General features: G+C 65.7%; 59 protein-coding genes (1 of these 59 only partly in view). 27 read left to right on the forward strand and 32 right to left on the reverse strand.

All coding sequences use genetic code 11. From position 1 onward, the window contains the following. The first annotated feature begins 140 nt into the window (after nucleotides 1–140). From C442_RS11565 to C442_RS11575, 3 genes are all read left to right on the forward strand, one after another. Complete coding sequence (locus C442_RS11565) at nucleotides 141–653, forward strand: gamma carbonic anhydrase family protein (RefSeq protein ID WP_008310638.1); 513 nt, start codon at nucleotides 141–143, stop codon at nucleotides 651–653. A 68-nt stretch (nucleotides 654–721) separates the two neighbouring features. Further along, entirely contained in the window at nucleotides 722–2,668 is a 1,947-nt protein-coding gene (locus C442_RS11570; RefSeq protein ID WP_008310641.1) for an ICP22 family protein, read from the forward strand. 83 nt (nucleotides 2,669–2,751) lie between these two features. Further along, entirely contained in the window at nucleotides 2,752–3,225 is a 474-nt protein-coding gene (locus tag C442_RS11575; protein WP_008310643.1) for a peroxiredoxin, read from the forward strand. Between the two features lie 51 nt (nucleotides 3,226–3,276). Here the strand turns inward: C442_RS11575 and C442_RS11580 are convergent, their stop codons facing one another. From C442_RS11580 to C442_RS11600, 6 genes are all read right to left on the reverse strand, one after another. After that, nucleotides 3,277–4,314, reverse strand: a complete 1,038-nt coding sequence (locus C442_RS11580; RefSeq protein WP_008310645.1) for a dipeptide epimerase — start codon at nucleotides 4,312–4,314, stop codon at nucleotides 3,277–3,279. After that, nucleotides 4,311–5,321: a DUF1611 domain-containing protein gene (locus C442_RS11585; protein WP_008310648.1), complete on the reverse strand. Its 1,011-nt coding sequence runs from the start codon at nucleotides 5,319–5,321 to the stop codon at nucleotides 4,311–4,313. Before C442_RS11585 ends, C442_RS11580 begins: the two co-directional genes overlap by 4 nt. 74 nt (nucleotides 5,322–5,395) lie before the next feature. Next, nucleotides 5,396–6,289: a Vms1/Ankzf1 family peptidyl-tRNA hydrolase gene (locus C442_RS11590; protein ID WP_049942958.1), complete on the reverse strand. Its 894-nt coding sequence runs from the start codon at nucleotides 6,287–6,289 to the stop codon at nucleotides 5,396–5,398. A 71-nt stretch (nucleotides 6,290–6,360) separates the two neighbouring features. Next, on the reverse strand, nucleotides 6,361–7,026 hold the full coding sequence (locus C442_RS11595; protein ID WP_008310652.1) for a helix-turn-helix domain-containing protein: 666 nt from the start codon (nucleotides 7,024–7,026) through the stop codon (nucleotides 6,361–6,363). 202 nt (nucleotides 7,027–7,228) lie between these two features. Then, nucleotides 7,229–7,366 carry a hypothetical protein gene (locus C442_RS21825; RefSeq protein WP_161606626.1) on the reverse strand — a complete coding sequence of 46 codons (138 nt, stop codon included), beginning with the start codon at nucleotides 7,364–7,366 and terminating at the stop codon, nucleotides 7,229–7,231. A 139-nt stretch (nucleotides 7,367–7,505) separates the two neighbouring features. Further along, nucleotides 7,506–7,871 carry a DUF5802 family protein gene (locus C442_RS11600; RefSeq protein ID WP_008310655.1) on the reverse strand — a complete coding sequence of 122 codons (366 nt, stop codon included), beginning with the start codon at nucleotides 7,869–7,871 and terminating at the stop codon, nucleotides 7,506–7,508. 149 nt (nucleotides 7,872–8,020) lie between these two features. On the opposite strand from C442_RS11600, the gene C442_RS11605 reads away from it, so the two are divergent. From C442_RS11605 to C442_RS11615, 3 genes are all read left to right on the forward strand, one after another. Next, nucleotides 8,021–8,665, forward strand: a complete 645-nt coding sequence (locus tag C442_RS11605) for a DUF1405 domain-containing protein (protein WP_049942959.1) — start codon at nucleotides 8,021–8,023, stop codon at nucleotides 8,663–8,665. Nucleotides 8,666–8,761: 96 nt separating this feature from the next. Then, nucleotides 8,762–10,006 carry a hypothetical protein gene (locus tag C442_RS11610; protein ID WP_008310657.1) on the forward strand — a complete coding sequence of 415 codons (1,245 nt, stop codon included), beginning with the start codon at nucleotides 8,762–8,764 and terminating at the stop codon, nucleotides 10,004–10,006. A gap of 69 nt (nucleotides 10,007–10,075) precedes the next feature. Then, nucleotides 10,076–10,723 carry an ArsR/SmtB family transcription factor gene (locus C442_RS11615; protein WP_008310658.1) on the forward strand — a complete coding sequence of 216 codons (648 nt, stop codon included), beginning with the start codon at nucleotides 10,076–10,078 and terminating at the stop codon, nucleotides 10,721–10,723. Nucleotides 10,724–10,753: 30 nt separating this feature from the next. Here C442_RS11615 and C442_RS11620 read toward each other — a convergent pair whose 3' ends face one another. The 3 genes from C442_RS11620 to C442_RS11630 all read right to left on the reverse strand — a co-directional run bounded on the left by C442_RS11620 (nucleotide 10,754) and on the right by C442_RS11630 (nucleotide 13,855). Then, the gene (locus C442_RS11620; protein WP_008310659.1) at nucleotides 10,754–12,319 is read right to left on the reverse strand and encodes a Na+/H+ antiporter NhaC family protein; all 1,566 of its coding nucleotides are present in this window, start codon (nucleotides 12,317–12,319) and stop codon (nucleotides 10,754–10,756) included. Between the two features lie 353 nt (nucleotides 12,320–12,672). Then, a complete protein-coding gene (locus C442_RS11625) occupies nucleotides 12,673–13,182 on the reverse strand; it encodes a hypothetical protein (RefSeq protein WP_008310660.1) in 510 nt (169 codons plus the stop codon). Between the two features lie 73 nt (nucleotides 13,183–13,255). After that, the gene (locus tag C442_RS11630; protein ID WP_008310661.1) at nucleotides 13,256–13,855 is read right to left on the reverse strand and encodes a DUF5789 family protein; all 600 of its coding nucleotides are present in this window, start codon (nucleotides 13,853–13,855) and stop codon (nucleotides 13,256–13,258) included. Nucleotides 13,856–14,049: 194 nt separating this feature from the next. On the opposite strand from C442_RS11630, the gene gatD reads away from it, so the two are divergent. The 3 genes from gatD to C442_RS11645 all read left to right on the forward strand — a co-directional run bounded on the left by gatD (nucleotide 14,050) and on the right by C442_RS11645 (nucleotide 17,991). Further along, nucleotides 14,050–15,297, forward strand: a complete 1,248-nt coding sequence (gene gatD, locus C442_RS11635) for a Glu-tRNA(Gln) amidotransferase subunit GatD (RefSeq protein WP_008310662.1) — start codon at nucleotides 14,050–14,052, stop codon at nucleotides 15,295–15,297. Between the two features lie 96 nt (nucleotides 15,298–15,393). Next, on the forward strand, nucleotides 15,394–16,284 hold the full coding sequence (locus C442_RS11640; protein ID WP_008310664.1) for a GNAT family N-acetyltransferase: 891 nt from the start codon (nucleotides 15,394–15,396) through the stop codon (nucleotides 16,282–16,284). Between the two features lie 51 nt (nucleotides 16,285–16,335). After that, the gene (locus C442_RS11645) at nucleotides 16,336–17,991 is read left to right on the forward strand and encodes a histidine kinase N-terminal 7TM domain-containing protein (protein ID WP_008310666.1); all 1,656 of its coding nucleotides are present in this window, start codon (nucleotides 16,336–16,338) and stop codon (nucleotides 17,989–17,991) included. A gap of 18 nt (nucleotides 17,992–18,009) precedes the next feature. Here C442_RS11645 and C442_RS11650 read toward each other — a convergent pair whose 3' ends face one another. From C442_RS11650 to C442_RS11660, 3 genes are all read right to left on the reverse strand, one after another. Beyond that, nucleotides 18,010–18,288, reverse strand: coding sequence for a ubiquitin-like small modifier protein 1 (locus tag C442_RS11650; RefSeq protein ID WP_008310667.1), 279 nt, complete (start codon nucleotides 18,286–18,288; stop codon nucleotides 18,010–18,012). A gap of 121 nt (nucleotides 18,289–18,409) precedes the next feature. Next, nucleotides 18,410–20,227, reverse strand: a complete 1,818-nt coding sequence (locus tag C442_RS11655) for a TrkA C-terminal domain-containing protein (protein WP_008310669.1) — start codon at nucleotides 20,225–20,227, stop codon at nucleotides 18,410–18,412. Further along, nucleotides 20,224–21,504: a potassium channel family protein gene (locus C442_RS11660; RefSeq protein WP_008310671.1), complete on the reverse strand. Its 1,281-nt coding sequence runs from the start codon at nucleotides 21,502–21,504 to the stop codon at nucleotides 20,224–20,226. The genes C442_RS11655 and C442_RS11660 overlap by 4 nt, the downstream gene beginning before the upstream one ends. Nucleotides 21,505–21,533: 29 nt before the next feature. On the opposite strand from C442_RS11660, the gene C442_RS11665 reads away from it, so the two are divergent. Next, complete coding sequence (locus C442_RS11665) at nucleotides 21,534–22,742, forward strand: NAD-binding protein (protein WP_008310673.1); 1,209 nt, start codon at nucleotides 21,534–21,536, stop codon at nucleotides 22,740–22,742. Here C442_RS11665 and C442_RS11670 read toward each other — a convergent pair. Together C442_RS11670 and C442_RS11675 are read right to left on the reverse strand one after the other, a co-directional pair. Then, a complete protein-coding gene (locus tag C442_RS11670; protein ID WP_008310674.1) occupies nucleotides 22,739–24,253 on the reverse strand; it encodes an HPP family protein in 1,515 nt (504 codons plus the stop codon). The genes C442_RS11665 and C442_RS11670 overlap by 4 nt on opposite strands. 112 nt (nucleotides 24,254–24,365) lie before the next feature. Next, entirely contained in the window at nucleotides 24,366–25,091 is a 726-nt protein-coding gene (locus tag C442_RS11675) for a nucleoside phosphorylase (RefSeq protein ID WP_008310676.1), read from the reverse strand. 86 nt (nucleotides 25,092–25,177) lie between these two features. On the opposite strand from C442_RS11675, the gene C442_RS11680 reads away from it, so the two are divergent. Next, on the forward strand, nucleotides 25,178–25,399 hold the full coding sequence (locus C442_RS11680; RefSeq protein WP_008310678.1) for a hypothetical protein: 222 nt from the start codon (nucleotides 25,178–25,180) through the stop codon (nucleotides 25,397–25,399). A 1-nt stretch (nucleotide 25,400) separates the two neighbouring features. Here C442_RS11680 and C442_RS11685 read toward each other — a convergent pair whose 3' ends face one another. Next, nucleotides 25,401–25,910 carry a hypothetical protein gene (locus C442_RS11685; RefSeq protein ID WP_008310681.1) on the reverse strand — a complete coding sequence of 170 codons (510 nt, stop codon included), beginning with the start codon at nucleotides 25,908–25,910 and terminating at the stop codon, nucleotides 25,401–25,403. 318 nt (nucleotides 25,911–26,228) lie between these two features. Between C442_RS11685 and C442_RS11690 the strand changes: the two genes are divergently transcribed. Then, nucleotides 26,229–26,642: a hypothetical protein gene (locus C442_RS11690; RefSeq protein WP_008310683.1), complete on the forward strand. Its 414-nt coding sequence runs from the start codon at nucleotides 26,229–26,231 to the stop codon at nucleotides 26,640–26,642. An 8-nt stretch (nucleotides 26,643–26,650) separates the two neighbouring features. On the opposite strand, the gene C442_RS11695 is transcribed toward C442_RS11690, so the two are convergent. Then, nucleotides 26,651–27,487, reverse strand: a complete 837-nt coding sequence (locus C442_RS11695) for a DUF63 family protein (protein WP_008310684.1) — start codon at nucleotides 27,485–27,487, stop codon at nucleotides 26,651–26,653. 162 nt (nucleotides 27,488–27,649) lie between these two features. Between C442_RS11695 and deoC the strand changes: the two genes are divergently transcribed. Next, entirely contained in the window at nucleotides 27,650–28,345 is a 696-nt protein-coding gene (deoC, locus tag C442_RS11700) for a deoxyribose-phosphate aldolase (protein WP_008310686.1), read from the forward strand. A gap of 50 nt (nucleotides 28,346–28,395) precedes the next feature. Next, nucleotides 28,396–29,679: a tRNA (N(6)-L-threonylcarbamoyladenosine(37)-C(2))-methylthiotransferase gene (locus C442_RS11705; RefSeq protein ID WP_008310687.1), complete on the forward strand. Its 1,284-nt coding sequence runs from the start codon at nucleotides 28,396–28,398 to the stop codon at nucleotides 29,677–29,679. 43 nt (nucleotides 29,680–29,722) lie between these two features. On the opposite strand, the gene C442_RS11710 is transcribed toward C442_RS11705, so the two are convergent. The 3 genes from C442_RS11710 to C442_RS11720 form a co-directional block, all read right to left on the reverse strand. Continuing rightward, on the reverse strand, nucleotides 29,723–30,109 hold the full coding sequence (locus C442_RS11710; RefSeq protein ID WP_008310690.1) for a DoxX family protein: 387 nt from the start codon (nucleotides 30,107–30,109) through the stop codon (nucleotides 29,723–29,725). Nucleotides 30,110–30,142: 33 nt separating this feature from the next. Next, the gene (locus tag C442_RS11715; RefSeq protein WP_008310692.1) at nucleotides 30,143–31,057 is read right to left on the reverse strand and encodes a cation diffusion facilitator family transporter; all 915 of its coding nucleotides are present in this window, start codon (nucleotides 31,055–31,057) and stop codon (nucleotides 30,143–30,145) included. Between the two features lie 77 nt (nucleotides 31,058–31,134). Then, complete coding sequence (locus C442_RS11720; RefSeq protein ID WP_008310694.1) at nucleotides 31,135–31,671, reverse strand: HIT family protein; 537 nt, start codon at nucleotides 31,669–31,671, stop codon at nucleotides 31,135–31,137. 243 nt (nucleotides 31,672–31,914) lie between these two features. On the opposite strand from C442_RS11720, the gene C442_RS11725 reads away from it, so the two are divergent. Further along, complete coding sequence (locus C442_RS11725) at nucleotides 31,915–32,112, forward strand: DUF7835 family putative zinc beta-ribbon protein (protein WP_004518623.1); 198 nt, start codon at nucleotides 31,915–31,917, stop codon at nucleotides 32,110–32,112. A 232-nt stretch (nucleotides 32,113–32,344) separates the two neighbouring features. Here the strand turns inward: C442_RS11725 and map are convergent, their stop codons facing one another. Together map and C442_RS11735 are read right to left on the reverse strand one after the other, a co-directional pair. Continuing rightward, complete coding sequence (gene map / locus C442_RS11730) at nucleotides 32,345–33,241, reverse strand: type II methionyl aminopeptidase (RefSeq protein WP_008310695.1); 897 nt, start codon at nucleotides 33,239–33,241, stop codon at nucleotides 32,345–32,347. Between the two features lie 43 nt (nucleotides 33,242–33,284). Beyond that, nucleotides 33,285–34,127, reverse strand: coding sequence for an isoaspartyl peptidase/L-asparaginase (locus C442_RS11735; protein WP_008310696.1), 843 nt, complete (start codon nucleotides 34,125–34,127; stop codon nucleotides 33,285–33,287). Between the two features lie 151 nt (nucleotides 34,128–34,278). Between C442_RS11735 and icd the strand changes: the two genes are divergently transcribed. Beyond that, nucleotides 34,279–35,541 carry an isocitrate dehydrogenase (NADP(+)) gene (gene icd / locus C442_RS11740; RefSeq protein ID WP_008310697.1) on the forward strand — a complete coding sequence of 421 codons (1,263 nt, stop codon included), beginning with the start codon at nucleotides 34,279–34,281 and terminating at the stop codon, nucleotides 35,539–35,541. 140 nt (nucleotides 35,542–35,681) lie between these two features. On the opposite strand, the gene C442_RS11745 is transcribed toward icd, so the two are convergent. Further along, a complete protein-coding gene (locus C442_RS11745; RefSeq protein ID WP_008310699.1) occupies nucleotides 35,682–35,909 on the reverse strand; it encodes a DUF7860 family protein in 228 nt (75 codons plus the stop codon). A gap of 81 nt (nucleotides 35,910–35,990) precedes the next feature. Between C442_RS11745 and C442_RS11750 the strand changes: the two genes are divergently transcribed. Beyond that, nucleotides 35,991–36,215, forward strand: coding sequence for a hypothetical protein (locus C442_RS11750; RefSeq protein WP_008310700.1), 225 nt, complete (start codon nucleotides 35,991–35,993; stop codon nucleotides 36,213–36,215). Nucleotides 36,216–36,234: 19 nt separating this feature from the next. Here C442_RS11750 and C442_RS11755 read toward each other — a convergent pair whose 3' ends face one another. Both C442_RS11755 and C442_RS11760 read right to left on the reverse strand, forming a co-directional pair. After that, complete coding sequence (locus tag C442_RS11755) at nucleotides 36,235–37,032, reverse strand: hypothetical protein (RefSeq protein ID WP_008310702.1); 798 nt, start codon at nucleotides 37,030–37,032, stop codon at nucleotides 36,235–36,237. A 37-nt stretch (nucleotides 37,033–37,069) separates the two neighbouring features. After that, on the reverse strand, nucleotides 37,070–37,408 hold the full coding sequence (locus tag C442_RS11760; RefSeq protein ID WP_008310705.1) for a cupin domain-containing protein: 339 nt from the start codon (nucleotides 37,406–37,408) through the stop codon (nucleotides 37,070–37,072). A 151-nt stretch (nucleotides 37,409–37,559) separates the two neighbouring features. Here C442_RS11760 and C442_RS11765 point away from each other — a divergent pair, with 151 nt between their 5' ends. Both C442_RS11765 and C442_RS11770 read left to right on the forward strand, forming a co-directional pair. Continuing rightward, complete coding sequence (locus C442_RS11765) at nucleotides 37,560–38,084, forward strand: DUF5817 domain-containing protein (protein WP_008310706.1); 525 nt, start codon at nucleotides 37,560–37,562, stop codon at nucleotides 38,082–38,084. Continuing rightward, nucleotides 38,081–38,431: a hypothetical protein gene (locus C442_RS11770; protein ID WP_008310708.1), complete on the forward strand. Its 351-nt coding sequence runs from the start codon at nucleotides 38,081–38,083 to the stop codon at nucleotides 38,429–38,431. Before C442_RS11765 ends, C442_RS11770 begins: the two co-directional genes overlap by 4 nt. Nucleotides 38,432–38,455: 24 nt before the next feature. Here C442_RS11770 and hmgA read toward each other — a convergent pair whose 3' ends face one another. Then, nucleotides 38,456–39,673, reverse strand: a complete 1,218-nt coding sequence (hmgA, locus tag C442_RS11775; protein WP_008310710.1) for a hydroxymethylglutaryl-CoA reductase (NADPH) — start codon at nucleotides 39,671–39,673, stop codon at nucleotides 38,456–38,458. Nucleotides 39,674–39,754: 81 nt separating this feature from the next. On the opposite strand from hmgA, the gene C442_RS11780 reads away from it, so the two are divergent. The 4 genes from C442_RS11780 to nadC all read left to right on the forward strand — a co-directional run bounded on the left by C442_RS11780 (nucleotide 39,755) and on the right by nadC (nucleotide 44,998). Continuing rightward, nucleotides 39,755–41,251, forward strand: coding sequence for an amidohydrolase (locus C442_RS11780; RefSeq protein WP_008310712.1), 1,497 nt, complete (start codon nucleotides 39,755–39,757; stop codon nucleotides 41,249–41,251). Nucleotides 41,252–41,520: 269 nt separating this feature from the next. Continuing rightward, nucleotides 41,521–42,648: a quinolinate synthase NadA gene (gene nadA / locus C442_RS11785; RefSeq protein WP_193363409.1), complete on the forward strand. Its 1,128-nt coding sequence runs from the start codon at nucleotides 41,521–41,523 to the stop codon at nucleotides 42,646–42,648. 2 nt (nucleotides 42,649–42,650) lie between these two features. Next, a complete protein-coding gene (locus tag C442_RS11790) occupies nucleotides 42,651–44,177 on the forward strand; it encodes an L-aspartate oxidase (RefSeq protein WP_008310716.1) in 1,527 nt (508 codons plus the stop codon). Continuing rightward, entirely contained in the window at nucleotides 44,177–44,998 is an 822-nt protein-coding gene (gene nadC, locus C442_RS11795; protein WP_008310718.1) for a carboxylating nicotinate-nucleotide diphosphorylase, read from the forward strand. Before C442_RS11790 ends, nadC begins: the two co-directional genes overlap by 1 nt. Before the next feature lie 7 nt (nucleotides 44,999–45,005). On the opposite strand, the gene C442_RS11800 is transcribed toward nadC, so the two are convergent. Both C442_RS11800 and C442_RS11805 read right to left on the reverse strand, forming a co-directional pair. Further along, nucleotides 45,006–45,497, reverse strand: coding sequence for a pyridoxamine 5'-phosphate oxidase family protein (locus tag C442_RS11800; RefSeq protein WP_008310720.1), 492 nt, complete (start codon nucleotides 45,495–45,497; stop codon nucleotides 45,006–45,008). Nucleotides 45,498–45,587: 90 nt separating this feature from the next. Continuing rightward, on the reverse strand, nucleotides 45,588–46,322 hold the full coding sequence (locus C442_RS11805; protein ID WP_008310722.1) for a bifunctional helix-turn-helix transcriptional regulator/GNAT family N-acetyltransferase: 735 nt from the start codon (nucleotides 46,320–46,322) through the stop codon (nucleotides 45,588–45,590). Nucleotides 46,323–46,508: 186 nt separating this feature from the next. Between C442_RS11805 and C442_RS11810 the strand changes: the two genes are divergently transcribed. Then, nucleotides 46,509–47,177, forward strand: a complete 669-nt coding sequence (locus tag C442_RS11810; protein WP_008310724.1) for an RNA 2'-phosphotransferase — start codon at nucleotides 46,509–46,511, stop codon at nucleotides 47,175–47,177. Nucleotides 47,178–47,194: 17 nt separating this feature from the next. Here the strand turns inward: C442_RS11810 and gpmI are convergent, their stop codons facing one another. Then, nucleotides 47,195–48,754, reverse strand: coding sequence for a 2,3-bisphosphoglycerate-independent phosphoglycerate mutase (gpmI, locus tag C442_RS11815; protein ID WP_008310726.1), 1,560 nt, complete (start codon nucleotides 48,752–48,754; stop codon nucleotides 47,195–47,197). Nucleotides 48,755–48,924: 170 nt separating this feature from the next. Between gpmI and C442_RS11820 the strand changes: the two genes are divergently transcribed. Both C442_RS11820 and C442_RS11825 read left to right on the forward strand, forming a co-directional pair. Then, nucleotides 48,925–49,317: a DUF7522 family protein gene (locus tag C442_RS11820; RefSeq protein ID WP_008310728.1), complete on the forward strand. Its 393-nt coding sequence runs from the start codon at nucleotides 48,925–48,927 to the stop codon at nucleotides 49,315–49,317. A 137-nt stretch (nucleotides 49,318–49,454) separates the two neighbouring features. Then, nucleotides 49,455–50,705 (forward strand): DNA double-strand break repair nuclease NurA, encoded by a 1,251-nt coding sequence (locus C442_RS11825; RefSeq protein ID WP_008310731.1) that lies wholly within the window; start codon nucleotides 49,455–49,457, stop codon nucleotides 50,703–50,705. A gap of 6 nt (nucleotides 50,706–50,711) precedes the next feature. On the opposite strand, the gene C442_RS11830 is transcribed toward C442_RS11825, so the two are convergent. The 4 genes from C442_RS11830 to C442_RS11845 all read right to left on the reverse strand — a co-directional run bounded on the left by C442_RS11830 (nucleotide 50,712) and on the right by C442_RS11845 (nucleotide 52,624). Beyond that, nucleotides 50,712–51,014, reverse strand: coding sequence for a hypothetical protein (locus tag C442_RS11830; protein ID WP_008310733.1), 303 nt, complete (start codon nucleotides 51,012–51,014; stop codon nucleotides 50,712–50,714). Then, entirely contained in the window at nucleotides 51,014–51,364 is a 351-nt protein-coding gene (locus C442_RS11835) for a winged helix-turn-helix domain-containing protein (protein WP_008310735.1), read from the reverse strand. The genes C442_RS11830 and C442_RS11835 overlap by 1 nt, the downstream gene beginning before the upstream one ends. Before the next feature lie 89 nt (nucleotides 51,365–51,453). After that, on the reverse strand, nucleotides 51,454–51,789 hold the full coding sequence (locus C442_RS11840) for a DUF7113 family protein (RefSeq protein WP_008310737.1): 336 nt from the start codon (nucleotides 51,787–51,789) through the stop codon (nucleotides 51,454–51,456). A 43-nt stretch (nucleotides 51,790–51,832) separates the two neighbouring features. After that, complete coding sequence (locus tag C442_RS11845) at nucleotides 51,833–52,624, reverse strand: endonuclease/exonuclease/phosphatase family protein (protein WP_080504307.1); 792 nt, start codon at nucleotides 52,622–52,624, stop codon at nucleotides 51,833–51,835. Nucleotides 52,625–52,711: 87 nt separating this feature from the next. On the opposite strand from C442_RS11845, the gene C442_RS11850 reads away from it, so the two are divergent. Beyond that, nucleotides 52,712–54,072, forward strand: partial view of an ATP-binding protein gene (locus tag C442_RS11850; protein ID WP_008310739.1) — the 5' portion only. It continues 490 nt past the right edge of the window; 1,361 of the gene's 1,851 nt are visible here — the first part of the coding sequence; the start codon lies at nucleotides 52,712–52,714; the stop codon falls past the right edge of the window.

Here is a 54,072-nt window from a genome sequence, read left to right on the forward strand (position 1 = left end):
GGCTGAGTGAGGCTACAGGCGAAGCTGCCGGGTTGTCGGCTTCATCCACACCCCTGAAGGGGTGGGCTTTCGCCTTGCTCCCGCTGTAACACCCCGTTCTGACCGGTATCTTTTCGAGCCGCCGACACGATGGGAGCAGTATGGACAGCCGAGAGTACGCGTTCGAGGGAGCCACGCCGAACATCCACGGATACGCCCACGTCAGCCGCGAGGCGACGCTGGTGGGCGACGTCACTGTCGGCCCGAACGCGAACGTCTGGCCCGGCGTCGTGTTGCGCGGCGACGTGGCCCCCGTCGAGGTGGGCCGCGAATCGGCGATCGGTGACGGGGCCATCGTCCACGCATCGACCGTCGGCGAGAAGGTGATGGTCGGCCACGGGGCCGTCCTCAACGACGCGGCGGTCAAGGACGGCGCGCTCGTTGGCTTCAACTCCACGGTCAGTGACGCCACCATCGGCGAGGGCTCCATCGTCGCGATGGGAACGGTCGTCCCGCCGGGCTACGAGGTCCCCGCCGAGTCGTTCGTCCGCGGGAGCCCAGCCACGGTGACACCGCTGTCCGAGACAACAATCGACCCCAACGAGGTGTTCGAGGCGTTCAGCTCCGGCGATTACGCCAACCTCGCGGCCCGCCACGAGGACCTGTTCGAGTAACACCGAGTATCAACGCTGGAAACGCACGACGGGTCACTTATAGTGGAAGAGCCCACACAGTACCGAGCATGGACGATATCGTCGACCTAGTGACCCGGTCGCTCGCCGACGACACTGCCGCGGAGTTCACTGAGCGGGTCGACGAACAGGCGATGCAGCTCCGGAGAGCCATCGAGGCCGGGGAGTTCGACAACGAAGCGTTCTCCGTCGGCCTGGAGATCGAACTGTACGCCATCAACGCGGAGCCGGACCCACCCGAGCCAGACGAGGAAGCAGACGACGAGGGAGTCGCCGAAGAAGACCTCGACGACGACCTGAGCGGATCGGGCGGGGCGGCCTGGAGCGGGTCGCTCGACGCGCCGGCGGAGCCAGAAGACGGCGCTGGCGCATCACTGGAACCAAATGGCGACGGGCCGTCGCTGGAGCCAGACGAGGGCGACCCGCTGGAACCAGCCGGCGGTGAGTCACTGGACCAGAACGCCGGCGAAACCGCTGCCGAGTCCGAGGATTCGTTCGGTCCCGGAGAGGGACCGTCGCTCGACATCGACCCGGACAGCCCGCTGGCCGAGGACGAACCGGAGACGCCAGAGAAGGAGGAGGCCGAACCGGCCGTCGAGTCGTCAGTCGAGGAAGAAAGTGACGAGCCGTACATGGACCCCGAGGACTGGGAGGGGCGGCTGACCCGCCTGCCCGACGTGGTGTTCGAGGGCGAGGCCAACAAGGAACTTGGCCTGCACAACGCCGAGGTCAACACCGAACCGAACAGCTTCGACCAGACCGGGATGGAGGTCCAGACGACGGCGGTGGAGATGCAGACGAAACAGGCCCGCCAGCAGGCGAGCAAGCACAACTGCGAACTCGTCCTCGACGCGATGTGGACCATCCCGCCCGAGGAGGGCAGCGAGCAGTACCTCTCGGCACACGAGACGAACGACGGCGTCGTCCTCGCGGACAACATGCGGCAGGCCCCCAGATACGTGGCGCTGGACAACGAGGCGCTGGACCACGCCGGCGGCAGCATCGACTTCGACGTGCCGGGGTACAGCGGGTCGTTCCCGACCATTCTGTTCGAGTCGCTGGCCACCTCGATCCAGCCTCACCTCCAGGTTCCGGACGCCGAGGCGTTCACCGAGTACTACAACGCCGCGATCCGGACGCTCGGGCCGCTGCTCGCGCTCTCGGTGAACTCGCCGTTCCTCCCGGCGGATATGTACGGCGACACCGACGGCGAGTGGCTCTGTGCGAACACGCACCACGAACTCCGCATCGCGGCCTTCGAGCAGTCGGTCAACACCAGCGAGAACCCGAAGGTCCGGGTGCCGCGGGACCTCGACGACACGACGGACGTTGTCGGCCGCGTCGTCGACGACGACCAGTTTGCCCCGTTCCTCCGGGAGTTCCTGCACGACGACGAGCGAACGGCGTTCGAAGACGAGTTCTGGGAGTTCGACCACAAGCGCGGGACCTACTGGCGCTGGCTCCGCTGTGTCGTCGGCGGGACGCCCGTCGACGGGGCCAGCACGGAGAAGTCGCTCCGCATCGAGTACCGCCCGCTGCCGACCCAGCCCCACGCCAAAGACATGATCGGACTGCAGGCGCTGACGGTCGGTCTCATCCGCGGGCTGGTCGTCGCCGACCATCCCGCCGCGGAACTGCCCTGGCAGGAAGCCAGGCGGAGCTTCTACAGCGCCGCAGCAGACGGCTCCGACGCGGACCTGTCCTGGGTGACAGCGGGGGGCGAGCGGACGGCCGACCACGACGAGATCTACGACGAAATCTTCCAGTACGCCCGTCTGGGGCTGGCCGAGCAGGGCGTGCCCGAGGCTCGCATCGACGAGTATCTCGACCCGATTGAAGCCCGCTACGAGGCCGGCATGACCCCGAGCGACTGGAAGATCGACCGGGTTCGACAGTCCCTCGATGCGGGTGATGACCTCTCGTCAGCCATCCAGTCGATGCAGCGGGACTACATCGAGGCGAGCCGCGAGCACCACTCCTTCGACGAGTGGGTGTAAGCGACCAGTCTCACGGCGAACCGGAGTCGGCACCCCTGCCGGATGGCGGGTATTTATTCGGGTGACGCCGTTATATTCGGGTGATGGTATCCACAGGCGACACAGCGCCGGACATCTCGGCGACAATCGCGAACGGTGAGGTAGCGGACTTCGAACTGAGCGACCACCTGGGCGACGGGCCGGTCGTGCTCGCCTTCTTCCCGGGCGCGTTCACGCCGCCGTGCTCCAACGAGATGGTGGCCCTGCAGGAGCACCTCGGGGACTTCCACGACGCCGGCGCGACGGTGCTCGGCCTCAGCGCCGACTCGGCGTTCTCGCTGAACTCCTTCCGTGACGAGCACGGTCTGGAGTTCGACCTGGTCAGCGACATGGGCCGGTCGGCGATTCAGGACTACGACCTCGAAATCGACATCGAAGACCTCGGGCTGCTCGGCGTCGCGAACCGCGCCGTGTTCGTCGTCGACGACGACGGCGAAGTCGCCTATAGCTGGGTCGCCGACGACCCGACCAACGAGCCGGACTACGACGAACTGCTGGACGCCGTCGAGTCGGCGTAAACGGGCCACATAATACTCCGAACCGGATTTTTTATCGGTACTGTCTCACAGCTACGCGTCTCGCGCCCGCCGAACGCCGGTACCGGCCGACACCGCAGTGAGGTCGAACACGGCACCGTCGAGCGGCACACCGGCGTAAGGGTCCGATGCCAACAGGAGCGCCCCGTCGAGGTCGACGTAGTCGACGAGCGGCGCGAGGTGGACCGCCGCGGCGATGCTGGCGTTCGACTCGACCATGCAGCCGAGCATCGAGTCGAGGCCGTGCGCGTCGGCGGCGTGGAGGAGCCGCATTGCGGGCCGGAGGCCGCCGCATTTGACCAGTTTGGCGTTGACGATGTCGCAGGCGTCGGCGACCCGCGGCACGTCCGACGCGGTAACGCAGGACTCGTCGGCCGCGACGGGGATCTCGGTCGCGTCGGTCACGCGGCGAAGACCGCCGATGTCGTCGGCGTCGACCGGCTGTTCCAGCATCGTGACGCCGGCGTCGGCGAGCCAGTCCGCCTTGTCGATAGCCTCCTCGGGCGTCCAGGCGGCGTTGGCGTCGACGCGTACCTCGGCGTCGGGGGCCGCGTCCCGGACCGCGTCCAGTCGCGCTCGGTCGTCGTCGGTTCCGAGTTTGACCTTCAGACGGCCGAAGCCGCTGTCGGCCGCCGTCCCGGCTTTCTCGGCCATCCGCTCGGGCGTGTCGATGCCGACCGTATAGGTGGTCGGCGGGACCGCGTCGGGGTCGAGCCCCCACTGGCGGTACAGCGGCAGGTCCAGGCTCCGAGCGGCGAGGTCGTGGACGGCGATGGAGAGTGCCGTCCGGGCGGCGGGCTGGTCCGGCGCTCGCTCGCCGAGTTCTCGTTCAATACGCTGCTGGGCGTGCGGGTCGCCGATTCGGGCGACAACCTCACAGAGCGATGGCAGCGTTTCGGCCACCGACGCCGCACTCTCGTCGTAGTACGCCGACGGCGTGACGGCCCCGATTCCGGTGGTTCCCTCGTAGGTGAGTTCGACCACGACGGTTTCGCTGGTCTCACTGGTCTCCCGCGAGATTCCGAACGGGTTCGATAGCGGCAGGTCGTAGCGGTCGGCGCTCCAGTTCATAGGATGGCGTCCAGTATCTCGTCTGAGACGCCGTGGCGGACGGGGTCAGTCGCCGGCACGTCCAGCGCGTCGCTGTACCCCGCGACAGCATCCGCGGCCTCGCTGTCGTCGAGATGGCGCGTGTTCAGCATCCCCGCGACGACTGACGCGTCCGAGATGGGCGCGGCCAGCCGCTCGTAGATGTCGACGTACTCGGGGAGCGGCGGAATGTCGAAGGACTCGTAGCCGTGAATCCGCTCCCGGCCGGCCTCGTGACACATGACGAGCGCGTCGGGGGCCGACCCGTGGAGGATGCTCGTCGTCACGCCCGAATAGGCCGGGTGGGCAAGCGCGCCCTGGCCTTCGACCACGAGGAGGTCCGCGGCCTGTGCTTCTTCGACCAGCCGTTCCACCGCACCGGCCGCGTAGTCGGCGATGACGCGGTCGACGACGATGCCCCGGCCGGAGATGGCGATGCCGGTCTGCCCGGTCGGGACGACGGCCGCGTCGAGGCCGCGCTCCCGTGCTGCGTCACGAATCTCGAACGAGGCGGTCATCTTCCCCGTCGAGCAGTCGGTGCCGACGGTCGTCACGACCGTCGCGTCCACGTCGCCGGCGGTCCCCGCCGCCACGGTCAGGTCTTCGGGCGGCTTGCGGAGGTCGTGCAGTTCGGCGTCGTGGTCGTCGGCGAGGCGAGCGAACTCCTCGTCGTCGGCCAGGAAGTAGTGCAGTCCCGAGTACACGTCACAGCCGCGTTCGAGCGCTGTTCGCACGTCGTCGCGCCAGGACTCGTCGAACTCGCCGCCGATGGGCGAGATGCCGATGACGAGCGCGTCGACGTCGGGTGCGTCGGCCATCGACGCGACGATTGGGGCGTCCTGCACGTCCGCCAGCGAGTCGTGGACGCGCTGGCCGGCCCGCTCGCGGTCGACGAGTGCTCGTACTTCCCGGTCGCCGTACCGCAACAGCCCGACAGCCGTCTTGGCTCGGTCGGGGAAGGCGTCGTGTGTCAGAATGGCTACGGCCATAGCCGGACAGAATCGCCGCCCCGCGAAAAAGCTACGGAACCGGCACCGACGGAGCTGGGATAGACGAGCCCGAACTACGGCACGCGCAACCGAACCGTCCACAGCGACCGGACGGCGTCGTCGAGCGCGTCGTCCGGCTCCCCGGTCGCGTCGACCGGCTTCGTCGCCGTCGCGAGGGCCTCGAACTCGTGGATGACCGATCCCTCGCCGACGACGTACAGCCGGTCGGGCGACACCTCCTCGATAGCTGCCCGACAGCGGTCGAGATGGGAGTCGATCTGCTGGTCCCGGAGCCGCTCGAACCGGCTCTGTGAGAAGCCGCCCTTCGAGTGCTGGCTTTTCAGCTCCGAGTCGAAGCCGTGGAAGGCAGCCTGCTCCCGGCCGTCGTACTCGCCCAGGGCGAACAGGTCGGAACGGACCAGCGCGACGACGTGTTTACCGGTCGGTTCGAACCACGACCGCTCCAGTCGAACGGCGTCGGCCCACTCGGTGAACGGCGACGGCGGCGCGGGGACGGACAGACACGCCGACAGGAGGCCTGCGTCATCCGTAACAGCTAGGCACGGCGCGGCGCTGGCGACCAGCGACGCGCGGTCGCCGAAGGCCTCCCGGACCGGGGCAGGGAGGGAGTGCTCCCCGTCGACGTAGGCGGTAAAGACGCCTTCCGGCTCCGTCTCGACAGATTCCAGCCTGTCGAGGACCTCACTCAGCCGCGCCCTGCTGAGTGTCTCCTCGGTCCGGAACGTCGATTCGCCTTCTTCGTCCTGTAACCGCTCGACGCGGTCTTGGAGTTCGGCGACGCGGTCCTCCAGCCGGTTGACCTCGGCCTCGGCCCGCTGGCGCTCGGTCGCTGCGTCGGCGCGGCGCTCTTTCTCGGCGTCAAGCTGTCGTTCGAGGTGATGGTTCTCCTCTTCGAGTTCGGCCACCCGCTCTTTCAGCGACGCTCTGCCCAGCAACCGGTCAAGCATCGACTGGATGGCGGACGGGAACAGGCTTAAAAGTGGCTTCCCGGACCGCCACTGCAGCGAGAAGCCGTCGGTCAATCTGGCGTTTCGCTGTCATCCCGCAGGGACGAGATGATGAGTCGCTTGATGCCGCGTCGGAGGAGCCCGCTGGCTGCCGGCTGAGAGATATCCAGATCGGCGGCGACATCGCTGAGGGTCGCGTTCCGCGGTTCTTCGAAATATCCCGTTTCGAACGCGACGAGGAGCGCTTCTCGCTGGCTGTCGGTCAGCCCAGCGTCGGTATTCCCTAAACTGGCGTATTCGTTCACGCGCAGCAAATCGATATCAATCCCGTTCTGTTGTGCGTAGTCCCAGAGGTGAACCAGATCCGTTCGGTCGGGCATCCACACTGTCAGAATCCAGGCGCTCCCGTCGTTCTCCATGTCGAGAATGACACCGTTCGCGGAGGAAATTACAGGAGAGAGAATCTTCGCCTCGTCCGTGTACTCGAAGCTGTAGATGGCCTCGTCGTCTCGGGTTTCGATGACTCGTTCGAATTCGCCAATGGTACTGTCGTTCCGTAATCCGTCTTCGAACTGTTGGAAATCGGATGATTCGATGTGATAGAAGAATTTTCCCGATGTCGGGTCTGTTCCCGCCTCTGACACCGACCTGACTTTCGAACTTCGGTCGTGAGTAACGGTCTCCGTGAGCACTATGTCGGGGTGCTCGGCTCGGACGACCGCCGTGATATCGGTCATTGTTCTGTATAGTGGTTGGTGCGCTAAGGCGGACAAGTAGGCGTTATAACGGTAGCCGTGCGGTAGCTTAACTGGGTCGGTTGGTCGTGGTTTCTGCGCACGAGACTACGGTCAGGGTTTGCGCGTCGATACGAGCCGGTCAACCTGAGAGACCCGATCAGAAATCACCCCACTGTTCAGCACAGTCTCGCACATCGATGGTTCAGACGCGATGATTGAACAGCACGGCCCAGAGACGCTCGAACCAGCCGGCTTCGGACGACGGGGTGGTCCCTGCGGGGAGGTAGAATTTGGATTCCGTAGCTCTGTCCTGATCGTCTGCATGGTTCCGCTGTGACATACAGGTGAATAGAAGCCACCTGCCCGCATTGCTCTGTAGCTTAAGCGTATAACCTACTTATACCGGCCCGCGAGAAGTCCCCCGCTTTCTGCCCGCTCGGTGGAAGCGGAGACCGTCACCAGAGCGGGGTTTTACGCCATCAGACCGCGGTATCGGGAAGTGTCGGCGTCCCCTCCGAGATAGAGAGCAGTTGTGCGGCGTGGTCCGCTTTCGCCAGAAACACTTCTTCGAGGCTGGGCGGGTTCCGAACGTTGGCGTCCGCAAGCATCGTTTCGGGAACGACGAGTGTGTCCGCCGGGACCTGCTCGTCCCCGTGGACGGCGAAGTGCTGGGAGCCGAGTTTCATTACCAGCGGATAGTCTGTGCGTTCGACCCCCTCGCCGGAGGCGTACAACTGTTCGTTCACTCGTTCGTGCTGCTCGCGACACATCGCGGCCGCCGCGTCGTCTCTCGGTTCGACGTAGAGGCGGCCGAGGTAGTATCCGCGCGAAAACTGTTCGAACATCGGTGCAACTGAATGTGTGTCATTGACATACATAAGTGTTCGCCGGCAACCTTTTGCCGTCGTGCAAACAGCGCGGACTCAGTGGGTGGACGACGCGGTGTCGGCTCCCGTCCGACAGGGCTATGCCACGGCCGGCCCCGATTCGATCCATGAGCGAGCAGCGGGGGCCGTTGCCACGTCGGTACGCGCGGTACTACCTGGAACAGACGCCGAGTCTCGTGTGGCTGCTGGTCGTCAACGCCGTCGCGATGCTCGTCGGTATCCGGTATTACGTCGAGACAATGCCCGAGGTGTCAACGTTCCTCTGGCCGCTGTACGCCGACTCGCCGGTGGCGCTGTTCCTGATGACGCTGTCGGTTGCGACCCTCCTGCCGTTCCTCGGCAAGTCACTCGACGAGGTGCCGCTGACGGTGCCGCTCGCGTACCTCCACACTATTGCGCTGGTCTGGCTGATCAAGATGGGGCTGTGGACCGTCGTGGCGTTAAACATCGGCTTCGACGCCTACTTCCCCGCCCCGTGGGCGTATTTCGGCATCATCGTCACCCATCTCGGGTTCGTTGCCGAGGGGCTGTTAGTCCCTCACTACGCCCGGACGACGAGGGGCGCGCTCGTGACTGCGCTGGTTCTGGCACTCGGCAACGACGTGCTCGATTACGGCTTCGGGTATCATCCGCCGTTGCGGTACGACCCAGGCCTCGTGTTACCGCTCGCCACCGTCGCGCTCTCGGTGCTGTCGGTAGTGATCGCCTGGCGGCTGCTGCCGATGGTCGCACCGACACAGAAGACAGCTTAAACACTCTTGGACTATCTGCGATTGTTTCAGGCGTCTGTGAACGACACGAACGAAGGCGTTTCTTTTTGATGTGGGAGGGTAGAGGTATGGATAGGAATGAGCCCACGCCAGGCCACGCTCCTCACAGTGCTGGTCATCGTCGGGACTGTCGCTGTCGGCCTCCCGGCCGTGACAGCGCAGGAGACCGCGACGGAGACAGTGGCCACGCAGAACGACTCTGCCAACGGGATGGGAACGCAACTCACGGCGTTCCTGCAGTCGAACTCTGCCGCCGCAAACGACACGGTCGAGAACGGGATGTGGCGGTCGGCGTACAACCAATCGAACGGAACTGAACGAGCCGAACTGGTCACGGAGCGAGCCGGCTCGCTCGAACGCCGGCTCGAACGGCTTCAGGAGCGCAACGCCACGCTCGAACAGCGATACGAGAACGGAAACATCAGTGAGCAGGCGTACGTAGCTCAGCAGAGCCGGCTCACGGCGGAGATCGCGGGCCTACAGACCGCGATTAACGACACCGACACGGCCGCCGAACAGACCGGTGTGAACGACACCGCACTGGAGCGACTGAAACAGAACGCAAGCAAGCTCTCCGGCCAGCAGGTCTCGTCGATTGCTCGCGGCATCGCCGGACCGCCAGAGACCGCCGGCCCAGGTGAGCAGGGACCACCGGACGACGCCGGAGTCAACCGAAGTGAGCAGGGGCCGCCGGACGGCGTTGGAACCAACCAGAGCGAACAGGGACCACCAGCCAACACGTCCGAACGGGGTGCAAACCAGAGCGAACAGGGACCGCCTGCTGACGCACCCGGACAACAACGAAACGAGAGCGACCAGGGGCCACCGGACGACGGGCCTGACGACAGCGGAAACGAAACCGGGGAGTCCACACAGGGAAACGGGGCTGAACAGGGCAACGACAGAGGCAACGGGAATGGGGACGGCAGTGACAGCGGCGACAATACCGCAGGAGACGACAGCGGTTCAGATGAAGCCGACAGTGGTGGGGAGGATGATTCAGCCGGTACATCGGACTCCGACGACAGTTCTGACAGTGGCCGTGCCGATGGCTCTGACGGAAGTTCTGACAGTGACAGTTCTGACGACAGTTCCGATGACTCTGACGGAAGTTCTGGCAGTGACGGTGCTGACGACACCTCTGATAGTAACGGTGCTGATGATTCTGGCGGCGCGTCCGGCGGTAACAACGGCAACGCGAATGACGGCGGAAAGGATAACGGGCAGGGGAACAGTGGCGGACAGGGCGGTGATGGCGGAAGCGGTCAGGGGAACGGGAACAGCGGCTCACAGAACACGTCGTGGATGGATCAGCTAGCGTAGCCGAGTGACACCAGCAAACCGCCCGACGAGAGTCATGCTTTTGAACCGTGACCCGCTACCTACGTATCGATGGACTCCGCCGAGTTACTCAATCTCCTTGGAAACGCCAACCGCCGGCGGATTCTCAAACTCCTCGCACACAAACCCTGCTACGTCACGGAAATCAGTGAATACATCGGCGTCAGCCCGAAAGCTGTCATCGACCACCTCCAGAAGCTCGAAGACGCCGGGCTCGTCGATTCCCGGACGGACGACCAGCGCCGGAAGTACTTCTCTATCGCCCGGAATCTCCGTCTGGAAGTTCGAGTCTCTCCCTACGAGTTCGGTACCAAGAGCGCCTACCCGGCAAACCCCGAGTTCGAGATGCCCTCTTGCCGCCATCTCTCGATAGACGTTGGGTCCACGTCCGACGGGGATTTTCACGACTTGGCGCGGGAACTGGAGCATCTCCAGCAGCTAGAGAACGAACTGTCGCTGGCCCAGCGATGGGTGCAGGCCCGCATGACCGACGTGCGGGACCGCATCGACTCCGGCTTCGAGAACGGCGACGGACGACTGTACGCAGAACTGGTCAGCGGGCTCGCAAACGGTATCGACACCGTTCCGGCGCTTGCTCGAGAGATAGAGGCCCCGCCGGAGATCGTCGAGGAAGCGCTCACTCGGCTTGCAGACGACGACGTGGTCGAACGGACCGACGACGGCTGGGAAATCGTCTGAACAGAACAGTAGTTCAAACAGCGGACCGTCTCAGTCCGCTTTCGACCCGTACGAACTCGGAACCTCGACCGACAGCTGTTCCGAGAGCAGGTACGTCACAGATCCGACAGCGGCCAGTCCGATCGGGAGTGCGACGTACGCCGGGACACCGTAGCCGGCCATCAGGAACAGCCCGGTTGCGACGATGCCGGCCAGCACTGCGTAGGGAATCTGGGTGTTCACATGGTCGACGTGGTCGCTCGCGGCGAACATACTCGACATCACCGTCGTGTCGGAGATGGGCGAGCAGTGGTCGCCGAACAGCGCACCGGTCAGGATCGCCGCGATGGCCGGTGCCAGCGGCGCGCCGAGCGCGTGTCCGAGCGGGATCGCGACCGGGAACAGAATACCCATCGTTCCCCAAGACGTGCCGATGCTGAAGCTGATTATGACGGCGCTGAGAAAAATGATAGCGGGCAGCATCCCGGCCGTGATAATCCCCTCACTGATGGCGACGACGTAGGGGCCGACACCCAGTGCCTGGCTCACAGCGCCGATTGACCACGCGAGCGAGAGCACCGCGACGGGGAACATCACCATTTTGAACCCCTCGAAGATGGCGTCGCTCACTTCGTCGACCGCGATGCGTGCGTGCCCGACCAGAATTGTCAGAATGACCAGACAGGCCGAGAACGAGGCCCAGACGATGGCGTCCGCAGTGGCCGCGTTCGACAGTGCGTCGGTGAGACTGCGCCCGGCGAACCCGCCGCCGGAGTAATACAGCGAGAACCCGGTCACCCCCACGAGTGCGGCGATCGGCGCGGCGAAGTACCACCACCGCGGGTCGACGTGGTCGGGCGTCACGATATCGTCCTCCTGTGTTTCCATCAGCGGGTCCGCGTTGTCGCCGAGGACTTTCCCCTCCTCTCTGGCTCTGCGTTCGGCCTTCGCCATCGGGCCGAAGTCCAGATCCGCGATGACGATGATAAAGACCATTGCGAGCGCAAGGAGACTGTAGAACCGATAGGGAATCGATTCGAGGAACAGCAGGAACGCGCTTCGGTCCACCCCGATTGTGGTCAGTTGCTCGGCGATAAGTCCGACTTCGAACCCGAGCCACGTCGAGACGACTGATATCGACGCGGTCGGTGCAGTGGTGGAGTCGAGGATATACGCCAACTTCTCGCGACTGATGTCGAACTTGTCGGTGATCGGGCGCATGACCGACCCGGTAATCATCGTCGAGGCGTACGAGTCGACGAAGATGGTCATTCCCAGTAGCGACGTGCCAAGCGCCGCCTGCCGGCGGGTCCGAATGCGCTTGACCATCTGTGACGCCAGCGCGTTCATCCCGCCGGAGAGGAAGATCATCCCCAGCATTGCCCCGATGAGGAACGTGAACAGTAGCAGTTTGACGTTGAACGGTTCGGTCACGTTATCCACGACGAACTGGAGGCTCCGGGCGGCTCCGGCGGCCGGATTCCAGCCGACGAGCACCGTCGCTCCGATCCAGATACCTGCAAACAGCGAGAGGAGTACTTGGCGAGTGAACAGCGTCAGTACAATGGCGAGCATCGCCGGAAACAGGCTGATGAGCCCGTATGTCTCTGGTGCCATGCGTTCTACTCCGGGAGTTTACATACGAGAGTTATAAGCGTTATCAACTCAAGATATCGTGTCCAAAATGCGTGAAAGTGAATCAGACGGTCAGATATTATCCATTATTCTGGAGATATAGGTTTGTTCATGCACTATATCACAAGACCAGTACAGTCGATATTACGTGACAGGGAGTCTGTCCACGTCGAAACTAGTATTGCGCACTCTTTCACACGCAGGCTCCCAGCAGAAGAGACCGGCATCGTTTGTCCGGTCGACCGATACGCGGCATACCGTACGACAGGACTATCCAGTACAGTAAGCTCAGAAGGGGCGGTCGCGGCACTGATCCAAATCTGCCGTCAAGAGAGCTACAGGTCTTTCGTCAGCCCGCTCCGCAGGTCGCGGCCGAAGTAGTGCCCGACGAGCGCGAGTACGAGGCCGACACCGCCGGCGATAGCGAACAGTCTGGTGCCGTTCAGTCCCGCGGCGAGCTGTGGGAGGAGGGACAGAACGGCCGTTGCGCCGCCGCTGACAGCGCCCGCCAGCCCGAGTTCGGCGTATCGGCGCTCGCTGGCGAGCAGTCCGTAGACGAATCCGCCAAGCAGGATGCCGACCAGTTCGGTGAACGGGACGAGCGGTATCAGCCCGCCGAGTACCATCCCGCCGCCGACCGCACCGAAAGCGAACAGCAGCGCCCGCAGTGAGAAGTAGCTCCCGCTGTCTGTCGTGGACGTTTCGGTGACAGACGTCTCCGCATCGCGCGATTCCCCGACAGCGACATCCGTCTCGACCGGTGCCGTCGTGCCGACATCGACGCCGAGGTCACTGCCCGATTTCGCGTCCGCGTCGCGGGTCCGCTCCTCGGTTCGTTCGGCCATATAGAGTGTGGAACCGCGAGCAGTATGGTCCTTGTGGGGGCCGCCGGCAGTCAGGGATACGGAGGTGTGTCGCTCAGATACCGAGCCACTCGTCGTTGCGAACCGAGTAGCCGTTCGACCGGCAGAACTTCGCCGCCTGTCGGCGGACGTCGCGGGACCCGGGAAGCGTCTCTTTCTCGTGGGTGCGCTCGATAATCCAGTCGGCGATGGCCCGAATACCTTCGTCGTCGTCATCCGCGTCGATAGCCCGCAGTTCCCGGAACGTCCGCTCGTAGCCGTCGCGCTGTGAGGCGCCAAAGGACGCGCTCTGGTGCTCGTCGGCGGCCTCCACGACGCGTTTCATCGCCCCCGCTACGGTCGGCCGCTGGACCCGCGTCCGGACCTCGGCCGGCGAGTCGAACGACTCGATCTTCGCATCGGGCAAGAGGTCCGCAACGGTGTACGTCCCGTCGACCGACTCGATCTCGTGGTCACCGACCGTAGCGACCACGTCAGCCGCTGTCGCCGGGAATTCGAGCGTATCGAGTTCCGTCTCGAAGTACGCGAGCTGCGTCGGGTCGACCGGCGGCTCGGGTTCGTCCGCGCGCTCAAGCTCCTCAGTGATAGCGCGCTCCCGCTGGCGGCGCTCCTCGTTTTGGGCCTGGGCTTCGCGGCCGTTCTTGTTGTCTGCCATACTTGTTAGATGAGTGTCTAGTGGGATAACATTGTGGTCTGGTGCCGTTTGTAACTCGCAGTAACGGACGTTGACATCCCGGGTCAGAACCACAGCGGACACCCACCCATCGACCGCTCGCCAGGTCCGGCGCGTGACCGAGAGCGCTCGTCGAAACGAGTGGGTTCAAGTCCCACCGGCGGAAAGTGCCGCGCATGAACGCAGGCGACCGGGTCCGCGTCGAGCGCGCGGCCCAGACCTACGAGGGCGTGATGCTCCCGTCGAGTACGCCCGACCACCTCGTCGTCAAACTCGACGGCGGGTACAACGTCGGCATCGACCGAGAGGACGCGTCCGTCGACGTGCTGGAATCGGACGTGTACGACGTCGAGAGCGCACAGGACGAACAGAGCCAGTCCGCCATCGAGTTCGACGACGACCTCCCGACGGTCTCGCTGATCTCCACCGGCGGCACGATTGCCTCGACGGTCGACTACCGCACCGGCGCGGTGACGGCCCAGTTCGACGCCGAGGACGTGCTTCGAGCGGTGCCGGACCTCGCGGGGATGGCGAACTACCGCGGCCGCGTCGTCGCCAACATCCTCTCGGAGAACATGACTCCGGCGGTCTGGCAGGATCTCGCGCAGGCGGTCCACGAGGAGATCGAGGCCGGCGCGGACGGCATCGTCGTCATGCACGGCACCGACACGATGCAGTACTCCGCGTCGGCGCTGTCGTTCATGCTCGACACGCCGGTCCCCATCGTCTTTACGGGCAGCCAGCGCTCGGCGGACCGACCGTCCTCGGACAACGTGATGAACGCCGTCTCCGCCGTCGAGGCCGCCACGAGCGACTGTGCGGAGGTGCTGGTCTGCATGCACGCCGACGAGTCCGACGACCGCTGTGCGCTCCATCGCGGCACTCGCGTCCGGAAGAACCACACCTCGCGCCGTGACGCTTTCGAGACGGTCGGCGCGAAGCCGCTCGGTGAGGTCGATTACGACATCGACGGTGAGAGCACAGTTACGTTCCACCGCGAATACGCCGAACGGGACGCCGTCGACCTGGCGCTGCACGACGACATCGAGACGGACGTGGAACTCCTGAAGTTCTCCCCCGGAATGGCCCCGTCGCTGCTAGAAGCCGCCGCCGAGGACAGCGAGGGCGTCGTCATCGAGGGAACCGGGCTCGGCCACGTCAACACCGACTGGATCGGGACCATCGAGGAACTCGACATCCCGCTGGTCATGACCAGCCAGTGCCTCGAAGGCCGGGTCTGTGACCGCGTCTACGACACCGGCCGGGACTTGCTCGACGCCGGCGTCATCGAGGGCGAGGACATGCTCCCCGGCACAGCGAAGGTCAAGCTCATGTGGGCGCTGGCAAACAGCGACGACGTTGCCGACGCTATGCAGGAACCCCTTGCCGGCGAGATTCAGCAGCGCTCGACGCCGTGGCTGTAGCACCGAACACGGTGTGGTAGCCTCGGCGGGACGGGCCGTTCCCGGCTGGCAAATCGACGCGACCCTTTTTTCACCGTCGCGGGAGAGTCTGCCCGTATGTCGCCGACTGTTCGGACGGCTCGTCACGACGACTACGACGATATTGTCGAACTGACAAGCGATGTCTGGGCCGACCGCGCGATGGCCGATTACATCCCCGACGTGTTCCGCGACTGGGTCGACGACGACGGCGCGGACCGGAAAACCCTCGTCGTCGACGTTGACAGTCACGCCGTCGGCCTCGCGCAGGCCGTCATGCTCACCGAGACCGAGGCGTGGTTTCAGGGCATGCGTATAGACTCGGACTACAGAGGGCAGGGATTGGGGTCGCTGCTGACCGACCACCTCATAGAATGGGCGGCCGATGCCGGCGCGTCAGTCGGCCGAAGCATGGTGTTTTCCTGGAACGAGGCCGGACTCGGGCAGTCGCTGGCTGCTGGCTTCGAGGCGGTCACGTCGTTCCGCTGGGTACACCCCGACCCGGCGGACGAGACGCCCGGGATGACTGTCAGAAACGACCCCGCGACAGCGTGGCGCTACTGGCAGGAGAGCGACGGACGAGACGTCCTGTCCGGGCTCGCGCTCGACAGCGGGGAGAGCTGGGCGCTCTCGACGCTGACGCGGGAAACGCTCGACCGGCTGGCGACTGACCAGGCGGTCCTGACCGTCGGGGATAAGCCACGCGGGATGGCGTGTCGCGTTCGGACGACCGAAGCTGACGGCGAACGGCTCTCGGAGTACGCGGTCGGGGTGTGGAGCGACGTCGACGCTGCGCGGGCGTTGTTCACTGCGATAGCCGCTGACGCAGCTATGCTCGGCGTTGACGGGACGCGGGTCCTCATCCCCGAGACACCGCGCCATGTGGCCCAGGCCGCGTACGCCAGCGGGAACATCGACGGCCGCCCGGACTTCGTGTTCGAGATAGACGGCCTCGGAGAGTTATCATAGCCGATAACGCGGACGCAACACTCATTCAAATACCCGCCCTATCACCGGTAGATGGATCTTGTTGGGAGTTCGCCGGCATTTCTCGTATACGTCGCGGCGTACGGCCTCGCGGCGGTCGGATGCGGCGTCGGGCTCTACAGAGCGACTCGCATTGAAGACCCCGATACCCGCCGCGGGATGGTCGGACTCCTGCTCTGTAGCGGCGGCTGGGCGGCGCTGCAACTCGGTTTCCTGATCACGCCCGGGACGCTTGGATACGCGTTCTACCTCGGCAGCCTCATCGTCGGTCTCGCGACGGTCGGTGCGTGGTTGTACTTCTGTTCGGCGTACACCGGGCGGGCATTCCACCGGAACCGACTATACCGTGTGGTCGCCGTGAGCGTGTACCTCGGTATCGTCACGGTGAAGCTGACCAATCCGCTTCACGGGCTCTATTTCGCCACGCAGTTCGTCTCTGACCCGTTTCCGCATCTGGCAATCACACACGGCGTGTTTCACTGGGTGGTGACGGGACTCTCCTACGCGCTCGTCACCGTCGGCTTCTTCATGCTGTTCGAACTGTTCCTCGAAGCGGACTACGACACCCGTCCGCTCGGCGTTCTGGTCGGTGTCACGGCGATCCCGGCGGTGCTTGATATCGTCGGGTACGTCAGCGATATCCTGCTCGACATCAACCACGAGCCGCTCGGCGTCGCACTGTTCGCGTTCGGTGTCCTCTACGTGTACGACGAGGCGTTTCTCGCCGTGCAGTTGACCGACGGCGTCGACGAGGCCGTCGTGTATCTCGACGATGATCGCCACATCAAGGAGTCCAACGGTGAGGCGCAACGGCTCTTCCCAGCACTGGCCGGAAGCCGCGGGCAGCAGCTTGATGCGGTGTTGCCGGCCGTTTCAGAGATACTGCAAACGGACGAGCAGATTCTCGAACGGAACCGGGACGGCGGGACGGAGTACTACCTCGTCAGCGACACCTCGTTTTCGCTGGGACAGGTCGATATCGGTCGGATGGTCGTGTTCACCGACGTGACCGAAAGCGAGCGGCGTCGCCGCGAACTCGACCGACAGAACGAGCAGTTAGAGGGGTTCGCCACTGCAATCAGGCACGAACTGCTGAACACGCTCCAGATAATCACCGGTCGGGTCTCCGTCGCCGGTGACGCCCTGAACCGCGGCAAGGTCGATCTGGCCAAAGAATCCCTCCAGTCGACGTCCGAGACGGCCGACCGGATGTCAGAAATCGTCGACGGACTCGCGACGCTGGCTCGACACGGGCAGACAATCGACGAAACGACGGCTGTCGACCTCCAGCCGGTCATCGACGGAGCCTGGGACCGTGCCGACACGAACGGCCTCACGATGGCGGCCGACGTGGAGGGACAGATAATCGCCGACCCGACTCGGTTGCGGGACCTCTTCGAGAGCGGGTTCACGTTCGCGGCGCACAACGGCGCGTCGACGGTCACCGTCGAGCGGGAGGCCGACGAGATCGTCATCACCGACGACGGGACTCCGGCGGGCGAGACGGCGGCGGAGGCCTTCTTCGAGTACGGCGGCGCGATGCCGGACGCCGAGGCCGGGATGACGCTCCCGAACCTGCGGATGCTCGCCCGGACCCACGGCTGGGACGTGACGCTCGATACCGAGTATCAGGACGGCGTTCGCATCGTCATCTCGAACGTGACGGTAGCGGGACCGCTCAAAAAGTGACCCGGCCGACAATCCGTATCAGCCGCCGCTGACCGGCGGGAACAACGCCAGTTCCGTCTCCTCGTCGACAGCTGTCGCCAGCCCCTCACCGGCGGCGAACGGGTCCTCGCCGTCGACGAGCACCCGGATGTGGTCGGCCAACTCCTCGTTCTCGTCGAGCACCTCCTCGGCGAGCGCCGGTCGCGACGCGAGCAGCGCATCGAGCGCCGTCTCGACCGTGGCGTCCCCCTCGATATCGACGCTGACGGACTGGCCGTCGGCCGCGTCCCGGAGGTGTGCGAACAGTTTCCACTCCATAGCCGTACTCCGGGCGTCCGGCAAAAGAGGGTTCCGGACCGCGCCGTGTCCGGCCCGTTCAGCCGCACAGGAGAAGGACAGTCCGCGACGGCGTGCATCTGGCAGTAACGGTACCCGCCTCTCAGTTTGGCTTCTCCGAATCGTCAGCAGCGGCCGATTCGTCGTCGACGCCGTCTCCGTCCTCGGCGGGCGCTTCGGAGTCCGCCGAGTCGCTGTCGTCGACCTCGTCGGCAGCAGACTCGTCGTCCGCCCCGCCGATCCGCTCTTCGGGGTCCCACACTTCGACGGTGTCGTCGCCGTCGTCTGCCGGCAAGTCCTCGAACGCCTCGTCCGCAGTCAGCTCGTCGTCCGCGTCCTCCACATCGGCGTTCCGAAGCGCCGCCAGCGGGTCGTCGTCCGTGGGTTCGTCTCCGGTCTCGGTTGTCCCGTCGTCAGCGCCGATATCAGCCGAGCCAGCGTCAGCAGCGGTATCAGCAGTCGCCTCATCCTCATCGGCGGTGCCAGTCGGCTCGTCGGCGGTGGTGATGTCAGCCGTGTCTGTGTCCGCGTCGGCGTCGGTCGTGTCATCGGTCTCAGTCTCGGTCGCGTCGACATCCCCCGCGCTGTCGCGGGCATCGGCATCAGTCGTGTCGGCCGCTGGTTCCGCCGTCCCGCCAGTCCGCTCGGTCAGGTCAGCGGAGTCAGACGCGCCTGGCTGACCGTCCTCGGCAGCAGTATCGTCTCCTGGCTCGTCCGTCACAGTCGGCGTCGTGGCCGGTTCGCCCGTCCCTTCCGTGGCTTCCTCCAGCCGCCGCAACGCGTCCGGCGTGGCGATTGCGTAGATAGTGTCGCCGGCCGCCAGCACACGCTCGCGGGACGGGATCGTCTCCGGCGCTGTGTCGTCGCGGGTGATCGCGACCACAGTGACTGCCAGACTCCCGACCGCCGCACCGTCGAGCGCGCTCCCCGGTTCGACGGTGGCGGTGCCCATCGTCTCGTCGGCCGCCCGGAGCAGCGAGGCGAACTCCCGGTCGGAGCGGTCCTGCACCGGAAGCGTGACGAGCTTGTACTGCGTTTGCGGGTCGAGTTTCGGCGTGTCGGCGGCGTCGATAGCGACCGTTACCACGTCGTCGGCGACGCCCCGGAGTTCGCCGGTGAGCACGCGCTTCGCCGGCGCTTGCTCCCAGACCTGAACCAGATCGCCGGCGCTCGCGGCGTGGGCCGGATCGGCCTGGATGGCGACGGCGTTCGTCGAGGGCGGCAGCGTCGGGCCGATGCCGGCCGCCCGTGAGCCAACGGCGAGGTAGTCGACGTTGCCGTCGTCGGCCAGCTCGACGTCTACGTGGCCGACGCCGTAGTCGGTCTTGAGGCGGACGACCAGCCGGTCCCGGAGTTCGTCTTTCGTCAGCCGCCGCGGGAAGAGAAAGCGCCGGTTCGCGAGCGTCTCTTTGGTCTCGTCGGGCATCGGGTCGTAACCGATGATGTCGTCGATATCCTCGGGCAGGCGAACGGACGTGACGCGGCCGACGGTCTGGACGATCTCGCTCACGTCGGCGTCGATGTTCCGGCCGCCGGTCGCGGCGAAGAGGTCGACGCCCAGTCGGTCCCCGATACGCATCCCGCCGTAGGCCCCGACGCCGCCGGCGAGGAACGCAGCGAGGTTCAACAGGACTGCACCGGCCGCCAGCACGTCCTCACGCTGGGCGATGACCTCGCTGAGCGCCGTCGTCGCGCCGATAACGAGGACGACCGCGGTCAGGCCGAACAGGACCGCCAGCCCGGTCTGAATGCGTTCACGGACGTACCAGCGATAGAAGACGGCGATAGCGCCCGCCGGCGTCGCGGCGAGGAGCGTGATAACGAGGAGCCAGACAACGCCCTCGACCAGCGCCCGTGACACCGTCCCCAGTTGCAGGTTCGCACCGGCCTGTGCGAGCAGTGCCGGGCCGAGCGGCGTCATGCGACCGCCTCCGCGAAGGCGTCGAGGTCGGTACGGCGGCCAATCGCGTACAGTTCGTCGCCGGCTTCGACGGCCGCGTCGCCGCGTGGCGCGACCTGCCAGCCGTCCGCCGTCCGGATAGCGACGATGGCAACGTCGTAGGCCTCGCGGACGTGCGCGTCCCTGAGCGTCGTCCCGTCCAGCGGACCGTCGGCGCGGACCGTGAGCCGTCGAAACCGGCTTCCGGCCCGGCGGAGCAGCGAGACGAGTTCGTACTCCCGGTGTGTTCCGCGGGGCTCGACCACGACCTTCGGCTGGGCCGACCGCAAGAGCGGTTGCACGTCCGTCCGAGTAACGGCGACCGTGAGCCGGCCCTCGCCGCCGTCGGTCGTCGGTGCCTGGACCGGCGCTGTGGACGGCTCGGCGTCGGCGATCTCCGGTTCCGTCGGCGTCTCGGCGGGCGTCTCGGCGGCCGACGGAGCCGACCGGGCACTCACGACGGTCCCCCGGACCTGTGCGTCCTCGGTCAGCACCGTCACCTCGTCGTTGCGGGCCAGCCCGGTCGGCAACAGCGCGTCCACCGAGACGGCGTGGCGGTTGTCGCCCACACGCTTCGACAGGCCCGAAAACGGCGGCGCGGCGACGACCGTCGCCCGCCCCTGCTCGTCGATCGAGACGGCAGCGTCGCCGAGGTCGAACTCCGATTTCAGCCGCTCCTCCATCCGGCGTTCGAGTTCGCCGATACGGAGGTCCGCCGGGAACCGCCACTCCTCGGTGCGTATCTCGGCCCGGAGTGGCTCCGAAAGCGGCGGATACCCCTCCATGTCGGCCACGTCGCCGATAACGCGGATACGGACCTCGTCGCGGCCGCCGACGAATTCGACCACGTCCGCAGAGAGTTTCTTCTCGCGTAGCCCCTGGAAAGAGAGCCGCTTCGGGAACTCCGCCCCGAGCTGGTCGCCCTTGCTGTGAGCGTACAGCGACACCATCCCGACAAGAACGATTGCAGTAATGATTCGCTCGGCGTTGGGGGCCTGCGTAATCGACTTGTCCGCCAGTGCCATGAGGCCCCCGCTGACGCCGGCAAGTGCGATTGCCAGCACGACAACACCGAACCCTGGCACGGTAATGCCGGTAAAGTACTTGAAACTGAACCCCAGCGCCCACGACACGAGCGCGGGAATCACTCCCACCAACAGCCCCAGATAGATCCCCATCAGCACCTCAACCGGGAGCGAAGCCATGTCCACATCCTGCGTGGCCGGTAGTAAATCGCTTCCGGCCCGCGGACAGTACATTTACACCGACCGCTGTAATCTGGATGGGTATGGACAGACCGCGGGACTGGCTGGGAGCGCGCGCGACAATCCTCTTGCCGGTGCTGGTGGCGGTGCTGTCGTTCGTCACTGGTGTGGTCAACATCAGTGCCGTGTCGATTAGCGGGCCGCTCGGGGACCTCATTCCGCGAAGCCTCCAGCGCACCGCCGGGTTCACCGGTGCGCTCACGGGGTTCACGCTGCTCGTCAGCGTCGTCGGACTCCGCCGTCGCCTGCGAGTCGCGTGGTACGCGACCGTCGTCTTACTTCCCGTCGCGGCGGTTCAAGGGCTGGTGCAGAACTCGGCGGTATCGATCCCGTTTGTCGGCCCCGTACCGAGTTCGGCGGTATCGATCCCGCTCGTTGCGCTCTCGCTGCTTTCGCTCCCGACGATGCTCCTGAACCGGCGGCGATTCGACCGACCGATCGACCTCTCGACGGCGCAACTGGCCGCGGGCGCGGCGCTCCTCGGTTCGCTCATGTACGGAACGGCGGGGTCGTACGCGCTCCGCGATGACTTCACCAATCTTTCGACGGCGACCGACGCGTTCTACTACACACTTGTCACGGCTAGTACCGTCGGATACGGCGACATGACCCCACAGAGCCAGCAGGCGAAACTGTTCGGCATGTCGGTGGTCGTCCTCGGGACGGCCAGTTTCGCTATCGCACTGGGGTCGCTGCTGGGCCCGGCAATCGAGAAGCGGCTTTCGGAGGCACTCGGAAACATGACTGACGCACAACTGGACTTGCTCGAGAACCACGTACTGGTGCTCGGCCACGGCGACCTGACGGAACCGATCATCGAGGAACTGACCGGCGCAATCGATTTCGTGGTCATCACGCCGGACACGGAGACGGCCACGCGGCTCCAGCAACGGGACATCGCCGTTCTGACCGCGGACCCGAGCGACGAAGAGCCGATGCAACGGGCCGGCATCGAAGACGCCGCCGCCGTCGTCGCGGCGACGAACGACGACGCACAGGACGCGCTGGCGATACTGACGGCACAGACGCTCAATCCGGAGGTCAACATCGTCGCCGCGGCGACGGACCGCGAGAACATCGAGAAGCTCCGCCGTGCGGGCGCGGACACGGTCATCAGCCCGGCAGTGCTGGGTGGCCATCTCATCGTCCAGTCCGCGCTGGGTCGCAAGGGGATGGAGAACATCGCCGACCACCTGCTCGACGTGAACGACGAGGACGACGCGGATATCTAGGCCCGGCCGCGGTCGACGATAGCGACGTCCGTTTCGACGTTTTCTAGCCGTTCGAACGTCGGCGGCGAGATGAACCGCGACGCCTTGCTCCGGTCGCGGCTCGCCCCGATCATGACCAGATCGTACTGCGGGGCGATGTCGGACAGGAACGTCTGGATGTCCGTCCGCGGAACCCGCGTCTCGAACGCGCCCTCGTACGGCTCGACGAGGTCCGCGAGCATCTCCTCGGCCCGCCGGCGGTCCCCGCGGGACCCGATACAGGTCGCGACGGCGACCCGCCCGCTCCGACCGGCCAGTCGCGTGGCGAAGTCGACCATGTTGTGGGCTACGTCACTGACAGACCGCACGGGGACGATGACCTGCTTCCAGCGGGTCCGGTCGCTCCGGGACCGATGGACGACGATATCGCTTTTACTGCGGAACAGCCGCTGTAAATACGGCGTCAACGCCCCGTGTCGGCTCTCGTAGGGCGCGACGATGAGGTCACAGCCGGTTTCGGCCGCGGTTTGCAGCGTCGTCTTCGCCGGCGACCCGTCGTCGCTCGCGACGACGACCTGACAGGAGACGCCCGTTCGCGTCTCGATGCGGTCGGCGTGGGTCTCCAGCCAATCGACCTCCGCTTCGAGGTCAGTCTGGTCGGGTGCTACCGACGCGTTGGCTGGGTCACCGCCGTCAGCGACGCGACGAGTCCGGGCCGATGGCGAGTCGGACCCGTTCTCCGACCGGATGTCCATCTGTATCGTGTCCCGCATGAGCGACTGCTGGGTCGTGGCGGCGTCGCTGTCCGAAACCATGTCCAGCAAGACGACTTTCCCGGCTTCGTGGGCAGCCGCGAGCCGTGCGCCCAGCATCGCTGTCTGGCCCGCCGAGTCGCCGCGCATCGGGACGAGGACGTGGTCGTCGCCGGACATCGACTCGTACAGGTACGTCGCCCGCTGCTCGTAGAACTCCTCGCGCCAGACGACGAAGAGGGCTGCCACGAGCGAACTCGCGAGGAAGATGCTGACAACGAACGCCGCCCGCTGGCTCGGTTCGACCAGCAGCGCCAGCAGGGCGGTGGAGTACGACGACGGCTCCTCGATGTCGAGCGGCCAGGTGACCACGCCGGTCGCGAAGACGGCGAAGCCGGCACCGAGCGCGGTGACGCCGAACTGGCCGCCCGGGGCCGTGAGGTAGCTGTTCGAGACGGCGAGCGCGCCCAGCCCACAGACCGCACCGATGGTGAGTCCCGCGACGAACCGCTTCGGGTCGGAGTACTTGCTTGTCGGGTCGACAAAGAGCGTGTACGACCCCGCTGCAAGCGGCGGGAACAGTAGGAAACTCAACTGCGGGACGGCGTTCGCCAGCGTCGTCACCAGCACGATAGCCAGCGGGACGAACACCAGCATGGAGAGATGGACGAGGTTTTCGGTCACCTCGGCCCACCGTCTGAAGTCCTGTAGTTCGCGGCGCTCGACCCGCCGGAGCCGTCTGACCGCCGCGCGAAGTCGCTTCCGGAACTGGTCGAGCATACAGGTTCCCACGGGAGAATGTCTGTTAAGCCCTCCGCCGGGAAGCGGCGCGACCGGTCGCTCACACGGGACAGCCCCGACAGGCGCTCGCAGAATCCAGCGGTGCCGACGCTTACAGCGACGTGGTCGCCGTCAGACTGATTTCGATGGCGCGTTCGACGTTGTTCTTGGCTTTCTCGGGGAGTTCCTCGTCCTCGGTTTCGCCCTTCTGTGTCCCCTCGACGAGGTTTCCGTCGACGGTACAGATAGCGCCCGAGCGCAGGCCCTTGCGACGACACAGCGAGAACAGCGCGGCGGCCTCCATCTCGACGGCCAGCAGGCCGGCGGCCTCCCAGTCGTTGATGTACTCGTCCGTCTCGGCGTAGAAGGCGTCGTCCGTGGCGATGGGGCCGACGTGGACGTCCTCGTCGTTCGCCTCGGCGGCGTCGACCAGCGACGAGAGGACGTCGTAGTTCGGGACGGCCGGGACGGACTTGGATTCGTAGCGCTGGGACGTTCCCTCGTCCTTGGCAGCGCCGTTAGCGACGACCATGTCGCCGATCTCGATGCCTTCCTGGAGCGCGCCGGTCGTTCCGACGCGGATGAGCGTCTCGACGCCGACCGCTTCCAGTTCCTCGACGGCGATGGCCGTCGACGGCGACCCGATCCCGGTCGAGCAGATCGTCAGTTCGCGGCCGTCGTAGGTCGCGTTGACGAGTTTGTACTCGCGGTTCTCCGCGACGACCTCGTGGTCGTCACAGAGGCCCGCGATGCGGTCGACGCGTCCGGGGTCACCCGGCACGAGCGCGATGTCTGTCAGGTCACCCGGTTCGACGAGTAGATGCGGTTGTTTCGCCATATCGGCCAGTCGGGCGGAACTATTTAGTAGTCAGTGGATTCCTGCCGGTCGCAACAGTGAGGTGGGACGGCCGCGAGAGCGGACGTATGGCAGACGATCTCTCGCTGTTCGATAGGCGGATGCGAGGGCCGGCGGGTATCGCTCTCGCCGCCGGAGTCATCCTCGGACTGCTGACCGGCTACACCGTCGGCGCGGGAACGCCGGACGGCCCCTCGTGGCCCCTCGTCGTCCCGTTCGCGCTCCTTGCCAGCGTATTCCTGTATCTCGGAGCCTACAGAAACCTCTCGAAGCGGGTCGAGAACACGTAGTTCACATCCAGGTGACAAGCACCGGAATGAACAGCGCGAGCGCCGTCCCGAAGATGAACGCCGTGAGTGCCCACTGTTGAATGATCTCGTCGGCATCGTCCCGGACGCTGCCGCCGAAGCGAGGCATGGCCACGCGGACGAAGAAGTAGTAAATGAACGCGGTGACGCCCGCAGCGCCGACGATGTGCGGTATCAGCGGGACGCCGTTGAGCGAGACTGCCGTCGGAAGCACGGACGAGAGGCCTGCAACGACCGCGCCGTAGAGCAGTGCTGCAACGAGGGCGGTGCCGTGATGCACAACGACGGCGAGCGGACGGCCCACTGCCGCCGGATCGGTGCGAGTGAGGCCGGCGGCGGCGACGTGCGCCGGCAGGTATCCCTCGTCCTGTGTCACCATCGGGATATTCAGCAACAGGCCGACGAATGCGCCGGCGACGACACAGACGAACGCCCACTGCGAAATGGGGTATTCAAGCACATGTTTGCCCTTGCCCGCAGTGCCAATGAGCATTGTGTCATGCGCCCAGATCGGAGAAAGTCGACAGTTCCGGCGGAACAGTTCGATAACACGGAGGCGCTGTCAATGTAGCAACGCCAGAAATATCGGAGAGTGCGCTGGCGGTAGCATCTACGACGAGGGATATAGCAGAATTTCAATATGTGCATTGTAGCACACTATGGCAGTTTAGGAGTCGTCAAATCGACTCACCACCGGCGTAGTAGCGCTCCGGGCCCGGCTGGTTCAACCCGACCTGAGATCGGTTTACTCAATATATCACATCACGACAATATATATGCTGCCGTCTCAATAACTACGCTAAGTTATATCATGACACGGAGGCGCTACCAGAACGGGAAGCAGGTGATTAGACGCTGGGACGAGGTCTTCAAGGCCGTTACGGCCGAGCCGCGGCGGCAGCTCATTATCTCGCTGTCGGATGCCCACCCCGACGAGACAGTCCCACTCCCCGAAAGTGCCGTAAACCCCAACGTCCCGCGCGATCCGGCAGTCCTTCGACAGAAGCTGTACCACTGCCACCTGCCGATGCTGGCCGACCACGAGTTCATTACGTGGGAGACAGAGCCACTGGTCGCCGGTCGCGGGCCGCGGTTCGAGGAGGTGGCCGTCGTGTTCGAAGCGCTGCAGTCGAACGCGACGGACATTCCGGAGTCGCTCGTGTTCGGGTGTCAGCGGCTCGAACAGGAACGACAGGAGCGACGCAGCGATTCGGTGGCAGAATAACGCCGCCCTCAGACCGGGCTGAACAGGAACAGGACGATGTTGTTCGTGGCCGGGCCGATGCCGACGGCGGTCACGAGCGCGAGCAGGAGGCTCGCTTCGACCGGGTCCTCTTCGAGGTAGTCATCGAGCAGGAAGACGACCGCAATTGCCACGAGCAGTTTGACGAACACGAACAGCCAGCCTTTGCCGAGATACGGCGCTGTCGGGAGCGTGTCGGCGAACTCCATGATGCGGGCCGGGATCGGCGTTCGCTCCGTGATGCCGATGACGTCAGCGCCGACCGCGGTCGAGACGCCGTCGAGCATGTGCGCGAACACGACCGTCGGGGCCGCATAGCGCATCCGGACCACGACCGGCGTCCGCCACAGCGCGACCGCAAGCACCGTCACGGCGGTCACGACGATTGCGACGACGACGGCGACAGTCGGCCAGATGAGCCCCAGCAGGCCGGACTCCAGTGCCATCACGACGGCGATGACGAGCAACACGGTCAGGAGTCCGATACCGATGTACCCCAGATTGCGCGATATCGTCTCGCTGTGGCCGCGCCGGACGCTGAACAGCGTCAGCGTGATCCAGACGACGCCCAGCGTGACGAACGTCGTGAGGTACACCGCCGGTGCGCCGAACAGCGGTGCGACCACGGGCCTGTACGCTTCGATCGGCGGCTGGTGGAACGCGTGGAGCGCGCCGCCGAGTGCCATCCACGGCGTCAGGGCGACCACGGTCCGCTGGTCGATCGGTGGTTCGAGGGCGTACAACAGCGCTGTCACCACGAGCGTGCCCGCAAGCAGCGCCACAGTGTACTCGAGCGGCGGGAGCGCTAACCCCGAAGGCAGTACCATGTCCCTCACGCCGACGCCGACGAGGGAAAACCTTCCGAACGAGACCGACGGCGGGCACATCGGTACGAGCGGCTATCGCGGACAGCCACTACAGCGGGACACCCGACCCGCACCGTCCGCCGCCCGCCGTCTTTACGTAGACACCGCGTGTCACCCCGCGGTATGGACGACATTCCAGACCGCATCGAGCATACAGTCCTCGGCCCGACGACGACACCGGACGACGTACGGACCTGCCTCGACGAGGCGCTGCAGTACGGGATGCGAGCGTGCATTCCACCGTGTTACCTCCCGCTGGCGACGGAGTACGCGAACGTCCCGCTCACAGCCGTCATCGACTTCCCCCACGGGCAGGGCCAGACCGACAGCGTCTGTCAGGCGGCCAAACTGGCCTGGGACGCCGGGGCCGACGAACTGGATATGGTGTGCAACGTGGGCTTGCTCAAAGCCGGCGCGGACGACGCCGTCCGGGACCACATCACCGAGGTCGTCGCCAGCGTCCCGGTTCCCGTGAAGGTCATCGTCGAAGCGCCGCTGCTCTCTGACGACGAACTCGAACGGGTCGGCCAACTGGTCGCGGACGCCGACGCCGCGTATCTCAAGACCGCAACGGGGTTCAGCGAGGGCGGTGCGACGGTCCACGACGTGGAGATCCTCAGCAAGTACCTCCCGGTGAAAGCCAGCGGCGGCGTCGGGTCGTGGGCCGACGCCGAGGCGATGTTCGAGGCCGGGGCCGAGCGAATCGGGGCCTCCAGCGGCGGTACTATCGTCCGGGAGTGGCAGGCCGAGACAGAGGGCGAGTCGCCGACCGAACCGGAGAGAGAGCGGGACGACGCGGACACAACCGACGGCTACTGACCGGTCCAATCCGTCGCCCTTTTGCCGTCCTGGCGATAGTGTCTGGATGAATGGCCCGGTATCACATCGAGACGTACGGGTGCACCTCGAACAGAGGTGAGACCCAGCAGATCGAGCAGGCGCTCCGGGAGGGCGGGCACCACCCCGCCGACGGGCCGGAGTCGGCTGACGTAGCGATTCTCAACACCTGTACGGTGCTTGAGAAAACCGAGCGGAACATGCTCGCACGGGCCAAAGAACTCGACAAAGAAACGCCGGCCGACCTCGTCATCACGGGCTGTATGGCGCTCGCACAGGGCGAGGAGTTCCAGACCGCCGACGTCGACGCGGAAGTACTCCACTGGGACGACGTGCCCCAGTACGTCCTCAACGGCGAGTGCCCGACAATCACGCCGGACACCGAGACGGTGCTGAACGGCGTCGTCGGTATCCTCCCCATCGCCCGGGGCTGTATGTCCGATTGCTCCTACTGCATCACGAAGCAGGCGACGGGCCGAATCGAGTCGCCCTCGGTCGAGGAGAACGTCGAGAAGGCACGCGCACTCGTCCACGCCGGCGCGAAGGAAATCCGTATCACCGGCCAGGACACCGGCGTCTACGGCTGGGACACCAACCAGGGGACGAGCCTGCTGCCGGAGCTACTCGACCGCATCTGTTCCGACATCGACGGCGACTTCCGGGTGCGTGTCGGCATGGCGAACCCGAAGGGCCTCCACGGCGTCCGCGAGGAACTGGCTCGGGTGTTCGCCAAGCACGACGAACTGTACAACTTCATCCACGCACCGGTCCAGTCCGGCAGCGACGACGTGCTGGCCGACATGCGCCGCCAGCACGCCGTCTCGGAGTACCTGGAGGTCGTCGAAACGCTTGACGACCACCTGGACTACTGGACGCTGTCGACGGACTTCATCGTCGGCTTCCCGACCGAGGAGCCGGCCGACCACGAGCAGTCGATGGCGCTGCTGCGCGAGACCCGCCCCGAGAAGATCAACGTCACGCGCTTCTCCAAGCGGCCCGGCACCGACGCCGCCGACATGAAAGGCCTGGGCGGCCAGACGAAGAAGGACCGTTCGAAGGAGATGAGCGAGGCGAAGATGGAGCTCATGGCCGAGGCCTACGAGGAGATGGTCGGCCACACGTCCTCGGTGTTGCTCGTCGAGGACGGCACCGACGAGTCGCTGGTGGGTTACGACGAGGCCTACCGGCAGGTCGTCATCGCCGACGCCCAGGAGCGCGGCCTCGAAATCGGCGACACGGTCGACGTGGAGATCACGAGCCACAACACCGTGTACGCCTTCGGCGAGCCGGTCGAGCGAGCGCAGGTCGCGGACTAAGCGGGTCGGCAGCCCGAATTTTCAGTCGGAATCGACCGGGCAATCAGTCGCCACTGTATGCCTCGCGGAGGAACGCTATCGCTCCGCCGAACATCGCGAGGTTGCCGAAGAAGGCCAGGCGCTCGCCGCTCCGGTCGTCCGGGTCGGCGTTCCAGAAGTCGTGCATCGTCGGGGTCACGACGGCGAGGAACGTGGCGACGGCCCCGGTCGAAACCCGAGGAAGCCGCCAGAATGCCGTCCCCAGCCCGCCGACCAGCATCATCCCCGAGGCCAGCGGGGCCAACAAATCCGGCGCGGGGACACCCGCAGATTCAGCGTACTCGATTGCGTCCTCCATGTCGCGGAAGTCCTCGGCGGCCTGCAGAGCCACGCCGAGACCGAACAACAGTCGTCCGAGCGCGAGCCAGCTACGTGATGAGTCGTCGCCCATATGCTACAGCATGGCACGGAAGCTACTAAAACGTCACTCCAGATCAGCGAGCCGTTCCACTTCCTCGTCGTCTTTCCACTCGCCGAGTTCCTTCGGGTCGACGTGGATGAACGCGTCGTCGACCTCCGGGAGTTCCTCGATGGACTTGATGACCGCCGTCTCGATGTCGTGGGCCTCGAACAGCGTCAGGTCGCCCTCCACCTCGATGTGGAGGCTCACGTCGATTTCGGGGCCGACGTAGTGGGCGATAACGTCGTGTGCACCTCGGACCTGCGAGTGGTCCAGCGCGCGGCGGAGGATTTCGCGCCGGAGGTCCTCCGGCGGTGCGCCGCCAACGAGATAAGTGACGTTTTCCTGTACGACCTCGATACCGGTGTAGATGATGCCGATGGCGACGACGAGCGCGGCCAGCGGGTCGGCGATGGGGTAACCGGCCATCGCGCCGGCAACGCCGACCAGCGCCGCTCCCGCGGTGAGGATGTCGTTGCGGTTGTCCTTCGCCGTCGCAACGAGCGCCGGGGAGTTACGGTCCGTGCCCGCGCGGAGACAGTAGCGATAGAGGGCGTACTTCGCGACGGCCGAGAAGGCGAGCACGAGCACGGCGGCTGGGCCCTGTGTCACCGAGATGTTCCCGGTCAGCAGGGCAGTGCCGGCGTTCCAGAGGACGAAACCGCCAGCGGAAAAGATACCCGCGGCGACGAACAGCGAGACGAACGGCTCGATGCGTTCGTGGCCGTGGGGGTGCTCGAAGTCCGGCGGGCGCGTCGTCAGGTACAATCCAGCGACGATGACCAGCGAGTAGGCGGTGTCGGCGGCGCTGTTGACCGCCTCGGACTGGACAGCGAAGCTCCCGGTGGTGAGCCAGACGCTGGCTTTCAGCAGCACGAGGAGGAGATTGACGCCGAGAACGAGCAGGCCGACCCGCCTGAGCGTCGCGCGGCGTGACATTGCTCCCCCGTTGTCGGGCCGCCGTCAAAGCCGCTTCGACACTGAGCTATCCCCGACTGAACTTCCCCGCGACCGCCTCAATTGATGCGGACAGCCCCGTCGTCAGGAGCGGTTGTCCCGTCCTGTGATGCGAACGCAGCGTAGAGCCGGTCGTACGTCTCTTCGACGGCCTCGACGATGACTTTCGTATCACTGATGACCGGCATGAAATTGGTGTCGCCGTTCCACCGCGGGACGACGTGAGTATGGAGGTGGTCGTCAATCGACCCGCCGGCCGCGGAGCCACCGAGGTTCAGCCCCGCGTTGAACGCGTCCGGGGACAGCGCCGTTTCGAGGGCGTCGAACGTCCGCTGTTTCAGCCGGGCGTGATCGAGCAGGGTTTCGTCGTCGAGGTCGCCGTACTCGCCGGTGTGGGTGTGGGGAATGACCATCACATGCCCGGGGTTGTACGGGTAGTTGTTCAGGAGGACGAAGGCGTGGTCGCTTCGTGCCACGAGGTTGTTCGCCCGGTCGTCGTCCCCCGCTTGAAACGCACAGAACACGCAGTCGGCGTCGGGGTTCGTCTCCTCGCGTTCGACCCACTCGATGCGCCACGGCGCGAACACCTTGTCCATACCGCCAGTTGTCGACCCACCAGCAAAAACGACAGGACTGATACTGCGAAAGAAGTATATAAAAGTGTTGGCCGTTCACGGTCGTAGACCGGATTCTATAGCCTTAGAGGGACTTTTAAACATTCTCGTCTTCTCTAAGGTAGCAATCCGAAAAAATCGGCCGCTATCTGGCGATAAACAGTGCTGAACGGACCAGAACTGAAGGTGGTTTTTATACTCCTTACCCGGCTTGTATCAGGCGGGATGGCAGCGATAAACGACGGCGTTGACATGGCTGAACACTGTTCGACGTGTGACCGCGAGACACCGCACGCCGTGCGTGTCCAGATACAGACAGAGTCCGATAAACGCGAGAACGCGGCGTTTTCCCGAGAGCCGTATCGGGTCAGCGAGTGTCAGATCTGTGGCACAACCACGTCCACGCGGATGAACAACGCCTGACCATCCCACACACCCCACCCCCACCCCACCGTTTCAGTACGCCACGCGGTCTTTGACTGCGTGGCCACACACCCCCCACCCCACCGTTTCCATACGCCACGCGGTCTTTGACTGCGTGGCCACACACCCCACCCATCACACCCTTTCACACCGGCCACAGAGAGATGTCGCTGTGGATGCTCAAGAAGCGGAGTCCGGTGTCAGTCCAGCGGGTTCGAAGCCGGTGTTCACGCTACCGCGAACGGGTCGTCACTTCACAGCCGTCCTCGGTGATGATAACGGTGTGTTCCTTCTGACTGACGTACGCGCCGTCCTGCTCTTTGAGTACCGGATAGCCGTGGACGATGTCCTGCTGTTTCAGCCGGCGAAGCGCCATCTCTGCTCGCGGTGAGTCAAGCCAGCGGGCGGCGAACGGCAGCGTGCGGTACTCCTCGGTGATCTGTTCGAGGACCTGTCGAGCCTGCCGGTTCCGAACTGACCCTTCCCGTTCGAGGGCGAAAATCTCCTCGTCGGCCCCTTCCTGCACCTTGCCGCGGCCGTCAGTGGCGAACGGCTCGATAGCGACCACGTCGCCCACGTTGAGCGTCGCGCCCTGTGCCACCTCGCGGTTCGGGATGTTCGGTGACGTGTGCTGCTCCCAGTGACCGAGTCCGTGGCCGGTGAGGTTCACGACGGGGTTGTAGCCGTACCCCTCGATGACCTCCTCGACGGCCGCGCCGATCTGGCCCACGTCGACGCCGGGGCCGGCAACGTCCAGCGCGGCGTCCAGGGCCTCGGCGGGCGCTTCGGCGAGTTCGTCCTGCCCGGAGAGGTCGACCGTCACGGCGGTGTCGGCGAGCCACCCGTCGACGTGGACGCCGATGTCGAGGTTGACCATCTCCTCGCCGAAGGTGGCGTCGTCGTCGCGCTCGGGCGTGGCGTGGGCCGCCTCCTCGTCGATAGAGATGTTCACCGGGAACGCCGGCTTGCCGCCCAACTCCTTGATTTTGTCCTCGGCCCACTGAGCGACTTCGAGATGGGAGACGCCCACCTCGACGTGCTCGGCCGCCTCGTCGCGCACCTGTGCCAGAATCTCGCCCGCTTCGCGGCATTTCTCGTACTGCTCGGAATCGAAGTCCACGTCAGTCATGCACGCCGGTTAGTCGGTCGCGGGCAAAGGGGTTTCCCTCTGGCTATCTCGTCGCGGTCTGCATCGCGGCGGTGTTGCGTTCGGCCCCGGTGTGACCGGCGTGGTCGAGCACGATCACGCCGGCGCGCCCGCCGGTGGCGTCCTCGAACGCCGCGATTGCTTCCTCGGCGGCCTGTCGCGGGCCGTACGTGTCGAGCAGTTCGACGGCGTGGCGGGCCAGGCCGAACCGGGCGATGGCCTCCCCTTCGCCGGTCGCGCTCGCGCCGCCGCGGTCGTCCGCGTAGAACCCAGCGCCGACCTGCGGGACGTCGCCGACCCGACCGGCCAGTGCAAACCATCGCCCGGCGGTCGACGTCGCTGCCGCAAGCCGGTCCCCGTCGGTCGCAACCGCGCCGACGGTGTCAGTGCCGCTGAAATGCTTACGGACCCATTCGAGGTGGTCGGCGGGCCCGCCACCGGGTGGGTCAGCGGCCTCGTATCGCTGGCGCGTCTCCGCGGTCGTGAGGTCGCAACCGGTGTCGATACCCATGTCTGCCGCGAAATCGACGGCCTCGTCACCGGCCAGCAAGACGTGTGGCGTCTCGGTTCCCACACTGTGGGCCACATCCGTGGCGTGTACAACGCCAGACATTGCACACGCCGCCCCGACCTGGCCGGCGTCGGTCATCAGTCCAGCGTCGGTCCGGACCTCCCCATCGCTCTGGACGGCCCCACCGACGCCGGCGTTGAACGCCGGATCGGATTCGAGCGGTCGAAGCGCGGCCAGCACCGCGTCCATCGGACCCTCCGCCGCCGTTGCCTGTTCAGCGGCGTTGGTGAGTGTTTCCTGCCGAGTAGCCGGTGACTCCGGTGGACTGCCCGCGCCGCCGTGGACGATGACGTGCATGCAGACCTGTTGACAGACGAAAGGCATATGACCTCCGGCTATAGCGATAGTGACGTGCCGGCATGCGGTCGCAGCCCTTTCTTTACGCACTGTGTTACCACGTCTGAGGCAAAGCGGCACGCCTTTAGGGGCGACTGTCAATTGGCGGAATATGGGCTACGATTACGACAAAGTGGAGGTTCCCGACGAGGGACAGCAGATTCAGGTCACGGAGGACGACGAACTCGACGTTCCGGAGAACCCGATCATCCCCATCATTCACGGGGACGGTATCGGGACGGACGTCGGTCCGGCCGCACAGAAGGTGCTCGAAGCCGCCGCGAACGCCACCGGTCGTGACATCTCCTGGATGCGCGTCTACGCCGGCCAGTCCGCCCGGGACAAGTACGACGAGAACCTCCCCGACGACACCGTCGAGGCGATCAAGGAGTTCAACGTCGCCATCAAGGGCCCGCTGACGACCCCGGTCGGGGCCGGCTTCCGCTCGCTCAACGTCGCGCTCCGGAAGACGCTCGACCTCTACGCGAACGTCCGCCCGACCTACCACATCGACGGCGTCCCGTCGCCGGTCAAGGACCCCGGGGAGATGGACATGGTCACCTTCCGGGAGAACACCGAGGACGTCTACGCCGGCATCGAGTGGGAGGCCGGCACCGACGAAGTCGAGGAGGTCAAGGAGTTCGTCGAGGACGAGATGAACTTCGACGAAACCATCCACGACGGCCCGGTCGGCATCGGCGTCAAGCCGATCACCGAGTTCGGGACCAAGCGCCTCGTCCGCGAGGCCATCGACTACGCCCTCGAAGAGGACCGCGACAGCGTCACGCTGGTCCACAAGGGCAACATCATGAAGTTCACCGAGGGCGCCTTCCGTGACTGGGGCTACGAGGTCGCCGAAGAGGAGTACGGCGAGAACGTCATCACCGAGGACGAGCTGTGGGACGAGTACGACGGCGAAGCGCCCGAGGACGCGCTCGTTGTCAACGACCGCATCGCCGACAACATGCTCCAGCAGCTCCTGACTCGCACCGACGAGTACGACGTCATCGCGACGATGAACCTGAACGGGGACTACATGTCCGACGCCGCCGGCGCACAGATCGGCGGGCTCGGCATCGCTCCCGGCGCGAACTTCGGCTCGGCCCGCTGTCTCGCAGAGCCGGTCCACGGCTCCGCCCCGAAGTACGCCGGCGAGGACAAGGTCAACCCGACCGCGATGATCCTCTCCGGCCGCCTCATGCTCGAATACATGGGCTGGAAGGACGCCGGCCAGCTCGTTCGCGACGCCGTCGAGGAGACGATCTCCTCCGGGAACGTCACCTACGATCTCGAACGCCAGATCGAGGGCGGCACGAAGCTCGCCACCAGCGAGTTCGCCGAGAAGGTCGTCGAGAATATAGAGAAGCTCGCGTAAGCGAGTCGCGCAGATCACCCAAACTCTCCATTTTTTATCGCGCACAACAGCCGGGACTGGCGAGACGAGCGGTCGTGCTGTCGGGAGAACGAGGCCGTCGCTTGGGAGTCGTTCTATCGAGCGTATCCGTCAGAGAAGGGTTACTCGGTCAGCGGAAGGACCACACCGAACACGAGCGGCGAGAGGAGGCCGACGAGAATACCGAGCATTTCCATGTCGACCAGCAGCGTGTCGCCCCAGGCGGGGAGCGTCCCGAGAACGGCGCTTCCGGCGACTTCCCCCGCGATGCCGAGGAGGAACAGCCCCGCCCCGAGCATGAACCCGCGCTTTGCGAGTGTCGCGTAGTCAGCGTTCCAGTTTTGGCTCATACAGGCCCGTTCTCGTGGGCCTACTAAGCTCTCTCGGATCGAAAGAGCTACATGCGGGTTGACACTGATATCTGCGCATACATGGTTTCAGAATCGATTCCAGAGCTACTCGAACTCCTGCTCTCGACGCTCCTCGCTGCTGGGCTAACCGTAGGAGGAGCACTCACCGAACAGGCCGCTCTCGCCGATCTGTCCGGCGGTATTTCTGCGCTCGCTATCTGGGAGGTTTATATTGGACTGGTTCTCCTGTACGCCGGCTATATGCTCGCCTCACGCCGAGTCCTGCCCGCGCTCGGTAGCGCCTGAATTCGTTCGTTGCGGGCGGTTATTCCTGAAGCGACCGCTGGGTCGTGTTCGCGACCCACTTCGGCTGTGTCACTGTCGTAGACCCGACGTTTCGTAGCCGCAGGTATTGCGTGACACGGACCTGCTGGTCGCTCCGTTCGGCATCGAATGCCAGCCGAAGCGCCGAGACGGTACCGTCGTGACTGACGCGGAGTCGGACGGAGACGTTGCGAGGGTCGCTCACGAACAGCGGTGTACTGAGCCTGCCAGGGTCCGTGAAACGGGTGCCGACGAGGACGACGCCGCCGTCGCTCCGGTCGGCAACGGAGAGATCGACGGCTTCCCCGATGCCACGTATCATCCGGCGCTCCGAGAGGTCCGAGACCGGGCCGTCGTCGCGGACAGTCCACTTGACCCGCTGGGGCCGGTTCGCTCGCCCGTCGTACCGGGCCGCGACGATGGAGCCGTTGGTCCAGTAGTCAATGCGGGTCGTGAAAGTGTTCAGTTCAGTGCCGTTCTGGCGGAACTGCCCGGCATACGTTGTCTTGTTCGCCGCGACGTGGCGTGTGTGGTTAGACCGCCGGAGTACCGTTCCGTTGCTGTCAGTGACCCGCTGGCGGGTGGCCAGCGTGTAGTTCGTCGTCGCGAGCGTCCGCGCGTGGGCGCTGGCCAGCACTGACGGCACCACAGCCTCGTCGCTCACACCCGGCGGATAGCCGGCCCCATCGGTCGGCACCGCTGCCGGCGTGACTGTTTCGGGACTGTCCTGCTGGACGAAGCCCGAGCACCCGGCAAGTACGAGCGCGAGCGTCACGACAGCAGCCACTGCTCGCGTCATTGATTGCGCTACGGCCGCCGGCCCCAAACAGTTGTGGCTAGTCCTGCCAGTCCGGGTTCGATCTGGGCGGACTGAACACGTCGATGCCCCGGACCGGTTCCTCGCCGTCGTTGCGCGCTTCGTGTGGCTCCTCACTCGGGACCACGTAGGAGTCGCCGGGGCCGATGACGTACTCCTCGCCGTTGACGTGGAAGGTAAAGGTCCCTTTCACAACGTAGCCGACCTGCTCGTGGCGGTGGCTGTGTTCCGGGACGGCCGCGCCGGGGTCGATGTGGAACTGCTGGACGCTCATCTGCTCTCCGACCGCCAACTGTGTCAGGTGAACGCCGTCGACTGCTTCGACTGTCTCGCAGGCCGCCTGTGGTACTTCCCTCATGCGCTATGCTGTCGTACCCGGCCCACCTAAGCGTTCGTCCGCCAGGGGTGAGCATCGACGCCGTGACACTCGTTATAGAGATCCTAATCCACACGCTGTGGTCGCGCCGCCTGTCGGTGGATTCAGTACCGTCCGGCCCTGACAGAGAGGTATGTACGCGGTCGTCGGGTGTAGTGATTGCAGCGCGCTGTGGGTCACCGAGGGACGGCCGGAGACGACACAGTGCCCGCGGTGTGGCACGCGCCGGAAACACGCCAAGCGGCGGAAGTTCGTCGAAACGGACGACGAGGCCCACGCCCGAGAGGTCCGGGCGTCGATGCTGGCGAACAGACAGGGGGAGGGGGACGCCTTCGCGGAGTTGGATTCCTACGCCGAGATGGAGCGCCAGGTCGACGACGCGGGCGTGGACGACGAGACGTACCTCGAAGATTCGGGGGTGGATACAGACGCCGTGTCGGCGGCCGCCGAGCGCACCGAACAGGGGGCGACGGACGGGTCGAGCCGCAAGGAAACCGTCCTGAGTGCGTTGCGGACCCTCGACGGGCCGACCGAGGATGATGTCGTGGCCTACGCCGAGGAACGCGGCGTCCCGGCGTCGTACACCCGGAAGGCACTGACAAAGCTGGTTCGCGCCGGCAAGGCATCGGAGAGCCGGGGGCAGTACCGGCTGCTATGACCGCGACGCTGGACTTCGAGCCCGGCCCAGTCGCGGTCGGGACGCTTGTCGGTCTCTCGGGATTGCTGTTCTTGCTCACGCCGGTCGTCGAGCCGGTTGCTGTGGGTTCACTACGGGTGAGCACGGTCGCGCTCTCGGCGGTCGTCCTCACGCTCGGATTCGCGCTGGGGACGGTCGTGTTCGCCCGGCGCGGCCGACGGCTGTTCGCCATCGCCCACGGCGTGTTCGCGGTGGCGTGGGCGCTGCTGGTGCTCGGCCCGCTGCTCGGGCAGGAAGCGCTCCTGCTCGCTGGCGTCATCGTTCTCGTTGCGGGGGCCGGCTTTCTGGTAAGCCAGAGCCGGCAGTGATAGTGCGCCGCCGGGAAGCCGGGGCTACCGCCCGAGGTCGGCGTGCGCCGAGGAAAGGTGCCGAGACGAGAGCGCCGCGAGCAGGGAGAGTTCCCCAGCAAGCGCGCCAGCAGCGATGACCTCCGCGAGCGCGTCGGCGTTACTGCCAGCAGGGTCGCCGCCGCCGCTGTAGCCAAGCACGTCAAGCGCTTCGGACTGCGTGGGGAGACCCGTCCCGCCGCCGACAGTGCCGACCTCCAGCGATGCAATGGTGACAGAGGCATACAGGCCGTCCTCCCGGGCGTCGACCGTCGTGATAGCGTTGCTCCCCTCGACCACCTGCGCGATGTCCTGCCCGAGCGCGAGGAAGGCCGCGGCGACGACGTTGGCGGCGTGGGCGTTGAATCCCAGCGCGCCGGCCTTCGCCGAACCGACGAGGTTCTTGCGGGTATTTGCCTCGACGATAGCGTCGGAAGTCGTGTCCAGTCGCTCCTCGACCTGCTCGTGGGGGATGAGTACGTCGGCGGCGACAGTCCGACCGCGCCCCTCGACAGCGTTGATAGCGGCGGGCTTCTTATCCGAACAGAGGTTGCCCGACAGCGCGACGAGGTCAGCCGGCGTCTCGGACTCGACGACGTCGCAGGCCGCCTCCGTCGCGATGGTAGCCATGTTCATCCCCATCGCGTCTTTGGTGTCATACGAGAACCGCAGGAAGACGCTGTCGCCGACGACGTAGGGCGTCACGTCCTGCAGTTCGCCGTGGCTGGTCGTCGATTCGGCGGCGTCGGCGAGAGCGTCGACGTGCTCGCGGACCCAGGCCGACACCTCGCCCGCCTCGGCCACGTCTTCGACACGGAACACCGGGGCGCGGGTCATCCCGGATTTGAGCACGCGAGCGGTCGCGCCGCCGGCGTTTCGGATGGTCGAAACACCACGGTTGACGGAGGCCAACAGCGCGCCCTCGCTGGTCGCCAGCGGGAGGTGGTGGTCGCCCTCGGCGGCCCCGCCGTCGACGGGCAGCGGGCCGACGACGCCCATCGGGACCTGCGCCGCACCGACCATGTTCTCGATGTTGCTCTCGGCGTCAGCGGCGTCGAAGGTGTAGTCGCCGACCGCCGAGAGATCCGCGCCGGTCTCCTCGGCCAGCAGGTGTCTACGGGCCGCCGCCGCAACGTCGGGGTCGGCGTGGTCTTCCAGTTCGTAGAGCCGCAACTCACCGTCACGAACGCGCTCCGCGAGCGCCGTAGCGTCGGAGTCGGTCATACTGACCGGTGTGGCTTCGGGACTCCTAACAGTTGCTCTTGGCGGGCCAAGCGTTTTGCAGTCGCCGCTCGCCGAGTTTGTATGGTCGACCGCGTATTCACGAACTGTGAGGTGCGGCCGCTGTCCGGCGACGGTCCGGCATCGGCGGTCGCAGTGACGAACGGAACTGTCACAGCCGTCGGAGACCCGAACGAACTCTCGACCGCGGGTGCCGAGACCGTCGACTGTCGCGGTGGCGTTCTGTTGCCCGGCTTCGTCGACGCCCACACGCACCTCGACATCGTCGGCCGGCGTGCAGTCGAGGCGGACCTCGCCGGGGCGGACGGCCCGGACGACTGTATCGACCGGCTGCTGGCGGCCGACGACGGCGAGGGCTGGATACTGGGGTTTGGCTACGACGAGAGCGACTGGGACGGGGACCTGCTGCAGGCGGCGACGCTGGACCGGGTGAGCGCTGATCGCCCGGTCGCGGCCGCGCGCGAGGATATCCATACGGTGTCGGTAAACCACGCCGCGCTGGACGTACTGGACCTGCCCGACGACGGCGTTCGGACCGAGGACGGAGCACCAACTGGCGTGCTCGTCGAGGAAGCCGCCGAGGCCGTCTTCGACGCTATCGCGCCCGACTACACGCAGACCCGGGAGTACCTGCTGGCCGCACAGGAGGTGGCTCTCTCAAAGGGAATTACCGCCGTACACGACATGGTGCGGCAGTCTCACGCCCCGCGAGTGTACCGCGACCTAGACACCGAGGACGCACTCTCCCTGCGGATTCGGCTCAACTACTGGGTAGACCACCTCGACGCCATACGGGAACTCGGACTGGTGACGAACCACGGGAGCGACCGAGTGCAAACGGGCGCGATCAAGACGTACATCGACGGGTCGCTCGGGGCCGGCACCGCGCGGCTCCGGGAGCCGTACGCCGACAGCGACAGCGTCGGCGAGTGGCGAACGGACCCAGATGCCCTCCGGGAACTCGTGTCAGCGGTCGACGACGCGGGCCTCCAGTTCGCCGCTCACGCCATCGGCGACGCGGCTATCGACGCGCTGCTTTCGGCTATCGAATCAGTCGACGCCGCGGATGAGCGCCACCGCGTCGAACACGCCGAGGTGCTCACCGGCGACCTGGCGGAGCGACTGGCGGCGTCGCCACTGGTCGTTTCGGCGCAGCCGAACTTCCACCGCTGGGCGGTGCCGGGCGGCCTGTACGACGAGCGACTCGGCGAGCGCCGCGCGCTGACGAACCGGTTCCGCGACCTCGTGGATGCCGGCGCACAACTGGCCTTCGGGAGCGACTGTATGCCGCTTTCCCCGCTGTACGGCGTCGAGCAGTCCGTCACCGCGCCGGAGTCGAACCAGCGGCTGACAGTTGACGAGGCACTCCGGGCGTACACCAGCGGTGCCGCGTACGCGGGCTTCGACGAGGACCGGATGGGCACGATTACGCCGGGATCGGTTGCGGATTTCGCCGTGCTATCGGCCTCTCCGTGGGACGTCCCGAATGCGGATATCTCGGACGTAGCCGTCACGCTGACCGTCAGCGACGGCCAGACCGTGTTCGATTCCGGCGAGTAAGTCCGACAGACGGTAGTATCGACGCGTCACGTTTCCTGTTTCTCGGTAACAAACAACATAATTCGACAGTACGGGATATAGAAGCAGTTAGATCGCCAAAGCCGGATATAAAACCCGATAGGCCACCAACACCGGAAACAGAACTGTAGTTACCTCCAATACCAGGTATACAATCTCCTTGCCCACCAACCCCCGACTTTGAAGATAAAATCTTTTCACGGGAGAGCTCCGAAGTGTGAGTACCGACAGGTGGATACATCGTGCCCGAAATGGAAACCGCAGCGTTCGAGACGGACCTCAGCCTCTTCAAGTACGACAACCTCGAGCAGCTCCCGCCGGCGTACCGGGACCTCGATGCGGACGAGCGGACCGAACGCATCGAGAGCGCGCTCGATACCCTCGGTGACGACGTGGTCATCCTCGGCCACAACTACCAGCGCCGGGAGATCGTCGAACACGCCGACTTCATCGGCGATTCCTACCAGCTCTCGAAGGAGGCCGCCGAGTCCGACGCCGACTACGTGATTTTCGGCGGTGTGACGTTCATGGCCGAATCCGCGGACATCATCACGGACGACGACCAGTCCGTGATCCTCCCGTCGATGGAGGCGTCCTGCCCGATGGCCGGCATGGCCGAGGCGCTGCAGGTCGACGCCGCGTGGGCGGAACTGACCGCGGCGCTCGACGACGACGAAGATATCATCCCGATCACGTACATGAACAGCTACGCCGACCTGAAGGCCTTCTGCGCCGAGCAGGGCGGGCTGGTCTGTACCTCCTCGAACGCGCACAAGGCCTTCGAGTACGCCTTCGAGAAGGGCGACAAAGTGCTGTTCCTGCCCGACAAGCACCTCGGTGAGAACACGGCCCACCGGCTCGGCATGGCCGACGAGACCGTCGAGTGGGACCCGTGGGACGCCGAGGGCACCGACGCCGCTGACGCCGTCGAAAACGACGTCATCCTCTGGGAGGGGTACTGCCAGGTACACGAACGCTTCCGCGAGCACCACATCGAGTCTGTCCGCGAGGACTACCCCGACGCGAACGTCATCGTCCACCCCGAGTGTCGCCGCGAGGTCGTCGAGGCCGCCGACGTGGCCGGCTCCACGTCGACCATCTGTGAGTCCGTCGCCGAGGCCGACCCCGGCGAGACGTGGGCCATCGGCACCGAGATTCACCTCACCCACCACCTCCAGCGGTGGCACCCCGAGGTGAACGTGGTTCCGCTGTGTGGCGACGCCTGCATGGACTGCAACGCCATGCGTCAGATCGACCCGAACTACCTCGCGTGGGTGCTGGAGGAACTGGTCGAGGGTCGCGAGCGCAACGTCATCGAAGTCGCGCCCGAGGAGAAGGACCTGGCACAGGTCGCGATGGACCGAATGCTGGAGATCTAACCATGACGGACGACCCGATCACGACGGACGTACTGGTCATCGGCTCCGGCATCGCCGGGCTGGCGGCGGCGCTCGCCGCGGCCCGAGAAGGCGACGACGTGACGCTCGCCACGAAGGCGACCCGCCCGGAGGGCTCCTCATCCTGGTGGGCCCAGGGCGGCATCGCAGTCTCCCGGGACACCCCCGAAGAGTTCAAAGAAGACATCATGGCCGCTTCGGACGGCACTGCCGACCCCGACGCCGTCGACGTGCTGGTCGAGAACGCCAACGGAGCCGTCGAGGACGTGCTGCTTGACACCCTCGACATTGACTTTGACCACAACGGCTCCGACCACGACTTCACCCGCGAGGCCGCCCACAGCGAGGACCGCATCCTCCACGTCGACGCCTCGACTGGCAAGCACATCCACGTCCCGTTCCTGAATTACATCGACGACCACGACAGCGTGGAGATTCTGGACGACACCGCCGCGCTCGAACTCATCCGTCACGAGGGTCGTGTCCACGGCGCGATGCTCGAATCCGACGGCGCGGTCGACCCGTACTTCGCCGGCAGCGTCGTGCTGGCGACCGGCGGCATCGGCGACCTCTACCCGCGGACGACGAACCCCGACAATACCACCGGGGACGGCATCGGGATGGCCGCACTCGCCGGGGCCGACGTGGAAGGTATGGAGTACGTGCAGTTCCATCCGACGGCGTGCGTCCGGGAAGGCGGCGAGCGTGACGGCGACGTGGCCTTCCTCGTCAGCGAAGCCGTCCGCGGCGAGGGCGGCCTGCTGCGCAACGGCAAGGGCGAGCGGTTCATGCCCGACTATCACGCCGACGCCGAACTCGCGCCGCGCGATGTGGTGGCTCGGGCGGTCAAAGCCGAGCGCGAGGCGACCGGCGAGGTCACGCTGGATGTCTCTCCCCTGAACTTCGTCGAAGAGTTCCCAGACCTTGCAGACAACTGCGAGGAGTACGGCATCGACTGGACCGAGGGCATCCCGGTCGCGCCCGCCGAGCATTTCCTCTGTGGCGGCATCAGCGTCGACGACCGCGGTCGGACGACACTGGACCGGCTCTATGCCGTCGGCGAATGCTCCCGAACCGGCGTCCACGGCGCGAACCGCCTCGCCAGCACCTCCCTGCTCGAAGGGTTGGTCTGGGGCCTGCGCGCCGGCGAAGACGCCGCCGGGGCCGAGCCGGAGCCAATCGAAGCGCCGGAACTCCTCGAACGCGACCCGGATCTGCCCGACCGCTTCGCCCGCGACAAGTTCCAGCGGCTGACTCGCGTGATGGACGAGAACGTCGGCGTCGAGCGGGACCCCGCGGACCTCCAGCGCGCGATGGCCGTCCTCCGCCGGCTCAAGGGCGAAGTCGACGCCTACGTTCGCACGCGGACCAGCCGCTCGCTGTACGAACTCCGCCACGCCAGCGTCACCGCGCTGTTGATCGCGCGCCACGCCGCCGAGAACGAGGAGAGCGTCGGCACGCACAATCTCGTGGATGCGAGTGAGGAACCGCCGGAGTCAACGGCCGACTGATGCTCGCCGACAGCGACATCGAGCGGTGGCTCCGCGAGGACGTGGGCCACCACGACGTGACCAACGACGTGCCCGGGACGACCGAGGGCCGCCTGGTAGCGAAAGAGTCCGGCGTCGCCGCCGGTCTCGACGCCGCCACCGCTGTGTTCGAGTATCTGGACTGTGCGGTTGAGACACCGGTCGACTCCGGGGACGCTATCGACGCCGGCGACGTAGTGCTTCGCGTCGACGGCCCCGCGCAGTCGGTCCTCCGCGGCGAGCGCGTCGCCGTGAATATCACCGGCCACGCCTCGGGCGTGGCGACGAAGACGCGGGCCGCCGTCGATGCGGCGGAATCGGCTGCGACGGATTCCACGCCCCGCATTGCCGGCACGCGCAAGACGACTCCCGGCCTGCGCGGCATCGAGAAGCGAGCGGTAGCGGCCGGCGGCGGCGACACCCATCGACTGGACCTCTCGCACATGGTGATGATCAAGGACAACCATGTCGCCGAGATGGGACTGGTCGACGCCATCGAGCACTTCCGCGAGCGGGCGTCCTTCGCCACGAAACTCGACGTGGAGGTCGAAGCTCCGGCGGACGCCCCGCGGGCCGCCGAGGCCGGCGCGGACATCGTCCTGCTCGACAACATGACTCCCGCGGAAACTGAGCGGGCCGTCGACAGAGTGGCAACGTCTGCTTCCGACGCGCTTACCGAGGCTAGCGGCGGTATCACAGTTGCGGACGTGCCGGCCTACGCCGAAACGGGCGTGGACATCATCTCGATGGGGTCGCTGACCCACTCCGCGCCGACGCTGGATTTCTCTTTCCGAACGGGCTGAGTCCCGGTTACTCCGGTCCACTCGTCGAAGATTCGGTTCTGAGTTCCGGCGGGAGTTCGAGTTGCTTGATACCGGCCCGCTCGTCGATTCGGAACCGATACAGCGCCGTGGCCTCCGTCTCGGCCGCCCGCTCGAACACGTCGGGCGTCCAGGAAGTGTCTATCTGTTCTTCGATTGCCCTGCGTTCGTCGCCAGGGACTCGTTCGATGGTCCCCGTCAGCAGGACGCTGCGCCAGTTGAACGTCGTTTCGACGTCGTAGATGAGAAACCGGGCAACGTCCGCGTGGTCGCTCACCGTCACTTTCCGGCTGTCGGCACCGAGAACGTAGACGAAGTAGAGCGTGGACTCGCCGTCGTACCAGAAACCAAGCGGGCGCAGTAGCGGCGCGGAATCGGTCGGGACGCCAAGCACGCCGATGCTCTTCCGTTCGAGGGTCTTTTCGATGTCCTCGACGTCCATCTGGAGCATTCCGTAGTCTTCTAGTTCGGTAACTGTCATGTCGTCACTTGTCGGTAGACAATCATAAATCCATAGGGCGCTATCTCCGGGTTCTCCGCTCACGAGCGTGGCGCTTGCCGTCAGTCCGTCTCACTCCAGCCGGCGCGCCATCATCACCTCGTCGACCAGTTCGCCGTCGATCTCGTAGTGGCCATCGCGGACAGCCTCGACCGTCCAGCCGGTCTCCTTCAGGAAGTCGATGGCCCGCTCGTTCGTGGCCGGCAGGCTGTTGTACACCTTTCGACAGCCGCGGCTCGCGGCCCATTCGACCCCGCGGTGGAGCAGGTGGCTGCCGATACCGTGACGGCGGTACGTCTCCATTACTCCGAGCGTGAGTTCGGCCGTCGACGCGAGTTCGGCCACCTCGGACATGGCGACGTGGACCCAGCCGACGACGTCGTCGTCGACCGTGGCGACGAACACGACGCGACAGCGATTGGGACCCCAGCGGACGAGCGTGTCCTCGTAGGCCAGTTGCTCGGCGACACCGGCCGCGATGATGTACGGCGCTTCGCTGGTCACGTCGCGTATCGTCCCGACGACGCCGGAGAGGTCCGACGGCCGGGAAGGCCGTATCTCGTAGCTGACGCCGGCCTCGTAGTGTTCGGCCGTCTCGCCGTGGTGGAGCGCCACGGTCAGCTTCCCGTCCTCGGTGGCCTCGATGAGGTCGTCCCGTTTGAGAATGGAGACGTGGTGCTGGAACCGCTCGGGGTCGACGCTGATGGCTTCGGCCACCTCGGCGGGCGCGACAGGGCCGTTCCGCTCCACGAACCGATACACATCGGACCGCTCACCGCCGAGTTCGAGGTCTGTTGGGGACGGCATTTCGTTATGGCAGACTGATGACTGTATCTACTTGAAGATACCCGCCCGCCGGGATGGAGAGTTAAGCGCTACTTCGGAAGTAGCGGTGCCGTGGCCGCCGGTGAAAGCGTCTGGGACAGCTGTCGATACGCGGGCCGTCGTCACGTCCGCGTGACGCTTTTGTATGGTCGCGGCCCAACCCCGACCATGCCAGATGCGGTCCGTCGCTGTCCCGAGGACGGCTTCTTCGAGGGGAATGCGTGCCCGGTCTGTGACAGAGAGGGGACCCTCGTTCTCGACGGCGCACGGCGACGACAGCTCTCGAAGTTCGTCTCCGGGGCGCTCAGACACTTTCCCGAGGACGCAGGCATCGAGGTAGACGAAGCGGGGTGGACGGCGTTTACCTCTCTCCACGCTGCTGTCGAGCGGAAGTACGACTGGGCCGACGGCGAGGCACTGGCTGGAGTCATCGCCACGGACCCGAAAGGGCGGTTCGAGCGGACAGGAACCAGTGACGAGTCAAGCACAGTAGCCGCTGGCGGCCGCGTTCGGGCGGCTTACGGGCACTCTGTCGACGTGACTCTCGACGCGACCGACAACCCGGTCCCGACGACGCTGTATCACGGAACTGCGCCGCGAAACGCCGCCTCGATACGCGACGCGGGACTGAAGCCGATGGGGCGACAGACGGTCCACCTCTCGGACTCCGTCGCGGCGGCCCGCGAGGTGGGGCGTCGCCACGCCGCCGACCCCGTCGTGTTCGTCGTCGACGCCGCGGCGATGCAGGCCGACGACCGCCGAATCGTCAAGCGCGGGACCGAGACGTACACGACTGACCGCGTGCCGCCGGGGTATCTCTCACTGCTCGAAAAATAGCGTGATCGCGTCGCCCGCTATTCGACCAGCGGTGTGCCGGTCATCGCCTCCGGCTGGTCGATGCCCATGAGCATGAGCATCGTCGGCGCGAGGTCGGCCAGCGTCCCGCCGTCGCGGGCAGTCCGGCCACCGGCGGTCTCGTCGGCGGCGAGGTAGATGAACGGGACGGGGTTGGTCGTGTGGGCGGTGTGCGGGTCATCGACGGTCCCCATGTCGTCGGCGTTCCCGTGGTCGGCACAGATGAGAGTGTGGCCGCCGGCGGCCCCAATCGCCGCGACCAGCCGGCCGAGCTGTTCGTCGACGGTTTCGACGGCGGTCACCGCCGCGTCGAAGTCGCCGGTGTGGCCGACCATGTCGGGGTTGGCGAAGTTCAGGACCATCGCGTCGGGGTCCTCGCGGTCGATGAACTCGATGGCGGTGTCTGCCAGTTCCGGCGCGCTCATCTCCGGTTGCATGTCGTAGGTCGCCACGTCAGGGCTGTCGACGATTTCGCGGCTCTCGCCGTCAAACGCGACCTCCCGGCCGCCGTTGAGGAAGTAGGTGACGTGGGGGTATTTCTCCGTCTCGGCCAGCCGGATCTGGGTCTTCCCGGCCGCCGAAAGCACCTCGCCGAGCACGTCCTCGGGCTGGTTCGGCGGGAAGGCGACCGGCAGGTCGAACGTCTCGTCGTACTGCGTCATCGTCACCAGTCGGATGGCCGGCGGCTCGGTGTCGGCCCCCCAGTCCTCCGGGCGGATATCCCCGAGCATCCGGGTGAGCTGTCGGGCGCGGTCCGAGCGGAAGTTGAAGAAGACGACCGCGTCGCCGTCTTCGAAGCCGGCGTGGTCGCCGACGGTCGTCGGCTCGATGAACTCGTCGGTAGTGTCGCGGGCATAGGATTCAGTGGCGGCCGCGACAGCGTCGGCGGCGTGGTGGTCGCCCTCGCGGTGAACGATGGCGTCGTAGGCCCGGCGGGTCCGCTCCCAGTTCTGGTCGCGGTCCATTGCGTAGTAGCGGCCGCAGACGGTGGCGACGTGGCCAGTTCCGTGCGCCTCGGCGTGGGCTTCGAGGTCGGTGAGGTAGTCCTCGCCGCCGGTCGGAGAGGTGTCGCGGCCGTCGGTGAAGGCGTGCGAGACGGCGTCGGTCCCGCGCTCGCCGGCGAGTTCGATGAGCGCGTGGAGGTGGTCCTGATAGGAGTGGACGCCGCCGTCCGAAACGAGGCCCATGAAGTGGACTCGACCGCCGTGTTCCTCGGCGTGCTCGAATGCCGACAGAACCGTTTCGTTCTCGAAGAACGGCGGGTCCTGTGCGGCGTCGTCCGGTGGCGACTGGCCCCGCGAGCGGGCGATGCTGTCGCTGACGCGGGCGGAGTCCTGTTTGACGACGCGGCCGGCCCCGATGTTGAGGTGGCCGACCTCGGAGTTACCCATCTGACCTTCCGGGAGACCGACCCGGCGGCCGTGGGTGGCAAGCGTCGACGCTGTGCCCGCGTCTCGGTAGCGGTCGAAGTTCGGCGTGTCGGCGGCGGCGACGGCATCCCGGACATCGTCGTCCGGATTCAGGCCCCACCCGTCTAAGATGATGAGTCCGACGTCCATACCCGGTGGGTCACGCGACCGGCCTAATACACTGTCGGTCAGCCCCGAACGTGACGGTCGATAATGCGAAATTCGGCGGTTCTGGTGTCGGTACTCCATATCACTACCCTGCTATCACTGCCAGTATCGGGAACCCTGAAATTAAGAGGGAGGCCCGCCTTCGGTCTGGCATGACTCGGAACATTCTCTCGGACGATCTGGCCGACGCAATCGTCACGACAGCCCGGACAGCGACGGGTGACTCGCTCCGTTCAGTGACGTATTTCACGCGTGCGAACTTCGAGCAACTCTACCTGCGGGAGGACCTCGAACAGGACGCCGACCTCAACGACTTCGTCGGTCACGAGTGGCAGGGGTACAAGCAGACGAAAAACGCATATCAGGAGTCCGAACTGGGCGACTACCGCTTCACCGTCCGCGCGTTCTCTAACGGCTACCTCCTGCGGGCGACGACCGAGCGCCAGGGCGTGCTCATCACCACGGACGGCCTGACGATGCAGTCCTACGAGGAGATCGCCGAGGCCATCGAACGCATCCTCCGTGAAGAGTCCGGCAAGGAGTAATACTGTCGGCTGTAACTGTTACAAGATATTCGCCAACCCCGGAGTGGCGGAATTCGTCACAGACGGACAGCCGACAGTATAAGCGCCGAATCGGCAGGTGACCAAAGGGTTATGCCCGTCCCCGCGAACGCACGGGCATGACGCTGGACCCGGTCCACGTCGACGGCATCGCCAAGCTCGCCGGGCAGGTGCGCGAGACCGTCGAGACGAGCGACCAGGAGGCGGCCGCCGAGGAAGTCTGGGAGAGTTTTCTCGACCCGCTGTGGCAGGACGGAACGAAGATTCTGGAACCGCTAGACGAGCAGCGCCGCCGGAAGGTCCCTATCGAGGATATCGCGCTGGCGGACCCGCCGTTTCCGACCCAGCACGGCCTGGATTCGGGGACTATCAATCCCACGACGTTCAAGAACGGGCTGGTGCTGGACGTGGCACAGGCGGCGATGGGCAGCGTACCTTCGGACGTCGAACTCCACCGCGGCCGAACGATTATCATGGCCGTCCACTCGAACGACGCGACGCTGGGATTCGACGGCGACTGGCAGGGCGGGGACCGCGGCTACGCCAAGCGGCGCGTCCTCGACGTGCCACAGGTCGACCGCTACGAGCAGCGGGTCGTCCACGCGCTGGCGCTGTACCTCGCGGAGAGCCAGCACGCGCTGACAAACGCCGACGTGGTCGAGGACCTGTTCATCCTCGACGGGCCGATCTACCCGACCGGCGTGCTCCGCTGGGCCGACCGCGACACCGAACTGGCCGACCTGCTTGCCGAGGACGACCGCCCGAAGACGGTGGTCAACAACTACGTCGACCTCGTCGAGCGGTTCGTCGAACGGGACGTTCCGATGGTGGGATTCATCAAGAACTCCTCGACGAAGGCCCTCACACGGGCGCTGCGGCGCAAGACCAACGCCCCCTGGGTGAACGACACCGCCTTCTTCCGCCGAATTCTGGAGCGACGCGACGACGAGGGAGAACTGCAGACCGACTGTCTCACTGCGACGAACTGGTTCCGCTCGCGGGGCGGAACTGACGGCATCATGGCCGCCGACGGCGACGCGCTGGGCATCGAGCGGTCGCTCGACCCCGAAGCCTACGAAGTGACGTTTTTCGTCCTCTACGACCCACGTTCCGACCTCGTGTTCCGCATCGAGGCCCCGTACGCGTTCACTAAAGACCCGGAGTGCCGGGCCAAACTCACGCGGCAGATACTCCACGATGTGGCCCGCGAGCAGGGGCCGCCGCTGGCTATCGGGAAGGCCGATGAACTCGCCAAAATTGACCGCCAGGGGAGCGAGGAACTCACTCGCCGCATCGAGCGGACCTTCGAGACTGACCGCGAGCGGGAGTTCAACGATATCCGGTGGGGCGCCGTCGAGGAATCGTTCTGAAGCGTGCTAATCGCGGCGGGCCAGAACGATGGCGTACAGGAGGGCGATGAGCCCAACGAGTTCTGTGATAGTTCCCGGAAGGGGAAACACCACTCGCGGGAGGACCTGCACGGCACTGAGGGTAACGAGGTACGAGACGAAGGTGAGGAGGCTGATTCCGACGGCCAGTGCGAGCATAGAGCGGGTCCGTCGTCGACGGTAGCCAACGAGCGCCAATGCAGCAATGAGCAGCCCGACCCCCGTCTGTGCGAGGTGGAAAGCAGTGTTCACGGTAACCCACGTTTCGGCGGAGAGGCCGGCAAACTCCATCAGAGCCCCTCCCAGAGATCCACTAGAGCGTCGGCGAACTCGTGTGTCTTCGACTCGACGGAGAGGGTCACGTCGAAGGTCCCGTCGGTAAGCCGCACAGTGAGCGCGTCCATCTGTGCCTCGTACACGTCCGCGTGGTGCCCGTCGTCCGCGAGTTGCGTTCGAGCGGCGACGAGGCCGCAGTCCTCAAGCGCGTCGAGGCGGCGATACACGGTCGAGAGTGACATGTCGCAGTCGTTGCTGAGTTCGGTTGCTGTCATCGGTCTGTGACTCGTGGCTGCAAGGAGCGCGCGAGCGTAGTCATCGTCGAGGAGGGCGAACACCTCGGTCGGGGACGGGTCCTCGGCCACGCGCAGTGGGTTCACCCGTCACATTGGTATAACTCACTGGTCGTTCGCTGACTCAGAAAACGGGCCGCCGTTCTCCACAGACCTGTCGGCTACGCCGTCTCGGCCTGCTGCACCGTCACGTCGACCGTCTCGCCGGCCACGCCGAGCCGGGCGAACTGCGTTCTGACATGTTCTTTGGCCGCGTCGATTGCCGCATCGCGCGTCTCGAAGCCACGGGGCATCGGGGATTCGAAGGCGATTCGGATCTCGCGGTCGTCGATGGACTGGACCTGTCCGCCGCTTTCGACCTCGTAGAAAGCGTCACAGACCCAGACGTAGGGCGTCCCCTCGTCCGGCGCGCCCTTGAACTCGGGCGGCTCCTCGCCCGGCTCGTACAGCGTCCCGGTCAGCGCCGTCCCGCCCGCGGTCCCCCGAATAAGCAACATAGTTACACGTAGGGGCCACACAGGCAAAAGATTCTCCCTCGGGTCAGGGTTCACAGTCGACCACGACGGGCAGGTGGTCGGAGCCGTAGTGGTCGTCGTCGCGGTCGGCGATGACCGCTCTGGTGTCGACGGCCACGTCCTCGCTGACGAACACATGGTCGATCCCCATCTCGGGGAGCAGGTTGTGGAAATCGGTCCGGCTCGTCGTCGGGCCGTGGGTCGCGGTCGCTGTGTCGCGGGCGTCGACGAGCGTGCGGCCGTCCGGGAGTTCGTGGCCCTCGGCCCGCTCGTAGGCCGGTTCGCCGACGACGCAGTTGAAATCGCCGGTCACGACCGCGGGGGCCTCACGGGCGATGGAATCGAGGTGGTCGAGAACCAGTTCGATGCCCTCGACCCGCGCGTCAGCCCCTCGATGGTCCAGATGCGTGTTCAGACACAGCAGATCCTCGTCGGTGTCGCGATCACGGAGGCGCGCCCAGGTCGCCACGCGAGGGTATGCGGCGTCCCAGCCGACGCTGCTCGGCTCGGCGGGCTGTTCGGAGAGCCAGAACGTGTTCGTGGCCGCGCAGTCGAAGCGCTCGGCCCGGTAGCCGATGGCCGTGTGCTCCCCACCGGCGTCGACGGCGTCACGCGGGTCACCGACCCACTCGTAGCCGTCCAGCAACACCTCTAGCTCCCGGAGCTGGTGGGCCATCGCTTCCTGAATCCCGATAATGTCGGGGTCGTGATACCGGAGTATTCCCGCCACCAGCCGCCGCCTGTGGGGCCACCCGTCTCCCCCGTCCCCGGCGGTGTCGTACCGCACATTGAAAGACATCACCCGCGTCGGCTTCATATGCGTTCGTTGACAGCCATCCGGGTAAGGTTTCACATTCATGCTGCCGGGGAAAGGTGTTAATCCCCGGCTACCCTGAACTGGGGTATGTCCGACCTCGGGGATTTCACTGATTTCGACGGCGACGACGCGGCGGCCGACGACGAGGCCGCCGATTCTGCCGAGACGGCCGACGACGGCGACCAGACTGTCGACGCGTCGGGGGGCACGGACCCGACAGCACAATCGACAGACGACGACTTCGAAGATATGGACGTGACACCGGCCGGAACAGACACCGGTCTCGGTGTCCTCTCGGCGGCGAACGGCCTCCGGATCAGCGAGGAAGCCGACGAAACAGTCCTGCGCGCGTACGTCACCGCGCGGAACCGCTCGCGGCTTCGCATCGGGACGTACTTGCTCGTTCCGTACCCCGACGGGGAGCGACTGTTCTGTCGTATCAAGGCGCTGGAATACGCCCAGGAGTTCCACGCTGACGACGCGACAGAGATCCACGCCCGGCGGGCGATGCGCGAGCGGGGCATCGACGAGCGGGATTTCAAATTCATCGCCGAGCTTGAGCCGGTCGCGGTGCTGTACAGCGACGGTGGCGAACTCAAGCGGCGGATGACCGACCGGGTACCCAAACCCGAAACCGTCGTCCGGGAGGCCACCGACAAATCCGAGATCAAGACCGGCCTGAAGATACCCGAGGACGGCGTCTTCCTGGGCCATCTCTCCGTCGGCGGTGAGAAGGTCCGGACGGCCGCCGAGCCGCCGACCATCGACTACCGGCTGAAAGACGACTACGACGCCGGCGACCCGCTCGTGTTCCGGCATACCCTTGTCGCGGGTGGGACCGGGTCCGGGAAGACTCACAGTTCGAAGAACGTCCTGCGGCAGTATCTCGGCCGGACCTACGAGATGGGCGACGGCCGCACGCCAGAACTCGCCGTCGTCCAGTTCGACCCCCAGGACGAGTACGCGCAGATGCACGACGACAACCCCGCGATGACCGACGAGTTCGAGCGCCGCTGTGAGCGGGAGGGCGTCGCCTACGGCGGGCACGACGACACCATCGCCTTCGTTCCGAAGGTGGCCGGGGCCGACTACAACGCCAGCCACCACCGCGCCGAGCAGGTGGAGTTCACCATCCCGTTCTCGCTCGTCCACGACAACCCCTGGCTCATCGCCGGCTCCAGCCTGAACGACAACCAGTACGGCGCGCTGGTGAACACGCTGCTCCCGCGGTTCGAGCGAGAATACGGCGAAAGCGGCACGTACAGTGACTTCCGGACCTTCCTCGGGGACCCCGCGCTCAAGGAGGAACTGGACGAGGCGGGCGACGTCCACGAGGCCACGTTCGACGCCGTCAAGCGCCGCGTTCAGGGCTTCGGCGCTGTCTTCGACCAGGACGCTCGCCCCATCACCGATCAGATATCGCAGTTCGTCCGCGACGGCGGGCTGAC

It is taken from the genome of Haloarcula amylolytica JCM 13557 (assembly GCF_000336615.1).
GTDB classification, from domain to species: Archaea; Halobacteriota; Halobacteria; order Halobacteriales; family Haloarculaceae; genus Haloarcula; species Haloarcula amylolytica.

Excerpts from the sequence above, each read along its gene's own strand:
- C442_RS11565 (WP_008310638.1), top strand. The coding sequence starts at position 141 with ATGGACAGCCGAGAGTACGCGTTCGAGGGAGCCACGCCGAACATCCAC.
- C442_RS11570 (WP_008310641.1), top strand. The coding sequence starts at position 722 with ATGGACGATATCGTCGACCTAGTGACCCGGTCGCTCGCCGACGACACT.
- C442_RS11575 (WP_008310643.1), top strand. The coding sequence starts at position 2,752 with ATGGTATCCACAGGCGACACAGCGCCGGACATCTCGGCGACAATCGCG.
- C442_RS11580 (WP_008310645.1), bottom strand. The coding sequence starts at position 4,314 with ATGAACTGGAGCGCCGACCGCTACGACCTGCCGCTATCGAACCCGTTC.
- C442_RS11585 (WP_008310648.1), bottom strand. The coding sequence starts at position 5,321 with ATGGCCGTAGCCATTCTGACACACGACGCCTTCCCCGACCGAGCCAAG.
- C442_RS11590 (WP_049942958.1), bottom strand. The coding sequence starts at position 6,289 with ATGCTTGACCGGTTGCTGGGCAGAGCGTCGCTGAAAGAGCGGGTGGCC.
- C442_RS11595 (WP_008310652.1), bottom strand. The coding sequence starts at position 7,026 with ATGACCGATATCACGGCGGTCGTCCGAGCCGAGCACCCCGACATAGTG.
- C442_RS21825 (WP_161606626.1), bottom strand. The coding sequence starts at position 7,366 with ATGTCACAGCGGAACCATGCAGACGATCAGGACAGAGCTACGGAATCC.
- C442_RS11600 (WP_008310655.1), bottom strand. The coding sequence starts at position 7,871 with ATGTTCGAACAGTTTTCGCGCGGATACTACCTCGGCCGCCTCTACGTC.
- C442_RS11605 (WP_049942959.1), top strand. The coding sequence starts at position 8,021 with ATGAGCGAGCAGCGGGGGCCGTTGCCACGTCGGTACGCGCGGTACTAC.
- C442_RS11610 (WP_008310657.1), top strand. The coding sequence starts at position 8,762 with ATGAGCCCACGCCAGGCCACGCTCCTCACAGTGCTGGTCATCGTCGGG.
- C442_RS11615 (WP_008310658.1), top strand. The coding sequence starts at position 10,076 with ATGGACTCCGCCGAGTTACTCAATCTCCTTGGAAACGCCAACCGCCGG.
- C442_RS11620 (WP_008310659.1), bottom strand. The coding sequence starts at position 12,319 with ATGGCACCAGAGACATACGGGCTCATCAGCCTGTTTCCGGCGATGCTC.
- C442_RS11625 (WP_008310660.1), bottom strand. The coding sequence starts at position 13,182 with ATGGCCGAACGAACCGAGGAGCGGACCCGCGACGCGGACGCGAAATCG.
- C442_RS11630 (WP_008310661.1), bottom strand. The coding sequence starts at position 13,855 with ATGGCAGACAACAAGAACGGCCGCGAAGCCCAGGCCCAAAACGAGGAG.
- gatD (WP_008310662.1), top strand. The coding sequence starts at position 14,050 with ATGAACGCAGGCGACCGGGTCCGCGTCGAGCGCGCGGCCCAGACCTAC.
- C442_RS11640 (WP_008310664.1), top strand. The coding sequence starts at position 15,394 with ATGTCGCCGACTGTTCGGACGGCTCGTCACGACGACTACGACGATATT.
- C442_RS11645 (WP_008310666.1), top strand. The coding sequence starts at position 16,336 with ATGGATCTTGTTGGGAGTTCGCCGGCATTTCTCGTATACGTCGCGGCG.
- C442_RS11650 (WP_008310667.1), bottom strand. The coding sequence starts at position 18,288 with ATGGAGTGGAAACTGTTCGCACACCTCCGGGACGCGGCCGACGGCCAG.
- C442_RS11655 (WP_008310669.1), bottom strand. The coding sequence starts at position 20,227 with ATGACGCCGCTCGGCCCGGCACTGCTCGCACAGGCCGGTGCGAACCTG.
- C442_RS11660 (WP_008310671.1), bottom strand. The coding sequence starts at position 21,504 with ATGTACTGTCCGCGGGCCGGAAGCGATTTACTACCGGCCACGCAGGAT.
- C442_RS11665 (WP_008310673.1), top strand. The coding sequence starts at position 21,534 with ATGGACAGACCGCGGGACTGGCTGGGAGCGCGCGCGACAATCCTCTTG.
- C442_RS11670 (WP_008310674.1), bottom strand. The coding sequence starts at position 24,253 with ATGCTCGACCAGTTCCGGAAGCGACTTCGCGCGGCGGTCAGACGGCTC.
- C442_RS11675 (WP_008310676.1), bottom strand. The coding sequence starts at position 25,091 with ATGGCGAAACAACCGCATCTACTCGTCGAACCGGGTGACCTGACAGAC.
- C442_RS11680 (WP_008310678.1), top strand. The coding sequence starts at position 25,178 with ATGGCAGACGATCTCTCGCTGTTCGATAGGCGGATGCGAGGGCCGGCG.
- C442_RS11685 (WP_008310681.1), bottom strand. The coding sequence starts at position 25,910 with ATGCTCATTGGCACTGCGGGCAAGGGCAAACATGTGCTTGAATACCCC.
- C442_RS11690 (WP_008310683.1), top strand. The coding sequence starts at position 26,229 with ATGACACGGAGGCGCTACCAGAACGGGAAGCAGGTGATTAGACGCTGG.
- C442_RS11695 (WP_008310684.1), bottom strand. The coding sequence starts at position 27,487 with ATGGTACTGCCTTCGGGGTTAGCGCTCCCGCCGCTCGAGTACACTGTG.
- deoC (WP_008310686.1), top strand. The coding sequence starts at position 27,650 with ATGGACGACATTCCAGACCGCATCGAGCATACAGTCCTCGGCCCGACG.
- C442_RS11705 (WP_008310687.1), top strand. The coding sequence starts at position 28,396 with ATGGCCCGGTATCACATCGAGACGTACGGGTGCACCTCGAACAGAGGT.
- C442_RS11710 (WP_008310690.1), bottom strand. The coding sequence starts at position 30,109 with ATGGGCGACGACTCATCACGTAGCTGGCTCGCGCTCGGACGACTGTTG.
- C442_RS11715 (WP_008310692.1), bottom strand. The coding sequence starts at position 31,057 with ATGTCACGCCGCGCGACGCTCAGGCGGGTCGGCCTGCTCGTTCTCGGC.
- C442_RS11720 (WP_008310694.1), bottom strand. The coding sequence starts at position 31,671 with ATGGACAAGGTGTTCGCGCCGTGGCGCATCGAGTGGGTCGAACGCGAG.
- C442_RS11725 (WP_004518623.1), top strand. The coding sequence starts at position 31,915 with ATGGCAGCGATAAACGACGGCGTTGACATGGCTGAACACTGTTCGACG.
- map (WP_008310695.1), bottom strand. The coding sequence starts at position 33,241 with ATGACTGACGTGGACTTCGATTCCGAGCAGTACGAGAAATGCCGCGAA.
- C442_RS11735 (WP_008310696.1), bottom strand. The coding sequence starts at position 34,127 with ATGCACGTCATCGTCCACGGCGGCGCGGGCAGTCCACCGGAGTCACCG.
- icd (WP_008310697.1), top strand. The coding sequence starts at position 34,279 with ATGGGCTACGATTACGACAAAGTGGAGGTTCCCGACGAGGGACAGCAG.
- C442_RS11745 (WP_008310699.1), bottom strand. The coding sequence starts at position 35,909 with ATGAGCCAAAACTGGAACGCTGACTACGCGACACTCGCAAAGCGCGGG.
- C442_RS11750 (WP_008310700.1), top strand. The coding sequence starts at position 35,991 with ATGGTTTCAGAATCGATTCCAGAGCTACTCGAACTCCTGCTCTCGACG.
- C442_RS11755 (WP_008310702.1), bottom strand. The coding sequence starts at position 37,032 with ATGACGCGAGCAGTGGCTGCTGTCGTGACGCTCGCGCTCGTACTTGCC.
- C442_RS11760 (WP_008310705.1), bottom strand. The coding sequence starts at position 37,408 with ATGAGGGAAGTACCACAGGCGGCCTGCGAGACAGTCGAAGCAGTCGAC.
- C442_RS11765 (WP_008310706.1), top strand. The coding sequence starts at position 37,560 with ATGTACGCGGTCGTCGGGTGTAGTGATTGCAGCGCGCTGTGGGTCACC.
- C442_RS11770 (WP_008310708.1), top strand. The coding sequence starts at position 38,081 with ATGACCGCGACGCTGGACTTCGAGCCCGGCCCAGTCGCGGTCGGGACG.
- hmgA (WP_008310710.1), bottom strand. The coding sequence starts at position 39,673 with ATGACCGACTCCGACGCTACGGCGCTCGCGGAGCGCGTTCGTGACGGT.
- C442_RS11780 (WP_008310712.1), top strand. The coding sequence starts at position 39,755 with ATGGTCGACCGCGTATTCACGAACTGTGAGGTGCGGCCGCTGTCCGGC.
- nadA (WP_193363409.1), top strand. The coding sequence starts at position 41,521 with ATGGAAACCGCAGCGTTCGAGACGGACCTCAGCCTCTTCAAGTACGAC.
- C442_RS11790 (WP_008310716.1), top strand. The coding sequence starts at position 42,651 with ATGACGGACGACCCGATCACGACGGACGTACTGGTCATCGGCTCCGGC.
- nadC (WP_008310718.1), top strand. The coding sequence starts at position 44,177 with ATGCTCGCCGACAGCGACATCGAGCGGTGGCTCCGCGAGGACGTGGGC.
- C442_RS11800 (WP_008310720.1), bottom strand. The coding sequence starts at position 45,497 with ATGACAGTTACCGAACTAGAAGACTACGGAATGCTCCAGATGGACGTC.
- C442_RS11805 (WP_008310722.1), bottom strand. The coding sequence starts at position 46,322 with ATGCCGTCCCCAACAGACCTCGAACTCGGCGGTGAGCGGTCCGATGTG.
- C442_RS11810 (WP_008310724.1), top strand. The coding sequence starts at position 46,509 with ATGCCAGATGCGGTCCGTCGCTGTCCCGAGGACGGCTTCTTCGAGGGG.
- gpmI (WP_008310726.1), bottom strand. The coding sequence starts at position 48,754 with ATGGACGTCGGACTCATCATCTTAGACGGGTGGGGCCTGAATCCGGAC.
- C442_RS11820 (WP_008310728.1), top strand. The coding sequence starts at position 48,925 with ATGACTCGGAACATTCTCTCGGACGATCTGGCCGACGCAATCGTCACG.
- C442_RS11825 (WP_008310731.1), top strand. The coding sequence starts at position 49,455 with ATGACGCTGGACCCGGTCCACGTCGACGGCATCGCCAAGCTCGCCGGG.
- C442_RS11830 (WP_008310733.1), bottom strand. The coding sequence starts at position 51,014 with ATGGAGTTTGCCGGCCTCTCCGCCGAAACGTGGGTTACCGTGAACACT.
- C442_RS11840 (WP_008310737.1), bottom strand. The coding sequence starts at position 51,789 with ATGTTGCTTATTCGGGGGACCGCGGGCGGGACGGCGCTGACCGGGACG.
- C442_RS11845 (WP_080504307.1), bottom strand. The coding sequence starts at position 52,624 with ATGAAGCCGACGCGGGTGATGTCTTTCAATGTGCGGTACGACACCGCC.